General features: G+C 59.8%; 50 protein-coding genes and 1 tRNA gene (2 of these 51 cut by a window edge). 37 read left to right on the forward strand and 14 right to left on the reverse strand.

Annotated elements, in window-relative coordinates; all coding sequences use genetic code 11:
* From PMI09_RS16960 to folD, 7 genes are all read left to right on the forward strand, one after another.
* Positions 1–203, forward strand: the 3' portion of a protein-coding gene (locus PMI09_RS16960; RefSeq protein ID WP_007796668.1) for a hypothetical protein. 211 nt of this gene lie to the left of the window's left edge; 203 of the gene's 414 nt are visible here — the last part of the coding sequence; its start codon lies off the left edge, out of view; the stop codon is at positions 201–203.
* A gap of 32 nt (positions 204–235) precedes the next feature.
* Positions 236–802, forward strand: a complete 567-nt coding sequence (locus PMI09_RS16965) for a rod-binding protein (protein WP_007796672.1) — start codon at positions 236–238, stop codon at positions 800–802.
* Between the two features lie 17 nt (positions 803–819).
* Positions 820–1,185 carry a hypothetical protein gene (locus PMI09_RS16970; RefSeq protein ID WP_007796675.1) on the forward strand — a complete coding sequence of 122 codons (366 nt, stop codon included), beginning with the start codon at positions 820–822 and terminating at the stop codon, positions 1,183–1,185.
* Positions 1,185–1,718, forward strand: a complete 534-nt coding sequence (locus PMI09_RS16975; RefSeq protein ID WP_007796677.1) for a hypothetical protein — start codon at positions 1,185–1,187, stop codon at positions 1,716–1,718. The genes PMI09_RS16970 and PMI09_RS16975 overlap by 1 nt, the downstream gene beginning before the upstream one ends.
* Before the next feature lie 297 nt (positions 1,719–2,015).
* Complete coding sequence (locus PMI09_RS16980) at positions 2,016–2,807, forward strand: WecB/TagA/CpsF family glycosyltransferase (RefSeq protein WP_037083373.1); 792 nt, start codon at positions 2,016–2,018, stop codon at positions 2,805–2,807.
* Positions 2,808–2,910: 103 nt separating this feature from the next.
* Positions 2,911–4,641, forward strand: coding sequence for a hypothetical protein (locus tag PMI09_RS16985; RefSeq protein ID WP_007796686.1), 1,731 nt, complete (start codon positions 2,911–2,913; stop codon positions 4,639–4,641).
* Between the two features lie 119 nt (positions 4,642–4,760).
* Entirely contained in the window at positions 4,761–5,660 is a 900-nt protein-coding gene (gene folD / locus PMI09_RS16990; protein WP_007796689.1) for a bifunctional methylenetetrahydrofolate dehydrogenase/methenyltetrahydrofolate cyclohydrolase FolD, read from the forward strand.
* On the opposite strand, the gene PMI09_RS16995 is transcribed toward folD, so the two are convergent.
* Entirely contained in the window at positions 5,639–6,685 is a 1,047-nt protein-coding gene (locus tag PMI09_RS16995) for a LacI family DNA-binding transcriptional regulator (RefSeq protein WP_007796692.1), read from the reverse strand. The genes folD and PMI09_RS16995 overlap by 22 nt on opposite strands.
* A 283-nt stretch (positions 6,686–6,968) precedes the next feature.
* On the opposite strand from PMI09_RS16995, the gene PMI09_RS17000 reads away from it, so the two are divergent.
* The 6 genes from PMI09_RS17000 (at position 6,969) to PMI09_RS17025 (ending at position 13,999) form a co-directional block, all read left to right on the forward strand.
* Complete coding sequence (locus PMI09_RS17000; protein ID WP_007796696.1) at positions 6,969–8,333, forward strand: ABC transporter substrate-binding protein; 1,365 nt, start codon at positions 6,969–6,971, stop codon at positions 8,331–8,333.
* 167 nt (positions 8,334–8,500) lie between these two features.
* Positions 8,501–9,514, forward strand: coding sequence for a carbohydrate ABC transporter permease (locus PMI09_RS17005; RefSeq protein ID WP_007796698.1), 1,014 nt, complete (start codon positions 8,501–8,503; stop codon positions 9,512–9,514).
* 1 nt (position 9,515) lies between these two features.
* A complete protein-coding gene (locus PMI09_RS17010; RefSeq protein WP_007796702.1) occupies positions 9,516–10,679 on the forward strand; it encodes a carbohydrate ABC transporter permease in 1,164 nt (387 codons plus the stop codon).
* A gap of 27 nt (positions 10,680–10,706) precedes the next feature.
* Positions 10,707–12,359 carry a beta-galactosidase BglA gene (bglA, locus tag PMI09_RS17015; RefSeq protein ID WP_037083336.1) on the forward strand — a complete coding sequence of 551 codons (1,653 nt, stop codon included), beginning with the start codon at positions 10,707–10,709 and terminating at the stop codon, positions 12,357–12,359.
* Positions 12,360–12,380: 21 nt separating this feature from the next.
* Complete coding sequence (locus PMI09_RS17020) at positions 12,381–13,472, forward strand: ABC transporter ATP-binding protein (RefSeq protein ID WP_007796708.1); 1,092 nt, start codon at positions 12,381–12,383, stop codon at positions 13,470–13,472.
* A gap of 173 nt (positions 13,473–13,645) precedes the next feature.
* On the forward strand, positions 13,646–13,999 hold the full coding sequence (locus PMI09_RS17025) for a hypothetical protein (protein ID WP_007796711.1): 354 nt from the start codon (positions 13,646–13,648) through the stop codon (positions 13,997–13,999).
* Positions 14,000–14,119: 120 nt separating this feature from the next.
* Here PMI09_RS17025 and edd read toward each other — a convergent pair whose 3' ends face one another.
* From edd to PMI09_RS17050, 5 genes are all read right to left on the reverse strand, one after another.
* Positions 14,120–15,940, reverse strand: a complete 1,821-nt coding sequence (gene edd / locus PMI09_RS17030; protein WP_007796713.1) for a phosphogluconate dehydratase — start codon at positions 15,938–15,940, stop codon at positions 14,120–14,122.
* A 56-nt stretch (positions 15,941–15,996) separates the two neighbouring features.
* A complete protein-coding gene (gene pgl / locus PMI09_RS17035) occupies positions 15,997–16,695 on the reverse strand; it encodes a 6-phosphogluconolactonase (protein WP_007796716.1) in 699 nt (232 codons plus the stop codon).
* Positions 16,696–16,706: 11 nt separating this feature from the next.
* Positions 16,707–18,182 carry a glucose-6-phosphate dehydrogenase gene (zwf, locus tag PMI09_RS17040; RefSeq protein WP_007796720.1) on the reverse strand — a complete coding sequence of 492 codons (1,476 nt, stop codon included), beginning with the start codon at positions 18,180–18,182 and terminating at the stop codon, positions 16,707–16,709.
* Between the two features lie 133 nt (positions 18,183–18,315).
* A complete protein-coding gene (locus PMI09_RS17045; RefSeq protein WP_007796722.1) occupies positions 18,316–19,614 on the reverse strand; it encodes an NAD(P)/FAD-dependent oxidoreductase in 1,299 nt (432 codons plus the stop codon).
* A gap of 13 nt (positions 19,615–19,627) precedes the next feature.
* On the reverse strand, positions 19,628–21,064 hold the full coding sequence (locus PMI09_RS17050) for a glutamine synthetase family protein (protein ID WP_037083376.1): 1,437 nt from the start codon (positions 21,062–21,064) through the stop codon (positions 19,628–19,630).
* Positions 21,065–21,234: 170 nt separating this feature from the next.
* Here PMI09_RS17050 and PMI09_RS17055 point away from each other — a divergent pair, with 170 nt between their 5' ends.
* The 4 genes from PMI09_RS17055 (at position 21,235) to PMI09_RS17065 (ending at position 27,521) form a co-directional block, all read left to right on the forward strand.
* Positions 21,235–22,368 (forward strand): NAD(P)/FAD-dependent oxidoreductase, encoded by a 1,134-nt coding sequence (locus PMI09_RS17055; protein WP_052026550.1) that lies wholly within the window; start codon positions 21,235–21,237, stop codon positions 22,366–22,368.
* 149 nt (positions 22,369–22,517) lie between these two features.
* Positions 22,518–22,661: a hypothetical protein gene (locus PMI09_RS31760; RefSeq protein WP_007796730.1), complete on the forward strand. Its 144-nt coding sequence runs from the start codon at positions 22,518–22,520 to the stop codon at positions 22,659–22,661.
* 301 nt (positions 22,662–22,962) lie between these two features.
* Positions 22,963–25,491, forward strand: a complete 2,529-nt coding sequence (locus tag PMI09_RS17060) for a methyl-accepting chemotaxis protein (protein ID WP_037083341.1) — start codon at positions 22,963–22,965, stop codon at positions 25,489–25,491.
* Positions 25,492–25,679: 188 nt separating this feature from the next.
* The gene (locus PMI09_RS17065; RefSeq protein ID WP_007796735.1) at positions 25,680–27,521 is read left to right on the forward strand and encodes a methyl-accepting chemotaxis protein; all 1,842 of its coding nucleotides are present in this window, start codon (positions 25,680–25,682) and stop codon (positions 27,519–27,521) included.
* Here the strand turns inward: PMI09_RS17065 and PMI09_RS17070 are convergent.
* Positions 27,494–27,727 (reverse strand): hypothetical protein, encoded by a 234-nt coding sequence (locus PMI09_RS17070; RefSeq protein ID WP_007796738.1) that lies wholly within the window; start codon positions 27,725–27,727, stop codon positions 27,494–27,496. The genes PMI09_RS17065 and PMI09_RS17070 overlap by 28 nt on opposite strands.
* 87 nt (positions 27,728–27,814) lie before the next feature.
* On the opposite strand from PMI09_RS17070, the gene PMI09_RS17075 reads away from it, so the two are divergent.
* Positions 27,815–28,684 carry a LysR family transcriptional regulator gene (locus PMI09_RS17075; protein ID WP_007796741.1) on the forward strand — a complete coding sequence of 290 codons (870 nt, stop codon included), beginning with the start codon at positions 27,815–27,817 and terminating at the stop codon, positions 28,682–28,684.
* Positions 28,685–28,703: 19 nt separating this feature from the next.
* On the opposite strand, the gene PMI09_RS17080 is transcribed toward PMI09_RS17075, so the two are convergent.
* The gene (locus PMI09_RS17080) at positions 28,704–28,940 is read right to left on the reverse strand and encodes an SMc00767 family acetate metabolism repressor (RefSeq protein WP_007796744.1); all 237 of its coding nucleotides are present in this window, start codon (positions 28,938–28,940) and stop codon (positions 28,704–28,706) included.
* Positions 28,941–28,962: 22 nt separating this feature from the next.
* The gene (gene aceA, locus PMI09_RS17085; protein WP_007796747.1) at positions 28,963–30,252 is read right to left on the reverse strand and encodes an isocitrate lyase; all 1,290 of its coding nucleotides are present in this window, start codon (positions 30,250–30,252) and stop codon (positions 28,963–28,965) included.
* Between the two features lie 193 nt (positions 30,253–30,445).
* On the opposite strand from aceA, the gene PMI09_RS17090 reads away from it, so the two are divergent.
* From PMI09_RS17090 to PMI09_RS17110, 5 genes are all read left to right on the forward strand, one after another.
* The gene (locus PMI09_RS17090) at positions 30,446–31,858 is read left to right on the forward strand and encodes a helix-turn-helix domain-containing protein (RefSeq protein ID WP_007796749.1); all 1,413 of its coding nucleotides are present in this window, start codon (positions 30,446–30,448) and stop codon (positions 31,856–31,858) included.
* Between the two features lie 128 nt (positions 31,859–31,986).
* The gene (locus PMI09_RS17095) at positions 31,987–33,087 is read left to right on the forward strand and encodes a polyamine ABC transporter substrate-binding protein (RefSeq protein WP_007796753.1); all 1,101 of its coding nucleotides are present in this window, start codon (positions 31,987–31,989) and stop codon (positions 33,085–33,087) included.
* A 91-nt stretch (positions 33,088–33,178) separates the two neighbouring features.
* The gene (locus PMI09_RS17100) at positions 33,179–34,321 is read left to right on the forward strand and encodes an ABC transporter ATP-binding protein (protein ID WP_007796756.1); all 1,143 of its coding nucleotides are present in this window, start codon (positions 33,179–33,181) and stop codon (positions 34,319–34,321) included.
* 3 nt (positions 34,322–34,324) lie between these two features.
* A complete protein-coding gene (locus PMI09_RS17105; protein WP_007796760.1) occupies positions 34,325–35,236 on the forward strand; it encodes an ABC transporter permease subunit in 912 nt (303 codons plus the stop codon).
* 2 nt (positions 35,237–35,238) lie between these two features.
* Complete coding sequence (locus PMI09_RS17110; RefSeq protein WP_007796763.1) at positions 35,239–36,057, forward strand: ABC transporter permease; 819 nt, start codon at positions 35,239–35,241, stop codon at positions 36,055–36,057.
* Here the strand turns inward: PMI09_RS17110 and PMI09_RS17115 are convergent, their stop codons facing one another.
* Positions 36,058–37,938 (reverse strand): AsmA family protein, encoded by a 1,881-nt coding sequence (locus PMI09_RS17115; RefSeq protein ID WP_007796766.1) that lies wholly within the window; start codon positions 37,936–37,938, stop codon positions 36,058–36,060.
* A gap of 160 nt (positions 37,939–38,098) precedes the next feature.
* On the opposite strand from PMI09_RS17115, the gene PMI09_RS17120 reads away from it, so the two are divergent.
* Entirely contained in the window at positions 38,099–40,051 is a 1,953-nt protein-coding gene (locus tag PMI09_RS17120) for an acetoacetate--CoA ligase (RefSeq protein WP_007796769.1), read from the forward strand.
* 221 nt (positions 40,052–40,272) lie between these two features.
* Here PMI09_RS17120 and PMI09_RS17125 read toward each other — a convergent pair whose 3' ends face one another.
* Positions 40,273–43,992 carry a PAS domain-containing sensor histidine kinase gene (locus tag PMI09_RS17125; protein WP_007796774.1) on the reverse strand — a complete coding sequence of 1,240 codons (3,720 nt, stop codon included), beginning with the start codon at positions 43,990–43,992 and terminating at the stop codon, positions 40,273–40,275.
* A gap of 214 nt (positions 43,993–44,206) precedes the next feature.
* Here PMI09_RS17125 and PMI09_RS17130 point away from each other — a divergent pair, with 214 nt between their 5' ends.
* Together PMI09_RS17130 and PMI09_RS17135 are read left to right on the forward strand one after the other, a co-directional pair.
* On the forward strand, positions 44,207–44,656 hold the full coding sequence (locus PMI09_RS17130; RefSeq protein ID WP_007796777.1) for a phasin: 450 nt from the start codon (positions 44,207–44,209) through the stop codon (positions 44,654–44,656).
* 127 nt (positions 44,657–44,783) lie between these two features.
* Positions 44,784–44,860: transfer RNA gene (locus PMI09_RS17135), tRNA-His, on the forward strand.
* A 157-nt stretch (positions 44,861–45,017) separates the two neighbouring features.
* Here PMI09_RS17135 and ppk2 read toward each other — a convergent pair.
* Positions 45,018–45,935, reverse strand: a complete 918-nt coding sequence (gene ppk2, locus PMI09_RS17140) for a polyphosphate kinase 2 (protein WP_007796780.1) — start codon at positions 45,933–45,935, stop codon at positions 45,018–45,020.
* Positions 45,936–46,564: 629 nt separating this feature from the next.
* On the opposite strand from ppk2, the gene PMI09_RS17145 reads away from it, so the two are divergent.
* From PMI09_RS17145 to PMI09_RS17160, 4 genes are all read left to right on the forward strand, one after another.
* Positions 46,565–47,221: a hypothetical protein gene (locus PMI09_RS17145; RefSeq protein WP_007796783.1), complete on the forward strand. Its 657-nt coding sequence runs from the start codon at positions 46,565–46,567 to the stop codon at positions 47,219–47,221.
* 493 nt (positions 47,222–47,714) lie between these two features.
* Positions 47,715–47,960, forward strand: coding sequence for a helix-turn-helix domain-containing protein (locus PMI09_RS17150; RefSeq protein WP_007796787.1), 246 nt, complete (start codon positions 47,715–47,717; stop codon positions 47,958–47,960).
* A gap of 218 nt (positions 47,961–48,178) precedes the next feature.
* Complete coding sequence (locus tag PMI09_RS17155; RefSeq protein WP_007796790.1) at positions 48,179–48,643, forward strand: hypothetical protein; 465 nt, start codon at positions 48,179–48,181, stop codon at positions 48,641–48,643.
* Positions 48,644–48,706: 63 nt separating this feature from the next.
* Positions 48,707–49,174, forward strand: coding sequence for a DUF4174 domain-containing protein (locus PMI09_RS17160; protein WP_007796793.1), 468 nt, complete (start codon positions 48,707–48,709; stop codon positions 49,172–49,174).
* An 18-nt stretch (positions 49,175–49,192) separates the two neighbouring features.
* Here the strand turns inward: PMI09_RS17160 and PMI09_RS17165 are convergent, their stop codons facing one another.
* A complete protein-coding gene (locus tag PMI09_RS17165; protein ID WP_007796796.1) occupies positions 49,193–50,074 on the reverse strand; it encodes a LysR family transcriptional regulator in 882 nt (293 codons plus the stop codon).
* Positions 50,071–50,385: a putative quinol monooxygenase gene (locus tag PMI09_RS17170; protein WP_007796797.1), complete on the reverse strand. Its 315-nt coding sequence runs from the start codon at positions 50,383–50,385 to the stop codon at positions 50,071–50,073. The genes PMI09_RS17165 and PMI09_RS17170 overlap by 4 nt, the downstream gene beginning before the upstream one ends.
* Positions 50,386–50,572: 187 nt before the next feature.
* On the opposite strand from PMI09_RS17170, the gene PMI09_RS17175 reads away from it, so the two are divergent.
* From PMI09_RS17175 to PMI09_RS17205, 7 genes are all read left to right on the forward strand, one after another.
* Positions 50,573–52,069: a CoA-acylating methylmalonate-semialdehyde dehydrogenase gene (locus PMI09_RS17175; protein ID WP_007796800.1), complete on the forward strand. Its 1,497-nt coding sequence runs from the start codon at positions 50,573–50,575 to the stop codon at positions 52,067–52,069.
* A gap of 259 nt (positions 52,070–52,328) precedes the next feature.
* Positions 52,329–52,814, forward strand: a complete 486-nt coding sequence (rirA, locus tag PMI09_RS17180; RefSeq protein WP_007796803.1) for an iron-responsive transcriptional regulator RirA — start codon at positions 52,329–52,331, stop codon at positions 52,812–52,814.
* A gap of 334 nt (positions 52,815–53,148) precedes the next feature.
* Positions 53,149–54,744 (forward strand): ABC transporter substrate-binding protein, encoded by a 1,596-nt coding sequence (locus tag PMI09_RS17185; protein WP_007796805.1) that lies wholly within the window; start codon positions 53,149–53,151, stop codon positions 54,742–54,744.
* A 90-nt stretch (positions 54,745–54,834) separates the two neighbouring features.
* A complete protein-coding gene (locus PMI09_RS17190) occupies positions 54,835–55,839 on the forward strand; it encodes an ABC transporter permease subunit (RefSeq protein WP_007796808.1) in 1,005 nt (334 codons plus the stop codon).
* Between the two features lie 9 nt (positions 55,840–55,848).
* The gene (locus PMI09_RS17195) at positions 55,849–56,739 is read left to right on the forward strand and encodes an ABC transporter permease subunit (RefSeq protein WP_007796811.1); all 891 of its coding nucleotides are present in this window, start codon (positions 55,849–55,851) and stop codon (positions 56,737–56,739) included.
* Between the two features lies 1 nt (position 56,740).
* Complete coding sequence (locus PMI09_RS17200; RefSeq protein ID WP_007796813.1) at positions 56,741–57,577, forward strand: ABC transporter ATP-binding protein; 837 nt, start codon at positions 56,741–56,743, stop codon at positions 57,575–57,577.
* A protein-coding gene (locus tag PMI09_RS17205) for a dipeptide ABC transporter ATP-binding protein (RefSeq protein ID WP_007796814.1) crosses the window boundary here: on the forward strand, positions 57,574–57,671 show its 5' end (the start). 742 nt of this gene lie beyond the right edge of the window; only the first 98 of its 840 coding nucleotides appear in the window; its start codon is at positions 57,574–57,576; the stop codon falls past the right edge of the window. Before PMI09_RS17200 ends, PMI09_RS17205 begins: the two co-directional genes overlap by 4 nt.

Below are 57,671 nucleotides of genomic sequence, written 5' to 3' on the forward strand. Positions count from 1 at the left end.
GGATCAAAGACAAGCAGCTGACCGGCATGCAGCAGATTCACGAAATGCGCGTTGTTCAGGAGCGCGCCAAGGGCGATCGGCTGGAAGACGGCATGCGCGAGGCGCTTGAGTCCGAGCGCCGGGAGGCCGACGACAACGCGGTCTATGATCTCATCGATCAAAAATTCGGTACGCCAGCCTCCAGCAAGCTTCAAAAATCATAATCGTCACAATTTTAAAGCAAGAGGATTGTGACTTGGCTATTTCACCTCCGAGTGATCTGGTCCTGGATGTTGTCAAAGCTGCCGACCCGCTGGAGGTCCAGGCGGCCCAGGACAAACTGAAGGCAAACCAGGCCGCTTTTGCCGCCAACAGTCTCGCCGAAGCCGGCAACGGCTTCACGTCGGCCGTCGATATTCTCGATCGCGCCGTCGGCAAGACCGGTTTGAGCGACAGCAAGAACCGCAGCACCAAGACGGAAGAGGTGCCGGAAACCTACCGCAAGTTCGAGGCGATGGTCCTGCAGAACTTCATCAAGAACATGCTGCCGAGTGACAGTGAGGAAGTGTACGGCAAGGGTGCCACCGGTGACATCTGGAAGGGCATGATGGCGGAGCAGCTCGGCAACGAGATTTCGAAGGGCGACGGCATCGGCATTGCCAAGCAGCTCTATCAGGATGCGCTGACGAAGCAGGAAGGCAAGGTCGCCAACGCTTCCACCGATCAGGACGATCGCAATATGGCGATGAGCATGATCGACGAATTCCAGCGCAAGACCTTCGGTACAACAACTGCGGACAACAAGTCCGCCAATGACGCCTGAGAAAATCGAGGAAAAAAATGGAAATAATCTCGAACGACTACCGTATCAAATCGGTTCTTGGACGCCTTGAAATGATCATCGACAATGAGAATACGAGGATCGGCAACGACCCTCAGTTCGATCTCAAAGTGTCGAATGCCCACAAGAGCCGTTGCCTGTATGAACTCTCCATGCTCTTCCGCGACACCGATCCGAAGGAACTGGCGGCGACGCATCTCGATCAGCTGCATGGGCTGAAGAAGAAGCTGGTGCTGAACGCTCGGCGCGTCGAAGCGCACCTGGAGGCGGTTCGCACGGTTGCCGATCTCCTGAAGAATGCGGTCCAGGACGCGGATGCCGACGGCACCTATTCCCAAGAGCAATTCGTGGCACGTGACGCTTGATGATTAAGCTCGTTCTGACAGGCGTCTGGGTTTGCGCGATCACGCTGGCATCGGTCTATTTCTCCGTGCACATGGCAACGGCTCCTGCGCCGGCTCCCGATGATTCCAAGCAAAGCCAGCTCGAGCTTGTAAAGGGCGAGACGATTACCGTGCCGATCATTGCCGACGGCGCCGTCACCGGCTACTTCCTCGGCAAGGTGTCTTTCATGATGAACAAGGACAAGGTGAAGAACCTCACCTTGCCTCTGACGGAAGTGACGACCGACGAGCTCTTCACGCTGCTCGTCGGCAACAAGATGGTCGACATCTCCAACATGAAGTCCTTCGATCCGAATGCCTTCCGCGAGATGATCAAGAAGGACATCAACCAGCATCTCGGCGGAGACTATATCGATCAGGTGATGCTGGAGCAGCTCGACTACCTCTCGAAGGAAGAAGTCAAGGCGAATGCCTCCGGGCAGCAGAAGAAAACGGTCAAGCCCGTCAATGTCGTAGCCCCGGCACCCGTGTCGGACCCGGCTGCAACGGAGTAAGACGGCTATCGCCCTGAAGCGGCACCGCTGGCGCCGTTTTGCGTTTATCTCAGGGCTGCCGATAGTTAACAATTCCTTCGTTTGAGGCTAGGAATTCAAGCGATTTTCCTAAGGGATAGTTGAAATCGTGCTGCTACAAGTCGCGGCGATGGGCTGACTGTGCACAGCTTTCCGGTTTTCGGAATTTTTCATGCGCTCCCAGGCGAACGCTATCGGTCGATGCTGAATCGTCTGGTGCGGCGATGTGATCTGTTCCGGGATACATGCAGCATGAAACACTATCGTCAGGAAGCCGGCATGAGCCTGATCGCGAATTTCGCGGTCCTGTCGTCGCGTCGCGCGATCTTCGATCTGCCGGTCTGCGATCTTGGCTGGGATGACGCGCTGGTGTTCATCAATGAACTACTGTCGATGCCGGTTGGGCAGACGTCCATCTCGTTCGTCACCGCGCGCAATATGCTGATGACGCTGCGCGATAGCGAATACCGCGCCGTTCTCACACAAAATCTGTTGCTCCCTGATGGCCTCGGTCTCGATATTGCGTCGAGAGTGGCGCACGGATCGCTGTTCCCCGCCCGCTTGAAGGCCGCCGATTTCGTGCCTGCGCTGCTGACATTCATGGAGGTGCCGCGGCGCATCGGCCTGATCGGCAGCACGCCCGAGGCGGTCAGGACGACAGCTGCAACGTTCCGGCGGCACGCCCCGTGGCATGAGTTCATCATCATTTCCGACAGCTTTTCCGAGACGGCAGACAAATCGGCGATCATCAAAGACATCGATCGGCAATGGCTCGATTTACTGATCGTCGGAACGAGCACGGCATCTAAGGAGAAATGGATCCATAAGAACATCCGGGCGGATCATGCTCGGCTTGTGCTTGCTGTTGGCGACCTGTTCGATGTCGTGGCGGGCACGGTTCACCACGTGCCAAAATTTCTGCGGATGATCGGGCTCGACCGCGGCTATCGCGGGATACACGAGGCGACACGCCGGGGTTTGCGGTACGCCCTCGATTCCGCAACCTTCCTCTACTACGTGCTCCAATACGGCGTAACGCGCCGCCGGCGGCTACTGCGTCGATCAACGTAATTGCGTCAGTTAACCATTTCTTTGCTATGAACATTTAGGGTTACTTAACCATCCGCAGTCGCGGGCGGCTCGACCGTTCCGTTCATACGCATGAGATGTGGCGATGTACGACAGCAATCCGAGAAGCCAAGCCATCCTCCGGCCCCCGACGGCACGGCGCAACTATATCGCGATGCCATCCGAAGCCGCTGTGATGCCGGCGGCGGAAGCAAAACTGCTCGGCGTGATCGAACGCGCGCTTGAGCAGCAGCGAGCCAGCCGCGCTACTGGACCTGAAGCGCCGCCGCTTGTCAGTCGCATCGAGACAATCCTGGGCAAGAGGCTTGAGGCAGCAAACGATGTCGAGGCCGCCATTGTCGAGACGCCGCTGATTACGCCTGCACCCATCGCACCGCCCACAGAAGCAGCTGCAAACCTGAATCAGGTTGCATCTGCTACCTCCGAAAGTGCGCCGAAACCAGGGCGCTTGAAGCGTCTCGCTACGATTGGTCTCGTCTGTGCGCTGGGTGGAGCGAGCGGTGGTCTGATCCCTGCAGAGCCGGCGCGCTATAGCGCGGAAGGAATGCTCGCCATCCAAGGCGCCGGCCAAGGTCGCGCTGTAGCCACGAAAGCGGCCGAAAAGACGCTTTCGGCGTCTCACACGATCGCCGCGACCGTTGCGGCATTGAAACTCGACCGCGATCCGGAGTTTTCCGGCGTTTCCTCCGATGCATTTGCAGTCGCTATTGACCTGCTATCGACCGATGGCACAGCGGCCGACCCTGTTTCGCGCGCAGAGGCATCGCTCGTTTCCGCGATCCGCACCGCGACCGATCCCCACGCCGGCACGATCGATTTCAAGGTTACCACAGGCAGCGCGGAGAAATCCGCGCGCATTGCGGGCTACCTCGCGTCCGTCCTGACGAGTCGAGAAGCTGCAACTGGGGTTGCCGAAGACGGATCGTTGAAAAAGGCGGACGATGCGGCGCAGCTCGAGCTTGCCTCCTTCACGCAGAAGAGCGGCGAAGGCAACGTCAAGGTTGCGACTGATCTGCAGGAGCAGATCGGAAGCATTGATGGGGAACTGAAGGCAGCCGAGCAGCGCATCCTTGCTGCCCAGGAGCAGGCCCGCCGGTTAAAGACGGCGAAGGTCGGCGATGTCCTTGCCGGCACACTTGATCCTGACCTCATGTTGCCGACACTCATCGACCACCGTGACAGATATGTGGCCGCACACCTGTCGCTTTCGCAGCTGTCGGCCAATCTCGGCCCACGCCATCCGCGGCTGCAGGCGCAGCAGGCCGAGGTCGACGGTTTGAAGGATGCGATTGGCGACGACCTCGGTCGGCTGGTGCGCGAAGCGAATGACGAGATGAAGTCAGCCACCGTCGACAAACGGCAGCTGAGCGATCACCGCAACGCGCTGATCGCGCAGAGCAAGGACACGGGTGTCGATTTCGCGAAGCTGACCGAGCTGCGTGACAAGGCAAGTGCGGCGCGCTTGCGCCTGGAGGACGCGATCACCACAGGAGCCGTTGCGCCGGGTACTGGCAGTGTACAACTGCAGAAGCCAGTACAGACAGTCGCCATGCCGGCTGGTCAGCGTTGGCTGTCGCCACTGCTCGGCGCTCTTGCTGGGCTCGCATTCGGCCTGGCTGTTGTCTCTGCCAAAGCGCGCTCCACGCTTGCTGCGTCCGCAAGGAAAGAGCCGTCGCTACGCACCCCCACACCGGAGCCAAATGTCGGCACGCCATCGACGGCCGCCCCCGCCAAAGGGCCGCAGGAGGTGGACATCGTCCGTGCCGAGCTCGCCGCCATGCGCGCCAGGCTGCGTACCCGGTCGGCAGCATCCTGACCTTGCTGCGACACGATTGTTCTTGCATTTGCCATTTTAGGCAGGATAGGGCGTGGACAGGCAAATCGCGCTGAGCGCCACCGGCTACAATGGGCTAAAAGCAAGGGCAGGAGACAGTCTTGACGACAGTGATTGATGGCAAACAGGTCGCCGCTTCGGTAATCGAAACGGTGAAGGCAGCGACATCGGCGCTGGACAAGCAGAGCGGCGTCAAGACGGGCCTTGCCGTCGTGATTGTCGGGGATGACCCGGCCAGCCATGCCTATGTCAACTCCAAGAGCAAGATGGCGAAGGAATGCGGATTCAAATCCGTCCAGCACACGTTGCCGGTTGAGACCACGCAGGAGCAGTTGGTAGCGCTCGTCGCTACGCTGAACCACGACCCCTCGATCCACGGGATCCTTGTGCAATTGCCGTTGCCGAAGCATCTGAAATCCGAACCGATCATCCAATCGATCCTGCCGGAAAAGGATGTCGATGGTCTGCACGTCGTCAACGCCGGCAAGCTTGCGACTGGCGATCTCGAAACCGGCCTCGTGTCCTGCACGCCCGCCGGTGCGATGGTTTTCGTCCGCCGTACGCATGGCGAAGATCTCTCCGGCCTGAATGCTGTGGTGATCGGCCGCTCCAATCTGTTCGGCAAGCCGATGGCACAACTGCTGCTGAATGCCAATGCCACGGTGACGATCGCTCACTCACGTACCAAGGACCTGCCGTCGGTCTGCCGTAATGCCGATATTCTGGTCGCCGCTGTCGGTCGCCCGGAGATGGTCAAAAGCGATTGGGTGAAGCCCGGCGCCACCGTGATTGACGTCGGCATCAACCGCGTTCCGGCTCCCGAAAAGGGTGAAGGCAAGACCCGCCTCGTCGGCGATGTTGCCTTTGACGAGGCGTCGAGGGTCGCCGATGTCATCACGCCGGTTCCGGGTGGGGTGGGTCCGATGACCATTGCGATGCTGATGGCCAATACTGTGATCGCCGCCCATCGCGGCGCCGGTCAGACGCCGCCCAAATTCTGATCCTGCCTCGGGGCGGGGCCTGTCGAAGCGCGGACGATCAGTTCGGTTTTCCAGAGCTCCTGTTCCGGGAAGGGGCCGTCCTGCTTGACCGTCCCGATGAGCCGCTGGGCGATGCGCACACCCGCGGCGCGCAGCGACGACCGCGTCGTCGTCAGCGGCACGGAAAAGTTCTCGGGCTTCAGATGCGGCAAAACGTCGTCATGCGCGATCAGTGAAATGTCCTCCCCGAGCTTCAGCCCGGCCTGATTGACGGCGCGGATGGCGCCGAGCGCCAGCACCGTACTGGAACAGAGGATCGCCGTCGGTCGCTCCGGCATCTGTAGAAATCGTTCCATGGCGGACTGGCCAAGCTCGTCCGTCATCGACGTATGGCTCATGCAGTCTTCCGGAAGCGACAGCCCTCGCTCGGCAAGGGCCGCGACCAGCCCGTTCTTGCGGCGGATTGCAAAGTCGAGATGTCCAGGCCCGTTGAGGAGGGCAAAGCGCGTATGGCCGAGCTGAAGCAGCAACCTTGCGGCATCATAGAAAGCGGCCTCGTTGTCGATGTCGAGGTAGGGATAGTCGGGCTCGGAGCCGATGGAGCGGCCGTGCACGAGGAATGGCATGGAGAGCGACTTCAGCATTGGCAGCCGCGGATCGTGGGCCCGCATATAGGCCACGAACAGCGCATCGACATTGCCGCTGATCGCCAGGCGCCGCAGTGCCCCGACCTCGTCGTTTGGATCGGCCGGCATGATCACGAAATGAAAGTCGTGGCGCACGGCCTCCTCGCCGAGCCCGGTTAGGAACTCGCCGAAATGCACATCGGAATAGTGATCGGGAGCCGTCGGCATCACCAGCCCGATCGAGCCTGCCTTGCCGGTCGCCAGCCGTTGCGCCGCCTTGTTCGGGCGGTAGCCTGTCTCCTTCACGGCTTGCAGGACCCGCTCGCGCGTCGCCTCATTGACTTCGGGATAGCCGTTCAATGCACGGCTTACCGTCGTCTGCGACAGGCCAAGCAATTCCGATAGCTGTTTCAGATTCACGTGCTATTCTTCCTCCGCTTACACTGGTCGCCACGTCCCAATGGCATCCAAAGCGCTTTTAATTATGTAGCAATTGTGCTGCTTGACTCAAGAAAAATCGCTCCATATTCCCAAGGTATGGCGTCGAAACCCTGATGTAGAAGGCCGCATCTTTTGCGCTTTTTTCGAAATTGCTTGACTCTTTTCCGGCGAAAGTGACATGAGTGCTTTTGTCAAAGCGCTTTGGAACGGCGTCAAAATGGTTTCAAAAGTGCGGTTGGGATTGTGATGGGAGGTTGATCACATGAGAAAGACGTTTTTGATGGGCGTCGCCGCGGCGGCGCTACTTGCTGCCGGTGCTGCGTCTGCTGCCGATCTGAAGTTTGCTCCGGGGCAGGATTCGAAATTCAACTGGAAGAGCTACGACGATTTCAAGGCTGCTCACGCCGATCTCAAGGGCGAGCAGATGACGATCTTCGGGCCCTGGCGCGGCGAAGACGAAGCCTTCTTCCGCAGCATTCTGGCCTACTTCACCGAAGCAACCGGTGTAGACGCCAAGTACTCGTCTTCGGAAAATTACGAACAGCAGATCGTCATCGACACACAGGCCGGTTCGCCGCCGAATATCGCGGTCCTGCCGCAGCCGGGCCTTTTGGCCGATCTCGCCAGCAAGGGCTACTTGACGCCGCTCGGCGATGAGAATTCCCAGTGGATCAAGGACAACTACGGCGCCGGCGATAGCTGGGTCGGCTACGGCACCTACAAGGGCAAGGACGGCAAGGAAGCCTTCTATGCGTTCCCTTACAAGGCCGACGTGAAGTCGCTCGTCTGGTACGTGCCTGAGAATTTCAAGGAAGCGGGCTACAAGGTCCCGACGACTATGGAAGAACTGCACGCCCTGACGGATCAGATCGTCAAGGATGGCGGCGTTCCGTGGTGCATCGGTCTTGGTTCGGGTGGTGCAACCGGCTGGCCGGCAACGGACTGGATCGAAGACATCATGCTGCGTCAGCAGAAGCCTGATGTTTACGACAAGTGGACCACCAACGAAGTCAAGTTCACCGATCCTGCCGTCGTTGCTGCGATCGAGGAATTCGGCTCGTTCGCCAAGAACGAGAAGTATGTAAGCGGTGGCGTTGCAGCAGTGGCTGCGACCGACTTCCGGGATAGTCCGAAGGGTCTCTTCGGCGTGCCGCCGAAGTGCTATCTGCACCATCAGGCGTCGTTCATCCCGTCGTTCTTCCCGGAGGGCACGAAACTCGGTCAGGATGCCGACTTCTTCTATATGCCGACCTACGCGGCGCATGCCGACCTCGGCAAGCCAGTTCTGGGCGCTGGCACGCTTGTTACCGTCACCAAGGACTCCAAGGCGGCTCGTGCCTTCATCGAGTTCCTGAAGACTCCGATCGCGCACGAAGTCTGGATGGCACAGTCCAGTTTCCTGACGCCGTACAAGGGCGTCAACACGGCAGCCTATGCCAACGACCAGATGAAGAGGGAAGGCGAGATCCTGACGACCGCGACTACCTTCCGCTTCGACGGCTCTGACCTGATGCCTGGCAAGATCGGCGCGGGCGCGTTCTGGACCGGCATGGTCGATTTCGTCGGCGGCAAGTCCGCGGAAGACACCGGCAAGGAAATCCAGAGCGCCTGGGATGGCATCAAGTAACATCGCCTGAGTCCCATGCCGTCGGCAACGGCGGCATGGCTGAAATGCATGGCCGGATACTGGGAGTGTCCGGCCAGCGTCACCTGTCGCGTTGAAAGCGATGGTGACGTGACGACGATCGGCGCGCAAACCCGTCAGGATAGACAGGGTAGCAGGGGGAGGGACGAATGCTGTCGCAGATAGTTTCCGCTTTGGGGGTCGTGATCGTGGCGGTCTTCGCCTGCTCGGCCTATTTCTATTTCTCGAACAAGATTCTGGATTGGTCGCTGCCGGTGAAGGATGGCGACATCCACTCGGCAGCGCGCAACCTGAACCGGCGGGCGATGATCCGGCCGTGGCTGTTCATCGGGCCGGCCCTTTTCCTTCTTATCGTCTACCTCGTTTATCCCGTGGTCGCCACGCTGATCCTTTCCTTCTATGATCGCTCCGGCGAGCAGTTCGTCGGCTTCGCGAACTATCAGTGGGCTTTGACGGACCGCGAATTCCGCCAATCGATCTTCAACAATATCCTGTGGCTGGCCGTCGTGCCGGCGGCCTGCACCTTCTTCGGCCTCGTCATCGCCGTGATGACCGACCGCATCTGGTGGGGCAACATCGCCAAGAGCATCGTCTTCATGCCGATGGCGATCTCCTTCGTCGGCGCCTCGGTGATCTGGAAATTCATCTACGAGTACCGCGGCGGCAACGATGTTCAAATCGGGCTCCTCAACGCGATCGTCCAATTGTTCGGCGGCACACCGCAGGTTTGGATCTCGGTGCCCTTCTGGAACAACTTCTTCCTGATGGTCATCCTGATCTGGATTCAGACGGGCTTTGCCATGGTGATCCTGTCTGCGGCGCTGCGCGGTATCCCTGAAGAAACCATCGAGGCTGCCGTCATCGATGGCGCCAATGGCTGGCAGATTTTCTGGCGCATCATGGTGCCGCAGGTCTGGGGCACGATCGCCGTCGTCTGGACCACGATCACCATCCTCGTCCTTAAGGTGTTCGACATCGTGCTGACCATGACCAACGGCCAGTGGAATTCGATGGTGCTCGCCAACCTGATGTTCAACTGGCTCTTCCGGGGAGGCGGCGATTCCGGCCGAAGCGCGGTCATCGCGCTGATCATCATGCTAGCCGTGACGCCGATCATGGTCTGGAACGTCCGCCGTGCGAATCGCGAGCTGGGAGGCCACTGAGATGACCCTATCAGGAAGTTTCTTCAAAATCGGCCCGGCCCGCCTCTTCGTTCACTTCGCGGTGCTCGTCATCGTCATTATCTGGTTGATACCGACGCTCGGCATTTTCGTTAGTGCCCTGCGAGACAAGGATCAGCTCGTTTCTTCCGGCTGGTGGACGGCCTTCGCCGGCTCGTCCCGAACCGTGGCGGCCCGCCTTGGGCAGCCGGACCAGCAGAAGCAGGACGGCGCGGTTTACGTCATTTCAGGCAATGTTCTCGAGGGACTGCAGGGCCGCTCCATCAGGGCGTTCGGCACGCGTGTCCAGCAACCGGCCGCCTACAAGGCCGGCGAGACGGCCGACTTGGGTGACGGCCTTTCGCTCACCGTCAACGATGACGGAAGCTATCGTTACACGAAGCCCGCCGCCTTTGGCCCGGATGACGGCGGCCGGCGCGTCTACATTTCAGTCGCCACGCCGCCTGAATTCACGTTGCAGAACTATCGGAACGTTCTCACCGGTGAGGGGATCGGCCAGTCCTTCATCAACTCGCTGACGGTTACCATCCCCGCAACGATTATCCCGATCCTCATTGCGGCTTTTGCAGCCTATGCGTTGAGCTGGATGGAATTCCCGGGCCGTGCGTTGCTGATCGCGCTTGTCGTCGGCCTCATCGTCGTGCCGCTGCAGATGTCGCTCATTCCGCTTCTGCGGCTTTATAACGGCATTGGTTCGCTACTCGACGCTCCGTCGAAGACCTATCCCGGGATATGGTTTGCGCACACCGCCTTTGGCATGCCGCTGGCGATCTATCTCTTGCGTGCCTATATCGCCGGTCTCCCGAAGGAGATCATCGAATCCGCCCGTGTCGATGGCGCGAGCGATTTTGAAATCTTTACCCGCATCGTACTGCCTCTATCCTTTCCCGCGCTCGCGTCCTTCGCGATCTTCCAGTTCTTGTGGGTGTGGAACGACCTGCTCGTCGCCATGGTCTTCCTCGGCACCGACAGGGACCACCTCGTGCTGACCGGCGCCTTGAACGCGCTGCTCGGCTCGCGGGGGGGCAACTGGGAGATCCTGACGGCCTCGGCCTTCGTCACCATTGTCGTACCGCTGCTCGTGTTCTTTGGCTTGCAGCGCTATCTGGTGCGTGGCCTGCTCGCGGGCTCGGTCAAGGGCGGTTAGGCAACCCAAGACTATCCAACAGGAAACATGAGCATGGCATCCCAATCCATTTTGACGGCCGACAAGGACTGGTGGCGTGGCGCGGTGATCTATCAGATCTATCCGCGCTCCTACCAGGACTCCAATGGCGACGGCATCGGCGACCTGAAGGGCATCACCGCCCGCCTGCCGCATGTCGCCGCCCTTGGCGCTGACGCGATCTGGATCTCGCCCTTCTTCACCTCGCCGATGCGCGATTTCGGCTATGACGTTTCCGACTACGAGAACGTCGATCCGATCTTCGGCACGCTGGTGGATTTCGACACGCTGATATCCGAGGCTCATCGCCTCGGTATTCGCGTGATGATTGATCTCGTCATCTCGCACAGCTCCGACCAGCATCCGTGGTTCGTCGAAAGCCGCGCCAGCAAGACCAACGCCAAGGCGGATTGGTATGTTTGGGCCGATGCCAAGCCGGATGGCACGCCACCGAACAACTGGCTGTCGATCTTCGGCGGGTCCGCATGGGCGTGGGATCCGACGCGCATGCAGTATTACATGCACAACTTCCTTACCTCGCAGCCGGATATGAACCTGCACAATCCCGAGGTTCAGGACCGGCTGCTGGATGTCGTCCGTTTCTGGTTGAAGCGCGGTGTCGATGGCTTCCGTCTCGATACGATCAACTTCTACTTCCACGACAAGGAACTGCGTGACAATCCGGCGCTGCCTCCCGAGCGCCGCAACGCTTCAACCGCTCCGGCGGTCAATCCCTATAACTTCCAGGAACACGTCTACGACAAGAACCGTCCCGAGAACCTGGAGTTCCTGAAGCGGTTCCGCGCCGTGCTCGAGGAGTTTCCGGCGATTGCAGCGGTCGGCGAAGTCGGCGACAGCCAGCGCGGTCTTGAGATTGTCGGAGAATACACTTCCGGCAACGACAAGATGCACATGTGCTATGCCTTCGAGTTCCTGGCACCCGATCCGCTCTCGCCGGAACGTGTCGAGGAAGTGATGGAGGATTTCGCGGCGGCTGCACCGGATGGCTGGGCCTGCTGGGCATTCTCCAACCACGATGTCATGCGCCATGTCAGCCGCTGGGGATCGCTCGTTGCCGATCACGATGCCTTTGCCAAGCAGTACACATCGCTGTTGATGACGTTGCGCGGCTCCGTTTGCCTCTATCAGGGAGAAGAGCTTGGATTGACAGAGGCAGATCTCGCCTACCAGGACCTGCAGGACCCCTATGGCATCCAGTTCTGGCCGGAATTCAAGGGCCGTGACGGCTGCCGCACGCCGATGGTTTGGGACAGTCAGGTCGCTCAGGGCGGCTTCTCGACCGTCAAGCCGTGGCTGCCGGTTCCGGTCGAGCACATCCTGCGCGCCGTCAGCGTCCAGCAGGGCGACGAGACCTCCGTGCTCGAGCACTATCGCCGCTTCCTTGCCTTCCGCAAGCAGCACCCGGCGTTCGCCAAGGGCGAGATCGAGTTCATCGAGCCGCAGGACGACGTGCTGATCTTCGTGCGCGAGTATGGCAACGAAAAGCTGCTCTGCGTCTTCAACATGAGCGCTGCCGAAAGCGCCGTCGTTTTGCCTGCGGGAGACTGGCAGGCGTTGACGGGCCACGGCTTCGTCAGCAATAACTACGGTGAGAAGATCGATATTCCGGCGTGGGGAGCGTACTTCGCTCGTCTCGCCTGACGATTTGAGGAGGAGGAATTAATGACTGGACTGACGCTCAAGGATATTCGCAAATCCTACGGTTCCGTGGACGTTCTCCACGGCATCGATCTGGAGATCAAGGAGGGCGAGTTCGTTGTGTTCGTCGGTCCTTCGGGCTGCGGAAAATCCACCCTGTTGCGCATGATTGCCGGCCTGGAGAACATCACCGGCGGTGACATGTATATCGACGGCCAACTGGTCAACGACGTTCCGCCCTCCAAGCGCGGTATCGCCATGGTGTTCCAGTCCTATGCGCTTTATCCGCATATGACGGTCTACGACAATATGGCGTTCGGCATGAAGATCGCCGGCGAAAGCAAGCAGGAGATCGATCGCCGCGTTCGTGCCGCTGCCGAAAGCCTGCAGCTCACCCGGTACCTCGATCGCCTGCCGAAGGCGCTCTCCGGTGGTCAGCGTCAGCGTGTCGCCATCGGCCGCGCCATCTGCCGCAACCCCAAGGTCTTCCTCTTCGATGAGCCGCTGTCGAACCTCGACGCAGCGCTTCGTGTCGCAACCCGCATCGAGATCGCCCGGCTGAGCGAGCAGATGGCCGGCACGACGATGATCTACGTCACCCACGACCAGGTGGAAGCGATGACGCTTGCCGACCGCATCGTCGTCCTCTCCGCCGGCAATATCGAGCAGGTAGGGGCGCCGCTGGAACTCTACGAGCGTCCGGCAAACCTCTTCGTTGCCAAGTTCATCGGTTCTCCGGCCATGAACGTCATCCCGTCGACCATCACCGAGGCTGGCAATACGACCACGGTGACGCTGACAGGCGGCAAGTCCGTGACACTAGACATTCCCACAGCGGCCGCCGAGAAGGGCAAGACCGCAAGCTTCGGCGTTCGTCCTGAAGATTTGCGTATCGCCGGTGCCGGCGATGACTACCTCTTCGAGGGCGAAGTTTCGATCGTCGAGGCGCTCGGCGAAGTGACGCTTCTCTACATCGAGGGCCTCGTTCCAGGCGAACCGATCATCGTCAAGCTGCCCGGCATCTATGACGTCAGGAAGGGTCAGAAGATGCATTTCTCCGCCGATCGGACGAAGCTGCATCTGTTCGATGCCGATGGCCGGACCTACCGTAAATAGCATCCGATCCATTTTTGGGCCGTTCCAAAAAACGGCCCAAATCGGAACTCTTCTCACCTTCTGTTAAAGATTCGATTGGTAAGATTTCCCCGTTGCATATCGAGGGGAATACGGCGGTGGCTGCATCCAATCCAATGCCTTCTGGGCACTTTCTGAACAAAGAAGAATCCTTCATGTACGACCGTGAGGTGCGGTTCAAGATGGAGGATACGATGAACGCCGCACGCATCGAATATACCGAGAAGGGCGTCATGCACATGGCGTCCCGGCGATGCGATATCATTCGTATTTCGAAGAGCACTGCGGTCCTCGCGCTCCTCACCCAATACGCCCTTCCGAAGCAGTTCTATCTCGATATCCCGGATGCCCGCATCACCAAGGTCGGCTGCATGCTGATGCGGGTGAATGCCAACAACACGATCGAAGTCCGGTTCCTTCGGATGTTGAATGACAAGGAACTCAACAAGATCTTTGTCTACAGCACACACCCGGCGCACCGTGATCGCGTGCTCGACATTCGCGCCTGATTTCTCGAAGCATTGAAAGACAGCCGCGAGTTTCTGAACTGACCCCCGAAGGTTGTTGTCCAACATTCGGGGGTCAGTTCATTTCCTCGCGGACTTTGCTGTTTTTCAGCGCAATGCCGCTCAGTGGAACAGCACGCTTGCACCGCGATCCGAAGGGCCAACGGCGCGGCGGAAGGGTGCAAACAGGTCCCTGCCCATGCCGAATTCGTTCTCGGAAAGATCGGCGACTACAGACTCACGTTCAGCCAGATCGGCAGCGTCGACCAGCACCTCCAGTGTGCCCGCGATCGCATCGAGGCGGATAATATCGCCGTCCTTGATCCGCGCGATCGGACCGCCGTCGACAGCTTCCGGCGTGACGTGGATTGCTGCCGGCACCTTGCCTGAGGCGCCCGACATGCGGCCGTCCGTCAGAAGCGCGACGCGGAAGCCGCGGTCCTGCAGCACGCCGAGCGGCGGCGTCAGCTTGTGCAGTTCCGGCATACCGTTCGCCTTCGGTCCCTGGAAACGGACAACGGCGATGAAGTCCTTGTTGAGTTTCCCGTCCTTGAACGCGTCCTGCAATTCCTGCTGGCTGTGGAAGACGACGGCCGGCGCTTCGATGACGTGCCTGTCCTGCTTGACCGCAGAGATCTTGATAACGGCCTTGCCGAGATTGCCGCGCAGCATCTTCAGGCCGCCATTGGCCTGGAAAGGCGTCTCGATATTGGCAAGCACCTTCGGGTCGACGCTTTTTTCCGGCGCCGGTTCGCGCACGATCGTGCCGTTGTCGCCGAGGCGGGGATCGATGGTGTAGGCCCGCAGGCCCTGGCCGAAGACGGTGCGCACGTCGTCATGTAGCATGCCGTGCTTAAGCAGTTCCTTGATGAGGAAGCCCATGCCGCCGGCCGCGTGGAAGTGGTTGACGTCAGCAAGGCCGTTCGGATAGACGCGCGCCAGTAGCGGCACCACTTCGGAAAGCTCGGCGATATCCTGCCAGGTCAACTGGATGCCTGCTGCCCGCGCCATGGCGACAAGGTGCAGGGTGTGGTTCGTCGAGCCGCCGGTCGCATGCAGACCGACGACGCCGTTGACGACGGAGCGTTCGTCGATCATCTCGCCGGCGGGCGTGAACTCGTTGCCCTGTGCGGTGATCGCCAGCGCCCGCTTGGCCGCCTCACGCGTGAAGGCTTCGCGCAGCGGCGTGCCTGGATTGATGAAGGAGGAGCCGGGCATATGGAAGCCCATGATCTCCATCAGCATCTGGTTTGAGTTCGCCGTGCCGTAGAATGTGCAGGTGCCCGGACCGTGGTACGACTTCGATTCCGCTTCCAGCAGTTCGGCGCGGCCGACCTTGCCTTCTGCATAGAGCTGTCGCACGCGCGACTTCTCGTCGTTCGGAAGACCCGTCGTCATCGGCCCGGCCGGCACGAAGATTGCCGGTAGGTGACCGAAGGAGAGGGCGGCAATGACGAGGCCCGGCACGATCTTGTCGCAGACACCGAGGAAGAGCGCGGCATCGAACATGTTGTGTGAGAGGCCAACACCGGCCGCCATGGCGATCAGGTCACGGGAAAACAGCGAGAGCTCCATGCCCGGTTGGCCCTGAGTGACGCCATCGCACATGGCTGGGACGCCACCCGCCACCTGGGCGATGCCACCGGCCTCCGCTGCTGCCTCGCGAATGATCGCCGGATAGTGCTCGAAGGGCTGATGCGCGGAGAGCATGTCATTGTAGGAGGTGATGATGCCCAGATTGGGCACGCGGTCGCCCGCAAGTGCCTCCTTCTCCGCGGGGGAACAGACCGCGAAGCCGTGCGCGAGGTTGGCGCAACCGAGAACCGAGCGGCTTACACCTTTGGAAGCGGCGTTTCGCAGGCGCTCCAGATAGAGTCCGCGCGTCGGCTTCGATCGTTCGACAATGCGGGCGGTGATCGCAGAAATGCGTGCATTAGCGGACATGGGAGGTATCCTGCCTTGGTTGCTCTTCAATTTTCGTTCGCGGCTTGCCCGAAGGCCTATGGAGCCCAATAGACCTCGACCGGGCTCGTTGCCCGCCGCAGAATGGCGCGGATCGGCATCTCTGCCTCGTCGCCGGCTCTCTCGGCCTTCGTCAGGACGTCCTTCTTGCTCTCGCCTTCGATGTGAAGCACGAGCAGCTTTGCATCCTGAAGGCTGGAGAAGGTGAAGGTGAGCCGCGGCTCGCCCGCGCCGTCCGCCTCCATGGTAATGATACCACGCGGCGTCTTAGCGTCGAGCGCGACCTTCAGATTGCTGCCATCCGGGAAGAACGAGGCCGTGTGGCCGTCGCCGCCCATTCCGAGGATCGCCACGTCAAAGGGATTGCTGATCGAAGCGGTCGCCGTCGTCGCAAGCTTCGCCGCGACCTCGACCGACGCCGCCGCCTGATAGAGTGGCAGGAAGCGCGCGGCTTTCGCTTTGTTCTGCAGGAGGTTGTCGGCCACCAGCAGATGGTTCGAGCGCGGATTGTCCGCAGGCACGAAACGTTCGTCGACCAGCGTGATGGTCACTTTGGTCCAGTCGAGATCACGCGCCGAAAGCTCCTGGAAGAAGAGCTTCGGCGTCGAACCGCCGGAAACGGCGAACGTCGCCGCTCCGCGTGCGTCGATTGCGGCGGAAAGCGACGCAGCGACTTTGTCTGCTAGGTTGCGAGCCAGTTCTGCGCCGTTGGCGAAAGCATGCATCGTCGCTGCCATCGTCTTTGATCCTACAGGTTGTCGTGCCAGGTGCGGCCGTCACGCTCGATGAGCGCGATTGATTGGCTAGGACCCCAGGTGCCGGCGGTATAGCCCTGAACCTTCTGTCCGGTCGTTTCCCAACCCTTGAGGATCGGATCCACCCACTGCCATGCCGCCTCCACTTCGTCGCGGCGCATGAACAGCGTCTGGTTGGAACGGATGACGTCCATCAGCAGGCGCTCGTAGGCATCCGGGTTACGCACCGAGAAGGACTCGGCGAAGCTCATGTCGAGCGAGACGTTGCGCAGACGCATACCGCCTGGACCTGGATCCTTAATCATCAGAGACTGCTTGACGCCTTCGTCAGGCTGCAGGCGAATGATGAGCTGGTTCTGGTTGATACGGCCGGCGGACTGATCGAAGACCGAGTGCGGGATCGGCTTGAAGGTGATGACGATCTCTGACATGCGACCGGCAAGACGCTTGCCGGTGCGGATGTAGAAGGGAACGCCGGCCCAGCGCCAATTGCCGATCTCGGCTTTGATGGCAACGAAGGTTTCGGTGTTCGAAACGCCGCCTTCGAGCTCTTCCAGGTAGCCCTTGACTGGACCACTGCCGGAAGCGCCCGCGCGATACTGGCCGCGAACGGTGCTGGTCTCGACGTTCGATGCGTTGATCGGCTTCAATGCCCGCAGCACCTTTAGCTTCTCGTCGCGGACGGCTTCGGAGTCCATCGAAGAAGGAACTTCCATCGCAACCAGGCAGACGAGCTGCATGATGTGGTTCTGCACCATGTCGCGCAGAGCGCCGGCGGTATCGTAGTAGCCCGCGCGACCTTCGAGGCCGACCGACTCGGCAACCGTAATCTGTACGTGGTCGATGTGATTGGCATTCCACAGCGGCTCATAGAGCGCGTTGGCAAAGCGCAGCGCCATCAGGTTCTGCACCGTTTCCTTGCCGAGATAGTGATCGATACGGAAGATCTGTTCTTCCTTGAAGACCTTGCCGATCGTGTCGTTCAGCTGCAGGGCGGAAGCGAGATCGCGGCCGATCGGCTTCTCGACAACGATGCGCGTCGACTTGGTGATCAGCTTGTGGTCGTGGATCTTCTGCGAGATGTCGCCGAAAATACCAGGCGCAACGGCGAGGTAGAAGGCGCGTACGCGATCCTTGCCCTCATCCAGAAGCTTCTTCAGTTGATCCCAGCCGGCGTCCGAACGCGCATCGACAGGCACGTAGTACAGGCGCTGCAGGAATTTCGCGACCTCGGTCTCGTCGTACTCACCCTTCTTGAGATGCTCCTTCAGGGCGTCCTGGGCAAACTTGCGATATTCCTCGTTCGTAAGCGGGCTGCGCGAGGCGCCGATGATACGGGTCGGCTCAGTGAATTGACCTTCGATCTGACGATGGTAAAGGGCCGGAAGCAACTTGCGTTCTGCAAGGTCGCCGCTGCCGCCGAAAACGACATAATCAAAGGGTTCAACGGGGATGATTTGGCTGCTCATGAGGATGTCTCTCAATCAGACGAGTTATTGGCTCTTTAATCTAATCGATTTAAAAAAGCCAGTGTGCGATGCAATGAATCTCTCGGAAAGAGGTTTTAGTTCGAATTGCCGCGCGATGAAATCCGCAATCTGACTAAAACTTGTCGCGCAATGCAAACCAGGAAAGCGCCAGAAAGAGCAGCGGCGCCCGCATGGCGGCGCCCCCTGGAAAGGCCGGAATATCGAGCGACCTGAAAAGATCGAGATCCGCCGATTTTCCCAGAACCGTTTCCGCGTAGAGCCTTCCACAATAGTTTGCGAGCATGACGCCATGTCCGGAATAGCCGCCGATCGAGGTCACGCCAGGCATGACCTCGCGCACGAAGGGCTGCCGCGGCATGGTGATGCCGACCGAACCGCCCCAGGCATGCGTGATCTCGATATCCCGAAGCGTCGGGTAGATTTCCGCGATCTGCCGGCGGATGTGCTGCGTAATGTCGCGCGGATTGTCGGCCGTATAGGCTTCTCGACCGCCGAAGAGTAGCCGTCCGTCCTTGGACTTGCGGAAGTAGCGCACGACGAAGCGTGAGTCGGCCACGGCTTCGCCACCAGAAAGTATCTCCGGATAGCGGTCGAGCGGAGCGGTGGCGCCGATGAAGGAGCGAATGGGCATCACGTGGCTTGCAGTCACCGGCTCGAGATTGCCGATGTAGCCGTCGCAGGCAATCAACGCCTTGTCAGCGGTGATCGTGCCTCTCGGCGTCTCTATCGTCACCTTGCGGCTACCCTGACGAATCGCCGTCGCCTTCGTCATCTCGAAAACTTGCGCGCCGGCATTGGCCGCAACACGGGCCAGACCGATCAGCAGCTTCAGCGGGTGGATATGACCCGTGCCGGTATCGCGAACGCCGCAATAATAGCGCGTCGAGCCAAGCCGCTCCTGGGTCTCGGCTTTGTCCATGAAGCGCACATGAGGATAGTTGTAGCGCATAGCCGCGACCTCGGCATTTTCGTAATAGTCCGGCCTGTAGCTCTCCTTGTGCGCTACGTTCATCTGCCCCGGCATGTAGTCCATGTCGATCTGATGGTTCGTGGCAAAATCCATGAGATGCCGCTTGGCGGCCTCGGCAAGGTCGAACAGCGCGCGCGAGCGCTCGTAACCGATTTTTTCCTCAAGCTCTTCCGGCCACCAGCGCTGTCCGGTGCCGAGCTGGCCGCCATTGCGCCCGGAGGCGCCGTCGCCAAACCGGCACGCCTCGATGAGAACCACCGAGACGCCTGACTTGGCGAGATTGTAGGCAGCCTGCAGCCCTGTGTAACCGCCGCCGACGATCGCGACGTCGCAAGTCGTCGAGCCGTCGAGTGCGGGATAGCTCGGCCGTTCGCCGACGGTTGCCTGATACCACGAAATGCCGGGCGCAATGGGGCTTTGCCATCTCTCCTGCGATGTCATGACCAAGCCCTCCCTACACGTTCAGCAGAAGGAATTCGCGTTCCCAGGGGCTGATCACCTGCATGAAGGTTTCGAATTCTCCGCGCTTCACACCGGCGTAGATACCGAGGAACTCCTTGCCGAATACTTCCTCGAAGGCTTCCTCGTCTTCCATCAGTGCGACGGCCTCCAGAAGACCGCGCGGCAGATCGATCGAACCCTCGTTTGCCGTGTCCTCTGTCGGCGCGGTCGGCTCGATGCCCTTCATGATGCCGAGCAGGCCGGAGGCCAGCGAGGCGGCGAGCGCGAGATAAGGATTGGCGTCCGAACTCGGCAGGCGGTTTTCCACGCGCCTTGCCTGCGGATCGGACACCGGCACACGGAACGCCGTCGTGCGGTTGTCGTAACCCCAGGCATTGTTGACGGGCGCCGACATGTCGGGCGTCAGCCGGCGGTAGGAGTTCACATAGGGCGCCAGCATCACCATGGAACTCGGCACGTATTTCTGCAGGCCGCCGATGAAATGGAAGAATTCACGTGAGGCGGAACCGTCCGGGTTCGAGAAGATATTCTTGCCTGTCTCCACGTTGACCACGGACTGGTGGATGTGCATGGCCGAACCCGGTTGGCCCTGCATCGGCTTGGCCATGAAGGTCGCGTAGATGCCGTGTTTCATTGCCGCTTCGCGGATCGTGCGCTTGAACAGGAACACCTGGTCGGCAAGCTCGATTGGATTGCCGTGGCGCAGGTTGATCTCCAGCTGCGCCGGGCCCTCCTCGTGGATCAGCGTGTCGATCTCGAGGCCCTGCTTTTCCGAGAAATGATAGATGTCGTCGATCAGTTCGTCGAACTCGTTGATACCGGCGATCGAATAGCCCTGACCGCCGAGGATCGAGCGACCGGAGCGGCCCTTCGGCGGATGCAGCGGATAGTCGGGGTCGTCGTTCTTGGCAACCAGGTAGAATTCGATCTCGGGCGCGACGATCGGCTTCCAGCCGCGGTCGCCATAAAGCTTCAGTACGCGTTTCAGGACGTTGCGTGGCGTATAGGGAACTTCTTCGCCGTCTACGCTGACGATGTCGCAGATCACCTGCGCCGTCGGGTCGGTTTCCCAAGGGACCACGGAGAGCGTGGAAAGGTCGGGAACCAGCTTCAGGTCGCTGTCCCTGGGCTCATAGCGGAAGCTTTCGGTCTCATCCGGATACTCGCCGGAGATTGTGTGACGGTAGATCGCCGAGGGCAGGGCAAGCGAGGTGTTTGACGTGAATTTGGAGCTCGGCATCATCTTGCCGCGCGGCACGCCGGCAAGGTCCGGCGTGATGCACTCGATGTCTTCGATGCCACGCGCCCGCAAGAACTGCGCTGCTTCCTTCCAGTTTGCAACGCCGCGCTGGTGTCCGGGGTCCGGGGGTGTTTTCTTCGAGGCGGGTACGTTTCTGGCAGGCTTCAGCGTCGTCTTTTTTGGGGACATGACACACCGGTTTGCGTTGATCGTGACGGCATCATAGCTGGAGTTTGGCAATTGGCGAGGGGGAGGCACGTTGACTTTCGCCTCTTGATGGAAAAAGAAGACGCCTTTCGACAAGGGAAGTGGTTTTGCGAAAAAGCGATGTGATCGTCATCGGCGCGGGCGCCGCCGGCATGATGTGCGCCATTCGCGCCGCCCAGCGCGGTCGCTCGGTCATCGTCCTGGACCATGCGAAGACGCCGGGCGAAAAGATCCGCATCTCCGGCGGCGGCCGCTGCAATTTCACCAATATAAATACTGGCCCGAAAAGCTTCCTGTCTGCCAATCCGCATTTTTGCAAATCGGCCCTCGCGCGGTTCACGCCTTCCGACTTCATCGCCATGGTCGATCGCCACCGGATCGCCTGGCACGAGAAGACGCTTGGCCAGCTGTTCTGCGACGATAGCGCCAAGGACATTATCCGCATGCTGCTCGACGAGATGCAGACAGCCGGCGCGGCGTTGCATCTGCGTACCGAGATCGGGGATGTCGAAAAGAGCGGCGAAGGCTTCCGCATCTCGACGTCGGAGGGCGCATACGAATGCCGCTCGCTGGTCCTCGCGACCGGCGGCAAGTCGATTCCGAAGATGGGGGCGACCGGCTTTGCCTATCGCGTCGCCGAGCAGTTCGGCCTTCCCCTGGTCGAGACGCGGCCCGGCCTTGTGCCGCTGACCCTGGATCAGGCCACGCTCGAAAGCCTTTCCGAACTCTCGGGCATATCAGCCTCGGTCGAAATCCGCCACGGCAAGACCGCCTTCCGCGAAGCCCTGCTCTTCACGCATCGCGGCCTCAGCGGTCCGGCGATCCTGCAGATCTCCTCCTATTGGCGCGAGGGCGACGACATCACCGTCGACATCGAACCGAATGTCGATCTGCACGAGCATCTGAAGACCGCGAAAAGGGCAAATGGCCGGCAGTCGGCGCAGACGGCGCTGGCCGAGATTCTGCCGAAACGGCTGGCGCAATACCTGACCGAGCGGGAAGGCATCGCGGGTCACATAGCCGATCTCTCCGACAAGATTTTGCTGCGTCTGGTCGACGCCGTGCAGAACTGGAAGATCAAGCCGTTGGGCTCGGAGGGCTATCGGACCGCCGAAGTGACGCTCGGCGGCATCGATACGGCCGCGCTTGATTCACGCACCATGGCGGCGAAAAGCGTCCCAGGCCTCTTCTTCATCGGCGAATGCATCGACGTGACCGGCTGGCTCGGTGGCTATAATTTCCAGTGGGCGTGGGCTTCCGGCTTCGTTGCCGGTGAATCTTTGTAGGCACGAAACAACCCGCTCGATTCAAGAGTTCTTAAGGAGGGTGCGCCATCCTGCCTCAATGACAGTTGGAAAAGCGCTTCCTAAATAGAGCTTTACCAGCAAGTCGTTTTGTTGGATTGTTATGCCAGAGATGAAGTGAGGTTCTGCAGATGAACAAGAACACACGACGCGCACGCGCCATTGCAATCGCTCAAGCCAAGCCCGACAACAAGCTCGTCGCCGTACGCTATTTCGTCATCTCTGCCAGTGCACTGGCCGCCGTGGCCGCTCTCCTCCTCGCACGTTGGTTCTGACATCCGCGATCTTTAGACGCCTGGCATGGGGCGCATTTGCGCGCCGGCCGTCTCGCGGATAAATTGATTTGAACACGGCTATCCCGAGTTTTCGCTTATCCGAAAATTAAGACATCCTCTGCAAAACTCGCTCGATATTTTTTGGGCGCTTTCCGTTTTGACGTGAAGCGAGCTGGCAATGACTGCCGCCCAGGCCTCGTGTCCGGGATTCCAATTGTTCCAATAGAGCAGCTCGATGCACTCGGTCGGCGCCCGCCAGGCGGCCGGCGGGAGGAGTGGTGTATGGAAGGCCGGAACCGCCATGTTGATTGATAAGATTCTTTCCCGTTTCAGGATCAAGACCAAGGTCCTGATCTTTGTATTGCCCTTTGTTGTAAGCATTTCTGCCGTCGGCCTGACCGGTCTCTATGCCTCTGGTTTGCTGCAGGGGCGTATGGAAATCTCCAACAGCGTCCTGCAGTCGCTAAGCGGGTTCAAGGATCTTTATGGTTCCATGGACGACTTCCTGCAGATCACCAGCCAGGAAGCACGCGACAAGCTTTATGGGGACATCAAGACACAGCAAGGTACTTTGAACGCCACGCTGAAGCAGATCGGCGAAAACGGCGGACGCGACAACCTGCGGGTTGCGATTGACGGCACTTCCGGGATTTCCGACACCGTGGGCAAGCTCTGGACTCTTCATGAGCAGGAGCTCGCTCTCCGCAAGTCGATCGACGACGCGCAGAAGGTGATGATCACAAGCCGCTTCAACGTGAACTACGATGCGCAGCAGCTTGAGGAAAATATCCGCAAGGACGAAGGCAACGCGACGGCAACGCTCCGCGCCGCCGATCGCCTGCTGAAGGGCGGGGACACGCTTGCCACAGTCATGGGCGATTTCAACAAGGCCCAGTTGCCCGCCGACAAGCTGAAGGTCGTTACCGACGCCATTCCTGCCATCACGAAGGCTCAGCGCCTGATCGAGATTTCGGTACCCGCGAACCAGAAGAGCATGACGCAGTCGCTGTCGCAGACGATCAGTGACGTGAAGGCGCAGGCAACTGCTGCTGACGCCGGCACCGATGAGGCGATAGCCAATCTCGGGCGGCTTGTCTCGCGCTTCCGTCAGATGTCGACCTATACGCAGCTGACGGCGACGCAGATGATGCGCGCGGCGACGACCACCTTCGTCGAGCTCGACAGCCGTATCGCCCAGACGAATTCCGTGCTCGAGGACACGCGCCGCCTGGAGAGCGCGATCTACTCGCTTCAGCTCGTCCTCGGTGAATTCGCCGCCAAGCCGGGCAAGGAAAACCGCGTCCGCCTGCATCAGGAGATCGCGACGCTCGGCACCAATCTCAACACGCTGCTCGCCAGCGCGAAGGGTATGAACTTCGCGGAAGACATCGTCGCGGCCATGTCTCCAGCCCTTGCCTCGATGGACAAGGACGCCCAGAGCCTCGTTGATACGATCAACCAGCGTGTTACTGACTACGCATCCGCCCGCCAGCAACTTGATGCCGTCTGGGGTCAGCTGACGACCTTTGCCGAATTGCAAAAGCAGAGCGCCGGTGCCGAGCGTACGCAGGCGAACGGCATTTCGGTGCTGACGACCGGCCTTGGCATTCTGGTCTCGATCATCGGTGGTATCGCCCTGGTTCTAACTCTGCAGCGTCCGATTGGTCAGATCACCGCGGCCATGCGCCGCATTGCCGATGGCGCGCTCGATACGAACATCTCGGGCGATCAGCGGCATGACGAAATCGGCGACATGGCCCGCGCACTCGGCATCTTCAAGGAGAATGCGATCTCCAAGATCCGCATTGAGGAGCAGAGCGATGAAGAGCGTGCTGCTGCCGAGCACGAGCGCCAACGCAACGATGCCGAGAAACGGGAGATGGACCGCCAGATCGAGTTTGCGGTCAACGCGCTTGCCTCCGGTCTCGAGCGCATGTCGCAGGGCGACATTTCGACCACGATCGATACGCCGTTCATCGGGCGTCTCGAGCAGCTTCGCCAGGACTTCAACGGTTCGATGATGCGCCTGCAGGCAACCATGAGCCAGATCCGCGACAACGTCGAGATGATCCAGGGCAACGGCAACCAGATGGCTCAGTCCGCCGAAGATCTTGCCAAGCGCACCGAGCAGCAGGCAGCTTCGCTTGAAGAGACCGCCGCCGCGGTTGAACAGATCACGGTGACGGTCCGCTCCTCTGCGGAGCGCGCCAAGGACGCGGATCAGATCGTCCGCCAGGCCAAGCGCAGCGCCGACGACTCGGCAGTGGTCGTCAGCAACGCCATCGACGCGATGGGCCGTATCGAAGATGCATCCCGCCAGATCGAGCAGATCATCGGCGTCATCGATGAGATCGCATTCCAAACCAATCTGCTGGCATTGAACGCCGGCATCGAAGCGGCGCGCGCCGGTGAAGCCGGCAAGGGCTTTGCTGTCGTCGCCATGGAGGTGCGTGAGTTGGCGCAGCGCTCCGCTGCTGCTGCGCAGGAGATCAAGGGCCTCATCAACAAATCGACGACAGAGGTCAGCTCCGGCTCGCAGTTCGTGCAAGAGACCGGCACGGTGCTTGCGAAGATCAGCGCTCAGATCGTCACGATCAGCCAGCATGTCGAGACGATCGCCCGTGCGAGCCATGACCAGTCGGGCGCGCTGCAGGAAGTCAATGCGACGGTGAATCAAATGGATCAGATGACGCAGCAGAACGCGGCAATGGTCGAAGAGACCACCGCCGCGAGCCGCGAGCTTGCAACGGAAGCGGATCTGCTCCTGCAACTGATCCGGCAGTTCAAGATCGACGGCGACATGCAGGGCACGATCTATCGCGCCGCATAAGACGATCGAAAGCAATCGCTAAAAAGGCTCCGGATTTTCCGGGGCTTTTTGCTTTCTGCCTCCTGTCACGGCCTGGAGACGGCTCAGCGCTTGGGCTCGATTTCAAATTTTTGACAATTGCCAATTTTTTGAAGATTTTCTTTAAATTTTTCAATTAACCTGCGAGGCTCATGTCTCAGGGGATATCCATGCTGCGCCTGTTCTCGGCTTCCATCGTACGTCAGATTGTTGCCATCACGCTCGTACTGCTCGTTTGCAGCACCGCGGCGATCGTCTGCGTGACCTACTACAATCTGAGTGCCTACGTGATGACAAGCGCCGTCTCCGACGCCAAGGATGCGAGCCGGACCATGGCCGTCCTCTATGGCGCCAGCGACGCGGCGGTGAAGGTCGAGGTCAGCAATAACGAGCTCGCCGGCGTAACGGAAGAGAAGCTTCCCTCGCTCGGCGATCATGTTCTGGTCGATCGCACCGCGCAGTCGATTGCAGGCGTTGCAACCGTATTTGAACGACAGGGCAGCGACTACGTCCGCGTCTCGACGAACGTGAAGAAGGAAAACGGCGATCGCGCCGTCGGCACGAAGCTCGCAGCGGATCACCCCGCGCAGGTGGTATTGGCCAGGGGGCAGGCCTACTACGGCCCGGCAGAGCTGTTCGGTCGGAAGTTCATGACTGGTTATTTCCCGGTCAAGAACGCGACCGGCTCAAATGTCGGCATCCTCTTCATCGGCATCCCGATGGAGGTTTACTACAATAGTCTGCAGCAGTTGCTGATACTGGTGGCCGGCGCTGGCGTCGCGGTATTGCTGCTGGTCGGCGTAGTCGCCTACTTCGCCATCCGGGCGTCCGTCAGGCCGCTGGAAGCGCTGACCGCTACCATCCATACGATCTCTGCCGGAAATCTCGATGGACCGATCCCCTGTGTGGAGAAGCAGAACGAGTTCGGCGCCATCGGACGCGCCCTCGCGCTCTTCCGGGATAACGCCCGCGCTCGCCAGACATTGGAAACGCAGGCGGCCGAACAGCGCCAACTCAGCGACGACGAGCGCGCTCGCAACGATGCAGAGAAGCGCGCGCTCGACGGTCAGATCGACTTCGCCGTCAATCAGCTCGCGGCCGGTTTGGGGCGTCTGGCGCAGGGCGATGTCTCCCAGACGATCGAGACTGCGTTCGTCGGTCGCCTGGAGCAGCTTCGTGTCGATTTCAACGCATCGCTCATCCGCCTGCAGGAAACGCTGGCCCGCATTCGTGACAACACCGCTTCGATCCAGAGCAATTCCGGCGCCATGCTGGCTTCCGCCGACGAGCTTTCGAAGCGTACGGAAGCGCAGGCTGCCAATCTCGAGGAAACGGCGGCCGCCGTCGAGGAAATCACGGTAACGGTCAAATCGTCTGCGGTGCGTGCGCGGGAGGCGAACGACGCCGTATCCGTGACGAAGAAGAACGCCGATAGCTCGGGCGCCGTGGTCAGCGACACGGTCGCGGCGATGGACCGCATCGAGGAGGCCTCGAAGCAGATCGAACAGATCATTGAAGTCATCGACGACATCGCTTTTCAAACGAACCTTCTGGCGTTGAACGCCGGTATCGAGGCGGCGCGCGCCGGTGAGGCAGGCAAGGGTTTCGCCGTCGTTGCGCAGGAAGTGCGCCAGCTTGCGCAGCGCTCTGCAGACGCCGCGCGCGAAATCAAGGGCCTGATCGAGAAGTCGACGCGGGAGGTCACGATCGGGTCCGGTCTCGTGCAGAAGACCGGCTCGGTGCTCGCCGCGATCAGCCAGGAGATCATCGCGATCAGCAGTCACGTCGAAACGATCGCAACGGCAAGCCAGGACCAATCGGCCGCTCTGCAGGAGGTCAACGGCGCCGTCAATGCGATGGACCAGATGACGCAGCAGAACGCCGCAATGGTTGAGGAAACGACCGAGGCGAGCCGCCAGCTTGCGAATGAGGCGGATGCGTTGATGGCGCTGGTTCAGCAGTTCCGCTTCGAAGCCGCTCCCGATTACGGCCGGACGAGGCAGGCGGCCTGATCGCTGCGCTCAGATCGGCAACGGCCGGGTGCTCTGGCGCGAAACGCTTTGACCGATATTCTGAAGGATGTGATCAAGGCCGCGAAGCGGACTAGGCGGGAGCTGCCGAAGCTTTCGTAGAACTCGCTTTCGGCTCGCGGCGAATATTTGTCACGGCTGTCGTTGAGCAGGTCTGCAATCTGGGCAATGGCGATGAGAGTGATCATGACGATGTCCTTCCGTCTGGGCATCGCTTTAGTTATTCATCAAAATCTGCTTTATAAACGCGAATTATCCCACTATGTTTTTCGTCAATGAAAAATACGCAATGGCATTCTTTTCAGCTCTTTCTTCAGGTTGCCCGGTTTGGTGGGCTGACCGGTGCCAGCGCATCAAGCGGGCTGAGCCCCGCCACGATCGGCCGTCGCATGCTCGATCTGGAGCATGAGATCGGCAAGGCTCTCTTTGTCCGCAGCCAGACGGGCTACAGCCTCACTGTCGATGGCCAGGTGCTTCTGGACCATCTGCAGGATATGGAGGCGGCGGCGCGCAAGGTCGATGCCTGGCGGCAGGCAAGCAGCGTCGGCGCAACGGTGAGGATCGCCGCCGGCACCTGGATCGCATGGCTGCTGACGGAGAACTTCGCTGCGGTCCGCAAGCCCGGCGATGCCTTCGCGGTGTCGCTGACCATCGGCGAAGCACGCGCCAATCTGAACTACAGGGAAAGCGACATCGGTATCCGCGCCTTCGAACCGGAAGAAGGCAACCTTGCCGCCCGCCTGCTCGGCGAGGTGGCCTATGCTGTCTATGTCAGACGGAATGCTGACGGGACCGATGAGCGCTGGGTGGCCGTCGCCGAAGAGGATGCGATATCGAACTACCTTCGCTGGCCGCATCGCAACGCAGCCGGCTCGATCGTTGCGACCGTCAACCGGCCGCGCTCACTGCCGGAACTGGTGAGGGCAGGGGCCGGTAAGGCGGTCTTGCCGTGCTTCGTCGGCGACCTCGATCCCGAATTGCAGCGCCTCGGCAGCGAGCTGCCGGAACTGCGCCACCGGCAATGGATCGTCATGAACAACGAAGATCGGCACCGGCCGGAAATCCGGACCGTTGCCGATCGCATGACGAGATTGCTGAAGAGCTATGTCGATCTCTTCGCGGGCAAGCGCTCCAGCCGAAGCTGAGAGCGTCGCCTGATCCTACTCAGTTGCGCCCCGCGACGATGACGGGGATCAAAAGGTCTCCCCAGTTCCCGTCGCCGCCATGGTGTCTCGCCGAGCGAACGATCTCGACGGAAACGCCGGCATCGACCGCCTTCATGACCGACTGGTTCAGCCGGTGCAGGTCATTGGCCAGCATGCGGATCATCGTCTGCTGATCCGGTGTCATGCAGGTGGATTGTTCTTCAGCGCGTTCCTTGACGCGTGCAAGCGTAGGCATGGCATTCTCCTCCTTGGTGCGATCATTCTGCTGCTGGTTTGAACTGCGCGTGCTCGGTGGATTCCTTCATCGCCGTCGTCGACGAACGTCCGCCGGTGATGGCCATCGAAACGGCATCGAAATAGCCGGTGCCGACCTCGCGCTGATGTTTGGTTGCGGTGTAGCCGTTGATCTCGGCCGCGAACTCCGCCTCCTGCAGTTCGGAATAGGCGGCCATCTGCCGGTCCTTGTAACCTCTGGCGAGCTCGTACATTCCGAAGTTCAGCTGATGGAATCCGGCCAGCGTGATGAACTGGAACTTGTAGCCCATCGCGCCGAGTTCGCGCTGGAACTTGGCGATCGTCGCGTCGTCTAGGTTCTTCTTCCAGTTGAACGACGGCGAGCAGTTGTAGGCGAGCAGTTTGCCGGGATGCACCTTGTGCACGCCTTCGGCAAAACGGCGCGCTTGCTCCAGATCCGGTTTCGAGGTTTCGCACCAGATGAGATCGCAGTGCGGCGCGTAGGCGACGGCGCGCGCGATACAGGGCTCGAGCCCGTTGCGAACCTGATAGAAGCCTTCAACCGTCCGTCCGGCATCGTAATCGACGAAGGGCTGGTCGCGCTCGTCGATATCTGATGTCAGCAGTTTGGCTGCCTCCGCGTCGGTCCGTGCGATGACGAGCGTCGGAACGCCCATGACATCGGCGGCGAGGCGAGCCGCATCGAGGTTGCGGACATGTGCCGCAGTCGGGATCAGAACCTTGCCGCCAAGGTGGCCGCACTTCTTCTCCGATGCCAGCTGGTCCTCGAAGTGAACACCGGCCGCACCCGCTTCGATATAGGCCTTCATGATCTCGAAGGCATTCAACGGGCCGCCAAAGCCTGCCTCCGCATCGGCGACGATCGGCGCAAACCAGGTCTCGACGGAGAGGCCGTTTTGCTCTGATGTTTCGATCTGATCGGCGCGCTGCAGGGTCCGATTGATCCGCTTGGCGAGTTCCGGACCGGCGTTCGCCGGATAGAGCGATTGATCCGGATACATGGCCGAGGCGGTATTGCTATCCGCGGCGACCTGCCAGCCGGAGAGGTAGATTGCCTTCAATCCGGCGCGAACCATCTGCATTGCCTGATTGCCTGAAAGCGCGCCGAGCGCGTTGACGAAATCATCCTGATGCAGGAGCTGCCACAGCCGCTTGGCGCCCATTTCCGCGAGCGTATAGCGCAACTCCACGGAGCCGCGCAGGCGCTTGACGTCGTCGATCGAGTAGGGACGCTCAACCCCGTTGAAGCGTCCTTCTGGAAGGTCTCGGTGCAGCTTGTCAAATTCTGTCATTTCATGCTCCTTGCAGATTATGCGGTCGGTTTGGATGATTGACAGAATTTACAATTTCCCGAGAAAAGCCAGAGTTATCTGTAGAATAGCGATCAGAAACGAGTTAGGATGCAAAGCCTTTGACAGGGGCGTTCTGTAAATCTGTAAAGTATTGTAAATTCCGATTCGTCGAAGTCTTGTAAAGGATTGTCACATGGCGGAGCGCAAGATTTTTGCGGGGCCAAAAGTCCGGCGCATTCGCAACGGCCTCGGTCTGACTCAGTCCGCGATGGCCGAGGAGCTTGGCATCTCCCCCTCCTATCTCAACCTCATCGAGCGCAACCAGCGGCCGCTGACGGTACAGCTGCTCTTGAAGCTATCGTCGGTCTACAAGGTTGATTTGGAGGAGTTGAGGGACGAGAGCGGCGGTAGCCTCAATCAGCTGCGCGAGATTTTCGCGGATCCACTGCTCGCCGGCGAACTTCCCGGCGATCAGGAACTCGTGGAGGTCGCAGAGGCGGCGCCCAACGCCGCAAGCGGCATCATCAAACTTTACCGTGCCTATAGCGAGCAGGCCAGCCGCCTGTCGGACCTGACGTCGCTAACGGCGGGTGCGGGGCAGGTGCCGCTCGCCGGTGCGCGGCTGCCGGCCGACGAGGTCCGCGATCTCCTTGAGCGGCGCTCGGCATATTTTCCCCAGCTGGAGAATGCCGCCGAGGCCTTTTTAGCGCGCTTTGCCGAGGTGCGCGATCTCCCGGTCGCGTTCAAGGAGTGGCTGCGGGCGGAGCGCGGCATAAGCGTGCGCGTCCTTCCGGTTCACGTCATGCCGGATCTGCGGCGTCGTTTCGATCGGCACTCTATGCGACTCTTCGTTTCCGAACGTCTGTCGCCGGCTGATCAGGCACATGAAGTCGCCATTGAGGTTGCCACGCTTGCATTGCGTGATGCGATCCTGGCGGAACTCGATGGTCTGGCGCTGTCGACGCCGGAGGCGAAGCGGATAGCGCGCTTCGAACTCTGTCGTTACGGAGCTCTGGCGCTCACGATGCCCTATGCGCCCTTTCTGGCTGCGGCCCAGGGCAGCCGATACGATGTCGATATCCTTCGTTCCCGCTTCGGCGTTTCCTATGCGCAGGCGGCAGCCCGGCTGGTCATGCTGCAGCGACCGGGTGCCTCCGGCATTCCGTTCTTCATGATGGAGATCGATGCCGCCGGTCACCGGTTGCGGCGTGCGGGAGCGCAGGGTTTCCCGCATTCGCGTTTTGGCGGCGGCTGTCCCAAGCTGAACATTCATGCCGCCTTCCTGCAGCCGGGCCAGATTCTTGCCGAAACGGTCGAAATGCCAGATGGCGCCAGCTATCTCACGGTCTCCCGGACGCTTGAGGGGCCGAACGCCGCGTTTGGCGAGCGGGTGAGGCGCACCGCCTTGCTGATTGGTTGTGAAACTGCCGCTGGTGAAGCGTCGGTCTACGGCCAGGTTGCAGCCATCCAGCAGCCGGTCGCGATCGGACCTGCCTGCCGCCTTTGCGAACGGCGCGGATGCCTTGCGCGCGCCGAGCCGCCTGTCACACGGCCGTTGGGCCTCGATGAGATGGTTGCAGGCCTCAGCAGCTTCGATTTCCAATGACTGTGAAATGAGTGAGGCTGCAGGTTTTTGCGCTTGTGGGCTCTCAAAAACCTTTCTAGTCTGCTTTAAAACCAGAGGGTGGGCGTCCGCAAGCGGCACCGCAGAGCAAGAAGAAAACAGGAGATATCATGAGGTCAACTATCGCAAGACTTGCAGCAAGCGCCGTTGTGCTCGCGTTCGCCGCTGCGCCGTCCTTTGCGCAGGAGCGGGTGGTCAACGTCTACAACTGGTCGGACTATATCGACAGCTCCATCCTCGAAGACTTCACCAAGGAAACCGGCATCAAGGTCGTCTACGACACCTTCGATTCCAACGAGACGGTTGAAACCAAGCTGCTCGCCGGCGGCACGGGCTACGACGTGGTCGTGCCGAGCGGTGACTTCCTGCAGCGCCAGATCCAGGCCGGTGTCTTCCAGAAACTCGACAAATCCAAGCTGCCGAACCTCTCCAATATGTGGGATATGATCCAGCAGCGCACCGCCATGTACGACCCCGGTAACGAATACGCGGTGGACTACATGTGGGGCACCAACGGGATTGGCTACAACAAGAAGAAGCTCGCCGAAATCCTCGGACCAGACGCAAAGGAACCGGGCCTTGAAGCAATCTTCGATCCGAAGGTTGCTGAAAAGTTCAAGGATTGCGGCATCTATGTTCTCGATGCACCGAAGGATGTCATGCCGTCAGCCTTGACCTATATCGGACTTGACCCCAATTCGAGCAAGCCGGCCGATCTGCAGAAGGCCGGCGAACTGCTGGAAAAGGTACGGCCCTTCGTTCGCAAGTTCCATTCCTCGGAATATATCAACGCCTTGGCTAACGGCGACATCTGCATCGCGTTCGGTTACTCCGGCGACATTTTCCAGGCTGCCAACCGTGCGACCGAAGCCAAGAACGGCGTGGAGATCGGCTATTCCATTCCGTCACAGGGCGCGCAGATGTGGTTCGACATGATGGCGATCCCGGCGGATGCCAAGCATGTTGCTGAGGCGCATGAATTCCTCAACTACCTGATGAAGCCGGAAGTCATCGCCAAGGCCAGCAACTACGTGTTCTATGCCAACGGTAACAAGGCGTCGCAGCAGTTCATCGACAAGGCAGTCCTCGAAGACCCGTCGGTCTATCCGAGCGAGGACGTGATGAAGAAGCTCTATAGCGTCACCCCATGGGATCCGAAAACGCAACGCACCGCGACCCGGATCTGGACGAAAGTCGTCACCGGCCAGTAATTGAAATCAGGCCCGGTCGGCAACGTCCGGGCCTTTTCTTACGCCGATCGCAGGGGACGTCGGCTTCCAAAAATAATATTCGGGGCACAATATGAAGTCACTCGGCAATATCCGCCGCTCCTTTGCACCGTGGGCAGACCCTGCGTCGAAGCCCTTCATCTCGTTTAACAACGTCACGAAGCGGTTCGGCGATTTCATGGCGGTCGACGACCTGTCGCTGAACATCTATCATCGCGAATTCTTTGCCCTGCTGGGGGCTTCCGGCTGCGGAAAATCCACGCTGCTGCGCATGCTCGCAGGCTTCGAACAGCCGACCTCGGGCGAAATCGTCCTCGACGGTACCGACCTCGCCGGAACGCCGCCATACAAGCGTCCGGTCAACATGATGTTCCAGTCCTATGCGCTCTTCCCGCATATGACGGTTGAGAAGAACGTCGCCTTCGGCCTGCGCCAGGATGGCATGCCAAAGGAGGAGATCGCCGAACGCGTTCTGCAGATGCTGAAGATGGTGAAGCTCGAGAAGTTCGCCACGCGCAAGCCGAACCAGCTCTCCGGCGGCCAGCGCCAGCGCGTGGCTCTGGCGCGTTCCCTTGCCAAGCGGCCGAAGGTGCTGCTGCTAGACGAGCCGCTCGGTGCGCTCGACAAGAAGCTGCGCGAGGAAACGCAATTCGAGCTCATGGACCTGCAGCAAAACCTCGGCCTGACCTTTGTCGTTGTCACCCACGACCAGGAAGAGGCGATGACTATGGCCGACCGCATTGCGGTCATGAGCCACGGAAAGGTAATCCAGGTCGCGACGCCCGCCGAGATCTATGAGGCGCCGAATTCCCGCTTCGTCGCGGACTTTATCGGCGACGTCAACATCTTCGACGGCAAAGTCGCCAGCGCGAATGACAGCACCGTCGAGATCGCGGTCGATGAAGATTTCTCAATTAGCGTCATCACCCCCGAAAAGCCGGCCATGGGCTCGTCCGTCGGTTTTGCGATCCGCCCGGAAAAGCTGAAAGTCTCGCGCAAGCCTCCAGCCAATCCAAAGGTGAACGCGGCGTCCGGGGAACTATGGGACATCGCCTATCTCGGCGACATGACGGTCTTCCACGTAAAGCTGAAGAACGGCAAAGTGGTCAAGGCCTCGCTCCTTAATGCCCAGCGCGCGGTCGACGATCCGTTCATCTACGACCAGGAAGTCTGGATCACCTTCGCCGAGGATGCCGGCGTCCTCCTCAAGGATTGAACCATGGGCAAGCTCGGTTCCACCTTCTACAATCGCCTGGTCATAATCATTCCATATGTCTGGCTGCTGCTGTTCTTCTTGGCGCCGTTCTTCATCGTTTTCCGTATCTCGCTGTCGACGACGGCAATCGCCATGCCGCCCTACGAGCCGGTCTTTTCCCTCGGTGATGGCTGGGCCGGATTCTGGGAGAAGGTGAGCACCTTCTCCTTCGACAACTACAGCTATCTGATCGATGATCCGCTCTACATGAAGTCCTACATATCGAGCCTGGTGATCGCTGGGATATCGACGTTCCTTACGCTTTTGATCGCCTACCCGATCGCCTATGGCATGGCTCAGGCTCCGCGCAGCATCCGTCCGACGCTGCTGATGCTGGTCGTCCTGCCGTTCTGGACGAGCTTCCTGATCCGCGTCTACTCCTGGATCGCGATCCTGAAGCCGGAGGGACTGTTCAACCAGCTGCTGCTGTCGCTGCATGTCATCGACAGCCCGTTGATTATCCTGAACACCAACGTCGCAGTCTATATTGGCATCGTCTATTCCTATCTGCCGTTCATGGTACTGCCGCTCTACTCGTCGCTCGAGAAGATGGATGGCACTCTGATCGAGGCTGCGCAGGATCTTGGCTGCACTCCGATCAGCGCATTCTGGCGGGTGACCTTCCCGCTGTCGCTGCCGGGCGTCCTCGCCGGCTGCATGCTGGTCTTCATCCCCGCGGTCGGCGAGTTTGTTATCCCCGATCTGCTTGGTGGATCGCAGACGCTGATGATCGGCAAGACGTTGTGGAACGAGTTCAACGCCAACCGTGATTGGCCGGTCTCTTCGGCGGTGGCGACGATCCTGCTGCTGATCCTGGTGATCCCGATCGTGTTCTTCCAGAACGCCCAGGCCAAGGCCGAAGAGCAGGGGAGATAGACATGCTGAGATGGACCCGTTTCAACGTCGCTTCCGTCGCGCTCGGCTTTGCGTTTCTTTATCTGCCGATCGTTCTGCTGGTCGTGTTTTCCTTCAACGAGTCAAAGCTCGTGACCGTCTGGGGCGGCTTTTCAACCAAGTGGTATGTCTCGCTCTTGCACAATCAGGCTTTGCTTGACGCCGCGTGGGTGACGATCCGTGTTGGCCTCCTCTCGGCCACCGCTGCGACGATCCTTGGAACGCTCGCAGCGATCGCTCTGGTACGCTACACGCGATTCCGCGGACGCATGCTGTTTTCCGGCATGGTCTATGCGCCGCTGGTCATGCCTGAAGTGATCACCGGCCTGTCGCTTCTATTGCTGTTCGTGGCGATCGGCCTCGACCGCGGTTTTTGGACAATCACGCTCGCTCATACGACGTTTACGATGTGCTTCGTTGCTGTCGTCGTGCAATCACGCCTCGTGAGCTTCGACAGCTCGATTGAGGAGGCGGCGCAGGATCTCGGCGCACCACCGGTAAGGACCTTCTTCGAAGTGACGCTGCCGATCATTGCGCCCGCCGTCTTGTCCGGTTGGATTCTCGCTTTCACATTGTCGCTGGACGATCTCGTGATCACGAGCTTCACCTCGGGTCCCGGGGCCACGACGTTGCCGATGAAGATCTACAGCCAAGTCCGCCTCGGGGTAACGCCTGAGATCAATGCGGTCTGCACCATTCTGATCGGGATTGTGGCGATCGGCGTCATCTGCGCCTCCATGATCACGAAACGCCGCGAACTGCAGCGCGAGCGCGACGAGCGTGCAGCGGCAAACGCGCCGTGATTATTTGGTCGACCCCTGCTGCGTAATGGGAGCAGGGGAGATAACCGGCTCCGGCCAAGCGCCGCCAACGAAGAACGGCAGAGGCGGCAAACTGGTTGACGCCGTCGGATCGGTTGCTTCGATCGTGCCCGACAACGCCAATCCGTTCGATCGGTATGGGATGACGCCGGAAAGGACGAGCGTCTCGAGCGGCCCTTCGATCCGTCCACCATGGATCGTCGCCGCGCCGTCCGCGAGATCGGCGGCGATGTCGAAATTGTCGAAGGCGAAGGCTTGGTGGGAGACCGCATTCAAGGGGAAGAAGTCGGCCCGTGCGGCCTTTTCGCGCACGGCTTCGGCATCGAAGCTCGGCAGAGAGCCCGAGCGCGCGCGGAAAGCGATCCTGCCGGTCACGTCGCCAGCGCCCGCCTTCCAGAGCGGCATCGAGGTCTTGAGCGACATGTCGAGAGAGCCGGTGGCAAGGGGAAGTGGTCCCCGGAGCTGAAGCCGCTCGATCAGGCCGGCAAAGTCAGCCCCCCGGATCGACAGCTGCAGCTTGCCGCCGCCGTCAAAATCCCCGCGCATCGCCTCCAGATGAGCAGACAGCGTGCCACCTTCAAACTGGCTGTCGCCGATGTCGAACTTCGCCTCGTTGCTGGAAACGATGATGCTCGCGCCGACATCCGAAAGTATGAAAGGCTCGATCAGGGCCTGCTTTGCGGAGAGCCTGAGGTCGAGGTCCAGCTTCTGCAGTGCACCGCCATCCGGTGGCCCATTTGCTTCACCGGCCGCCAGGCGAAGTATGAACGCATCGAAGAGCGATCTGAAATTCATCTGGTCGAAAGCCAGCGTGCCGCCGAGCTTGGCGCGTTTGCCTGGCGGAAAGGCAACGTCCATCACGCCCTTCGCATTCGATCCATTCATGCTCATGCTGACATTGTCGAAGCGAAACCCGTTTGGAACCGAAGCGACATCGGTCTCGATCGCGAAGGTCTTAAGGGTTGCAAGACCGGGCAGCGAGCGGTCGGCCCATGCCAGAAGAGCGGGAAGATCGCCGATGCTGACGGCCATGTTCCCGGAAAGGTCGAAGAGGTGCGAAATGTTTGCCAGTCCCTGGAACCGCGCCGTGAGCAGGCTCGAGGTCAGCGATCCGCCCATTTCGGCCTTCCTGCCACCAAAGATAAGCAACGGGCTGGGAGAGGAGAAATCGAGCTTGAGGTCCTGTCCGCCCGTCCTCGCGATAAGCACCGCTGTGATCGGGCTCGACAATTTGCGCCAGCTGACATCAGCGGTGACGCCGTCGAAACGATAAGTTCGGCCGCTTGATACGTCGGTGACATTCACCGTGCCGTCTTCGACGGTAATGGCCCCGACTTTGGCATCCAGCTTTTGGTCGAGAACCTCTCTCCCATCTTCCTCGCGCGCTCCTGCGATCGCCCTCGCCAGAAGCCCCTCATTGGTCCAGTCAATCACGCCGCTGCCTTCGCGAGTAAGCTGCAAGTTGGGACGAAGCAGGTGGAACTCGTGGAAGCTTGCACGCCCCCTGATCGCATCAATTAGGCTGAACTCGGCGGATAGGCTTTCGATCGTTCCCAGGAGCTTGTTGCCCTCGCCCTGCTGGTGAACCGAGATCTTGCTGAGGGTGATGCGAGGCGTCGGCCAGAATTCGATCACCGGCTTGCCGGCAATCTCTGCGCGATAGCCAGCCCACTTGGAGAGCGCATCCTCAATGCCGGAGCGAACGAGGCCGGTGGAAATCAGATAGGGGGCAGCGACACGAAGTGCCACGAAGATCGACAGGAAGACAAGCAGGGTAATCGTGGCAAGCCGTGCGAAGCCCGGCAGCCAACGGGTCACGGGCCTGATTCTTCTCCGCCATCGCGGTTGTCGTGACGTCCCCATACAATCCGCCAGTCTCTTCGGCCACTGCCCTTAATGCTCTGAAAGGCCGGATATATCAAATGCCGCTTGCTTGCAAATGCACGCCGCTGGCCGTGCTCGTCACTGCCTTTATAAGCTGATATTGCATGGTATATAGGCGAGCAAATAGGAGAAGTGTCGAATGCGCGACGATAAGCCACTCTGGATGCCTTCGCGAGCATCGGTCGAAGCGAGCCCGATGTACGCCTTCATGCAGCAGTGCAACCGCGACTTCGATCTGTCCCTTGCAAACTACCACGATCTGCACGCCTTTTCGGTCGCCGACAGGGAGCGGTTCTGGACGTCGGTCTGGGAATTCTGCGGCGTCAAGGGAGAGCGTGGACCTCGGGCGCTCGTCAATGGCGATGCCATGCTCGAGGCACGCTTCTTCCCCGATGCGACCCTGAATTTTGCCGAGAACCTGCTTTCCGGGGAAGGCGCCGGTGACGCACTGATCTTTCGGGGGGAAGACAAGGTTGCCGATCGCTGGAGCTGGGACCGGCTCCGTAGCCTGGTTTCCAGGCTGCAGCAGGCATTCAAGGCAATGGGTGTCGGTTCTGGGGATCGCATTGTGGCGATGATGCCCAACATGCCGGAAACGGTCGCCTGCATGCTGGCGGCCGCTTCGATCGGCGCGATCTGGTCGTCCTGTTCGCCCGATTTCGGCGAGCAGGGCGTACTCGATCGTTTTGGCCAGATCGAGCCGAAGCTTTTCATCGCCTGCGACGCTTATTGGTATGGCGACAAGCTGCAGGACGTGAAGGGCAAGGTCGCGACCGTCACAAAGCGGCTCGGCGTGCCATGTCTGGTCATTCACTATGCCGGGGACGCGTCTGCGGTGGTCAGCGAGACGCCCGGCGCCAAGACGCTGGAAGACTTCATCGCGCCGTTCGAAGCGCGTTCTGTCGAGTTTGTGCGCCTGCCATTCTCGCACCCTCTTTATATTCTCTTCTCGTCGGGAACGACCGGCGTTCCGAAGTGTATCGTTCATTCCGCCGGCGGCACATTGTTACAGCATCTTAAGGAACACCGGCTGCATTGCGGAATTCAGCCGGGGGAGAAGCTTTTCTATTTCACCACCTGTGGCTGGATGATGTGGAATTGGCTCGTGAGCGGACTGGCGGTCGGCGCCACGCTTTGCCTGTTCGACGGTTCGCCTTTTGCACCCGATGGTAACGTACTCTTCGATTTTGCGGCAGCCGAGAAGTTTGCCGTCTTCGGCACGTCGGCGAAATATATAGACGCGGTTCGCAAGAGCGGGTTGACGCCGCGCGCGAGCCACGACCTCTCCAGTCTTCGGCTGATGACGTCGACCGGGTCGCCGCTGTCACCCGAGGGCTTCACCTTCGTCTACGAAGGCATCAAGGAAGACGTGCAGCTCGCATCCATTTCGGGTGGTACCGATATTGTCTCCTGCTTCGTCCTCGGCAACCCTTTGCAGCCGGTCTGGCGCGGCGAAATCCAGGGGTCGGGCCTCGGCCTTGCCATGGATGTCTGGGATGATGAGGGCCAGCCGGTTCGCCAAGAAAAGGGTGAGCTCGTCTGTACAAAGGCCTTTCCGTCGATGCCTGTGATGTTCTGGAACGATCCCGGTGGCGCCAAGTACAGGGCAGCCTATTTCGAGCGTTTCGACAATGTGTGGTGCCACGGCGACTTCGCAGAATGGACCGAGCATGAAGGTATCATCATTCACGGGCGGTCCGATGCGACGCTCAATCCTGGTGGCGTCCGCATCGGTACCGCCGAGATCTACAACCAAGTCGAACAGATGGACGAAGTCGCGGAGGCGCTCTGCATCGGCCAGGAATGGGATGACGATGTCCGCGTGGTCCTCTTCGTGCGTCTGGCGCCCGGCGCATCCCTGACTGACGAGTTGGTGAAGGCAATCAAGAACCGCATTCGCACGGGCGCCTCGCCACGCCACGTACCCGCAAAGATCATCGCCGTTAGAGATATTCCCCGCACCAAGTCCGGGAAGATTGTCGAGCTTGCGGTTCGCGAGGTGGTCCACGGCCGGCCGGTCAAGAACAAGGAAGCGCTTGCCAACCCAGAGGCACTGGATCTGTTTGCGGGACTTGAGGAGTTGCGTGTCTGATCAAGGACGGTAACGGGCAGATTACAAGCTTTCACCTTTGAGAGATTGAAGGTCGCGGTAATCTTTCGTTAAGAAACGTTGGTCAAAAGTGAATTTAACTTGGGGTTGCACATGAACGAAGCAGCCGGAGCTTTTGGCTCCCAAACATGATGTTGGACTGACTAAGCCCTTATTGATCAGCACCCGAACTCTCAGGCAGCCTTTTGGCTGCCTTTTTTCGTTCAGCCTGCCAGAACCCGTTGCGACGGGAAGGCGATCTCGACCAGCGTGCCTTCGTTGGGTGCCGAGCTGATCGCGAAAATCGCCCGGTTCGCGTCGACCATCGCTTTGGTCAGCGGCAGGCCGAGCCCCGTGCCGTCGCCACGGTGGCGCGACTGCGCGGAAACCTGGCGGAACGGCTTCATGGCCTGGTCGAGCTCGCTCCGGGTCATGCCGACGCCGGTATCGCGCACCCGTAAGACGACGCTGCCGTTTGCCTCGTAGGACGTGGAAACGACAATCTGTCCGCCCGCCGGCGTGAACCGTATCGAGTTGGAGAGGATGTTGAGCGCGATCTGCTTGATCGAACGAAGGTCGGCAACGACATCAGGCACGGCTTGGGAGAGGGCAGTGCGGATGATCACGCGTTGGCTGTTGGCCTGCGGCTGGAGTAGCGCTACTGCCTCGGAAACGGCCTCGTTGAGATCAATGGCACTGAAATCCAGATCCATTTCGCCGGCCTCGATCTTCGAGATGTCGAGCAGATCATTGACGATATCAAGGACATGGCGGCCGGACCTGCCGATGTCGTTGGCATATTCGACATAGCGCGGATGACCGATTGGCCCGAAACGCTCGGTTGCCATCATGTCGGAGAAACCAATGATCGCGTTGAGCGGCGTGCGGATCTCGTGGCTGACCCGTGCGAGGAAATCGGTCTTGTGTTCGTTGGCGGTCTCCGCTGCACTCTTGGCGCTGCGCAGTTCATCCTCCGTGCGTTTCCACTGGGTGATGTCGCGAATGACCGCGCAATAGCCGCTGGAGGAGGTGAGACGCCCCATCGTCATGAAGAGCGGCACGAAGCCGCCGCCGGCCTCGCGGCCGATGACTTCCCGGCCATCGTTGAGCACGCTTGCGACACCGTGATCCGACAAGCCGCCGAGGTAGTCGAGTACAGCCTTCTGGCTTTCATGCGCAAAGAGCATGACGAAGGGTTTCCCGCGGGTCTCGTCTTCGTCGTAGTTGAACAGTGCACTCGCCGAGCGGTTCATCGAGCGGATGTCGCCTTCGGCGCCGATTACGACGACGCCGTCGGTAGCCGTTTCCAGGATCGACCGCAGCTCTTCTACTTCCACCTGCAGCTTGGCGACCTTCTCCAGCATCCTGTCGAAGGAGCGGGGCTCCGTCGGCGGTGCAGGGCGGGCGGGAACCGCCGCGTCACTAGCTGCCGGCATCAGGGCGAGCATCAAGGCGCTGGCTTCTTCCCAGCGGATGGACTGCAGCCGTGCCGTGACTGGAACGAGACTATCATCGACCGTTACAAGCATCATCGAGCCGGCGCGGCCGGCACCCTCTTCGAGCTCCGAGCGCTGCAGCAGCGCATCAATGCCACCGACCTCGCTCAGCGCTTCCAGCGTCTTGTAGCCGGTCAGTCGCATGAATTCCGGGTTGGCATGGATTAATTGGTCGCCAGCATGCACGAGGACAGCGACAGGCAACTGGTCGATAGCAGCGGCAGATAGCCCGGCGCCCATCTTTGCGCGCGGCGGAATGAAGCTCGCCAGCATGTCCATTTGGCTGACGGTTTCCTCCAGCCCTTCGGTCACGTCGTCGTCGATCTCGTCGGCCGCCTCGGGTCCGTCGGCTGCAGCCTGTACGTCGTCAGCCTTTTTCTCTTCAGGCGAGGTGCCGACACTATCGTCCTCGAATGTGGACGATTCATCAGCGTGCATGCCGATCGTCGGTGTTTCTGCTGCCGGGATGTCGCGTTCTTCGGTTTCACTGACCGCAGGCTCGTCGTCGCGCGGTTCCGACTCGCGGACGCCGAAGGCTTCGAGACGCTTGGCGATCTCGCGGAAATTTGCCTGCTCGGCTGAGGTCAGCTGCGGGCCGGCGCCGTGCAATTGCACGATCTTGTCCGTCAGGCGGCGGCTCGGATTTTCGACGATTCGTAAGGCCGGAGGCTCCGTAGCTGGCTGCGGCTTTGTCGGCTCGGCCGTCGTCACAATGTCGGCGTCGGTGGTGGTTGCGGCCTCTTCAGCAGTCCGCTCGGAAGCGGGGGCCACCGTTTCCGCCGCCGTCGGCTCGCTAGTCGCCACTTCATCGGCCAGCGCCGACAACGACGCCTCTTCGGAGGCTTCGATCGGTTGGTCGAGTGCAGCCGCGTCATTGATGATGCCATTCGGGCCAAGCGTCAGGCCGAGCGCCAAAGGATCTTCGGCGGCATCGGACAGGCGCACGACACCGAAGCCGCGAAAACCGTCGAACTCCCGGCTTCGGGTGTAAGTGGGCAGGGCGGCGAGATCGACCGGCACGGCGAGGCTCGTCCCTTCGATCGGCCAGTTGATCGTCTTGCCCGACCAGGTGTCGCGCCGCGCCAGGGCTTCGCTGATCTTGCCTTCCGGATCGAGGTTGAAGAGTGCCGAAATATCGCTGAACGGCGTGCCGATGATATCAGCCGCATGCGGCCCGACCGCTTCTGCAAATTCGCTCGACACTTCGCTGAACCGTCCTGCCGCGTCGATCTTCCAGACGAAACGGGTCGCGCGACTATTCGGATTGAAAACGAAGGCGCCTGCCTTGGCGGCCGTCTCCGGCTCCGACTGCTCGGCCTCATTGACGACGTCGGCATACTGACCGGCTGCATCTACGTTTTCAGGCGCCGGTGCTTCCACCGGTGTCTCTTCGACTGCCACGGCTTCATCGTCGAGGGCGGCGGGTGCATCCGTCAGGCCTTCCGCCGTCATCTCGATTGCCGTAGGTTCTTCAATAGGCAAGGACTGCTCAACGGCCTCTTCCATCGCGGCCGGCAGCGGTTCGCCTTCCTGGCTGATCTCTGCAGCGGCCGGCTCGGCCTCCAACGCCTCTTCGGCGATTGCTGCAGCTTCCGCAGTCACCGCTTCGGCTGTATCGCTCTCATGGATGCCCTCTTCGGGCGGTTCTTCCATGTCTTCGATGCCGGCAATGGCATCGATAGCATCGACGAAGGTCGCGGCTTGTGCAAGCTCGCTATGGTTAACGGCGGCTGTGGATAAGTGTTCTGCCGCCGCCGGCGTGTCGATTGGGTCGAGGTGGCCGATCACGGTTTCAACGGCGAAAAGGAGGTTGAGCACTGGCTCGTCACTCAGTCGCCCGACGGCCGCCGGAAGGTAGCCTTTGCCCGTGGCAACAGGGCGCTTCACAAGGCGGTCGGCATGATCGCCGGCAAGTGTGATCATTGCCTTGGAGGTCTGCTGCGTGACACCTAGCGAGGCAAAGCCGGGAGAGGAGGCAATGATCTCGCCGTCGGCCCCGATAACGGCCATATGCGTGTCGGGATCGTCGAGGCCTCTGAGCATCTGTTCCGCGGACGCCTTTATCGACAAGGCATTGGTCGAAACCGGAAGTGACAGAAGAACGGCGCGCTCCCCGGATGCGAGGTGGATCAGTTCCACTGTTGCCTGAACGGGAACACGTTGGAAGCCCCTGGCAATGCGGATCAAGAAGTTGCGGCTGTCGCCGGCATTCACGAGCTGTCGCGCCGTCGCCTCCAACTGGCGAAAGGTGATGTCGGCCCCGTCTATGCCTTGGTCCAGAAGGTCGTAAACCGCCGATTGCCCGAAGAGTTCGGCGCCGGCGCCATTTGCCCAGAGCGCGCGGCTGAGATCCGCCGACAGCAGGACCATCGCTTCGCCACGCGAAAAGCGGTCCCGCACCCGGGGATGCACGGCGATGTCGATGAACGGATACTGCACTGCGGGCATGATCGAACCTTTGGCTTCGGTCACCGTGAAATTAATAGTCTATTAATAACGATAGGCCGGAACGGGGTCTAGAACGGGGCCCGGCTTTCGGCTGGAAAGGTTAACGCGTTGTGCGTCGCACAAACATGTTGCAATGCACAAAAATCTGCGCTATATAATGGACATCTAACCTACGAGGCCATCACGCATGCCGAGGCAAAAGGAGCGCAAACCAATGGCTAACATAAAGATGGACGACGTTTTTTCAATGTCGTCGTTTGATCCTTCCAAGTTCACCGAATCCTTCCGCGACTTCGCTGAAAAGGGCGCGCAGCAGTCGCGCGAGGCCTACGCGAAGATGAAGAGCGCCGGCGAAGAAGCGAGCAAGACGCTCGAAGCAACGGTTCAGACGGCCCAGGCCGGCGCCGTTGAGATTGGCCACAAGGCGATCGACGCCCTGCGCACGAACGCTGAAAACTCGCTGACGCACATGGAAGCGCTGCTTGCCGTCAAGTCGGTCGCCGAACTCGTCGAACTCCAGACCACCTTCCTGCGCAAGCAGGTCGAGCTGACGATCGAGCAGGCCAAGACCATGCAGGAAACTTCGAAGCAGGTTGTCGAAAAGCTTGCCAAGCCTTCGAAAGAAGCAGCTGAAAAGGTCATGGCCTCCTTCAAGGCGGCCTGATTATTCGACAGGACACACGAAGGGGCCGGACCATTTGTCCGGCCTTTTTGTATATTGGGGAGAGATAGGGCTTGAATTAATTTCCAAGTCCTCGTATGTGACCCCCGTCGCGTCGGACGCGATTTGTGCGGTTGTAGCTCAGTTGGTTAGAGCGCAGGTTTGTGGCACCTGAGGTCGGAGGTTCGAGACCCCCCAACCGTACCATTCTCTCCTTAGCAGAATCCCTTTCACTGTGGTCAACGGTCCGTGCCAAGCTTTTGGTGTGGTCTCTGCTCAACCCAAGCAAATGCTGTTTGGGCTCAATTCGCGTAGTAGAAGCGAGCACAGCGGCCTCCACCGTGCCCGCGGACTGGTCTCCCAATCAATACTTCGATGGAACGTAAAGCTCCGGCGGCAGCACCTTGCGCTCGTAATCCGGATTGAAGACGCGATCGGGCAGCGTGATCTCCTCGTGCGGAACGTCGCCATAGGGGATCTGACGCAGCAGGTGGTCGATGCAGTTCAGCCGTGCCCGCTTCTTGTCGTTGCCTTCGACGATATGCCAGGGCGCTTCGGGAATGTTGGTGCGCGCGAAAGTCTCTTCTTTCGCCTTGGTATAGCCTTCCCAGCGGACGCGCGACTGCAGGTCCATCGGCGAGAGCTTCCACTGCTTCAACGGGTCGTGGATACGCACGAGGAAGCGCATCTGCTGCTCTTCGTCGGTGATCGAGAACCAGTATTTGACCAGCCGGATGCCCGAGCGAACGAGCATGCGTTCGAATTCCGGCACGTCGTTGAAGAACTGGTCGACCTGGTCCTCGGTCGCAAATCCCATGACCCGCTCGACACCCGAGCGATTGTACCAGGAGCGGTCGAAGAGAACGATTTCGCCGCCGGCAGGCAGATGCGGCACGTAGCGCTGGAAGTACCACTGCGTTTTTTCGCGGTCGGAAGGGGCGGGCAATGCGACGGCACGGACGACGCGCGGATTGAGGCGCTGCGTGATGCGTTTGATCACGCCGCCCTTTCCTGCAGAATCGCGACCCTCGAAGATCACGACGACCTTCTCCTTGTTATAGACCACCCAATCCTGAAGCTTGATCAGCTCTGCCTGCAGCGACAGTAGCGCACGAAAATAGTCGAGCCGCGGAATCGATGCCGGGTGCGCGTTGCGGTAGATCTTGCGGATTGCGTCGGAAAGCGCCGGCTCGGAGAGTTCCAACTCGTAATCCTCGTCCAGCGTGTCGGCCAGTTCGGCCTCAAGCCAGTCGGAATAGCTGTTGTCGGATGCATTGTTCATGGACGTTGACCCTCGATATGTTCGTGGCACGATTGGAAGTGCGGCTTTCGGTCAGCCTCAAGCCGGTAGATGCAAAACGGCGACTGCGCTCTTCAAGTCCCGGCCGGGCGCAAGGGCGCTGCAGCCGAGCCTTGCGAGCATTGGATCAGAATACAGGCAGGAACCACTTTCCTGATCTTGTTCCCTCAAGTGGAGAGCTGGCGCGATCATGACGATGTTCTTCAACCTGAACTATTGTCATCTCCGGCTCCTCTTGGGGCTAATCCTTAGTCGGGTCTATTCCTTTAGAATGAACCTCCTGTGACATTGGGCGCGCGCCTTGTGCATTGAGTTTGAAGAATTGCTCGCTCTATACGTGCGCCATCAAAGAATAAGACATGGATAAATTACGATATCGCGATATCGACGCGGTTTGGCCACGTTCTCGCCGCCCTTTGTTCATTCTTTACTAATAAATCGATCCGCGGGGAACGGGGCACCAAAAAGGGATCACAGACTGTCGGAACGTTTAATTCGCTCACTTGTCGAGGCCGATTGAATTCGGCGCTTGGTGCGATTTCCCGTATCCTGACACTCAGACCTACCTGCGTTCCAACGCTGTGATCCAATGAAATGAAAGGTGCATAAGTATGGGATTTACTCTCCTTATTCAGACTCTCGCCCAGGATCCGGCAGTATCAATCAAGTCGGCCTTGAGAATAGTGCATTTCATTGGTTTGGCACTTGGCCTTGGTGCCGCAACCGTGCTTGATCTTCTTGTGTTGCGGTTTTTGATCAGAGGTAAGATTACGCAAGATCATTGGAAGGTCTTCAAGTTCGGCTCGAAAGTCGTCAACTGGGGCCTGATCCTGCTCTGGGCCACCGGGCTTGGTTTTCTCACTTACTACGGCGTCTTCGATCCGGCGAAGCTCGGCAATCAGAAGGTCTGGGCCAAGATGATCATCGTGCTCATCCTGACCGTTAACGGCGGCTTCATCCACTCCATCATCCTTCCGCGGGTGAAGAAGCAGATCGGTCGCTCGATCATGGAAGGCTTGCCTTCGTCGCATCGCAGTGTGTTCATCGTTTCGGGTGCGATTTCGGCCGTCTCCTGGTACGTGCCTATGATGCTCGGCGCCCTGCCGCAGCTGAACTTCGCAGTGCCGATGGGTACAATCCTGCTCGCCTATGCCGCGCTGCTGGGCTCAGCGATCCTGGTTGCCCACGCGTTGCTGTTCGTCATGACGGCTGGGCACATAGAGGAAGCGTCCGAAGAGGACGTCGCTCTGTCCGCCGAGTTTGCGTGACGCCGACATTTCGATCTGTGCCCGTCGGGCCTGTCGAATGATCCTCTGATCTAGCGGTGTCGTTGGATCCTACCTATATCCGCTACTGGACTTGCTTCGGAATGGCATGCCCCTTTCGAAGCAAGTCCGACCAAACTTTTCAGCCCTGCTGAAACGTTTTTTACCCGAGGCTGCGTTGTTCGCATGATGGTCTCATTCGCCCGATTTCGGTCACAGTGATTCGTTTCGAAATCGACGCGAAGGCCTAAAATTAGGTGACAAATCGCCGCGCGCGTGACGTTTTTTGGCGTGTGGACGCCTCTATCGGCGCCATCGGGTAGGCCGGCAAAACTGCTTTGCTTACAAAGGGCAATCAGATTTTGCCAACTTGTTCGAGCTCCCGTCGTCGGGCTCTCGCCGATCACGGATTAACCATACTGCATTGCAAATCGTGATCGAGAGTGCCATTTTCTCGCCGGGGGCTAATTCAGAGTGATTTCAGAAGGAGACGTAAATGTCCATTTCGCTCAGCAATCTGGATGCATCCAAGGCTACCGCCGTTTCGGCCATGAATGTAGCCGCTGCTGTACGTGCCGCTCGAGAGGCCGTCGGCTATAGCGTCGATGACCTCGCAGTAACCTGCGGCCTGGTTGTCAATGAGATTGAGGAAATCGAGAGTGGTGAGGATGCTGATCCCGCCAAGCTCAAGCGGATCGCCTCTGCATTGCAGGTGCCGGTCTCATCGTTTGTTCCGATGTGATGTTGATCTCAGGGCCGGGCAGGCAAATTGCCCGCCTGGCCTTGCCCTCCTTCATCTCTTCTTAACCTTCCCCTCCGAACCGACTGAACGCTTTTGCCCGCAAAGGGTAGTTTTACCGTGGCTGATTGTGCGGTGCGTTAGCAACTTCATAGCAAATGTCCCCTCGAATGAGCCGAGCGCCTGTGCACTGCGGCGGATTCCTATATCGGGGAGGCAGAATGAGCCGGGCTCGTCGCATTGGCGCCACGCGGATTGATTTGAGCGAACTTATCAAGCGCGGCGCGCTTGCCGTCCTTTCTGTTCTCGCGGTCTTGCTGCCGATCCTGAGGGTCGGTTTCGTAAGCGAGTCGGACGACGTCGTCCTGGGGGATTTCCAGCTGCTGGGCGGGGCCGCCTATCTTTTGCCCGCTGCATTTCTTTGTGGTCTCGCGACCGTTATCATTGATCGCATGCGCGGCCACGCCCGCTTCGTCGACATGGCCGGATTGATCGTCGCTTTAGCGGCCGTCTCGCGTGCCGCTTATAGTCTCGGCTCAAGCCTTATGCATGACGCTGCGGCGGTTGATGCACCTTCGCAGAGGCTGGATCAATTGGCGCAAGTCACCTTGTCCTACGGCGGCATTCCCTTGCTGTTGGTGCTGTTCGGCGCCTTTTGGCAATTGCGAAAATCCTGGCGCAGCTAGCCACATGCCCGCGGATGGAACCGCCGCCGCTCCCTAGACGTTCCGTCAACAGGAGAAATGTGCATGTCGAAAATGCTTCTATATGGTGCGACCAAGGTGGACGAAGGCAACAGCGCCTACTCCGCCATCGCGAGCCTTGAGCAGTTCCAGTGGCGCAACCGCGTTCTGGTCGTCTTTCCCGACAAGGGAAACGCGCGTGGCGCTCGTCAGGAAAACCAGTTACTTGCCAATCGCGATGCCCTGCAGGACCGCGATATGGTCATTCTCAAGATTGCCGGCGGCAGTGTGAGGGTTCTCTTCGGGGCCGGCAAAAATCTCGATGCTGCGGCGATTGCCGGCGAGTTGGGGGATCCCCCGACCGGAGAGTTCGCGGCCTTTCTCGTCGGCAAGGATGGAACGGTTAAGCTGAAAGTCAGCGAACCGATCTCGAGCGGTGAACTGTTTGCGATTATTGACAGCATGCCTGTGCGGGCAGCCGAGATTGCCTCGGACAAGCAGCAGACGAGCGAAGAGTCCGAGAAGCGCGACTGACCTGACGTTGAGCCAAAATCACAGAAATATGTGACGTTCCGCGGCTACGAGTTCCTGAAGGAAGTCGGAGACCGTGCGCACCCGCACAAGTTCACGCGCGCTTTCGTGAAACGTCGTCCAGTAGGCTCGCCGGATCGAAATCTCGGGCAGGATGCGCACCAGTTCGTCATGCTGCCGGGCAATATAGTCGTGCAGGATGCCGATCCCCGCGCCCGAAAGTACCGCCTCTGTCTGGCCGGTCGCCGAGGAAATCTCGAAGGCGGCGTTCCAGTTGCGCATCACCTCGCCGGTGAAGTTCAGCGATTGGGAGAAGATCAGATCCTCGACATAGCCGATCCGCCGGTGCGGCTTCAGCCCCTCTGCGTCAGCCGGCAGGCCGTTGAGCTCGGCATAGCTTCGAGAGGCGTAGAGACCGAGCGTGTAATCCGTGAGCTTGGCCGAGACGAGGCGGCCCTGTTCTGGCCGCTCCAGAGTGATGGCGATATCGGCCTCACGCTGCGAGAGCGAGAACGACCGTGGCACCGGGACGAGCTGGATCTTCAGTTCCGGATGGCGCTCGATCAGCCGGCCCATGCGAGGCGCGAGAAAGGACACACCGAAACCGTCAGGCGCTCCCACACGCACCGTTCCGGCGATCGCCGTATCGGTGCGGCCGAGATTGGCCTGCACGGACAGCATTTCGGTTTCCATTCGCTCCGCGGACGCGAGGAAAACTTCGCCCCCGGCCGTTAGCTCGCAGCCGTTTGTGCGGCGGACGAAGAGGCGGCTCTTCAACGACTCTTCCAGCGAGGTGAGCCGCCGCGAGAGCGTGGCGTGGTTGAGCCCCAGCCGTTTCGACGCGGCAAGGATTTGCCCGGTACGGGCAACTGCGAGGAAGATGCGGACGTCGTCCCAGTTCATGGCTTTGCTCGCATGATGACGGGTTCGACATCGACCAATGTCAGCGACGTCACCATCCCAGCGGTCGCGTTCTTGTATTTGAGGAAATGCGGCGTCTGGAGATGCGCTTCGTAGGCCGCCTGGTTCGCATAGACCTCCAGGATGCGTATCTTGTGGGGACTGCCCTTGATGGAGACGGCGTTCAGCGACAGAACGCCGGCCTCCAGTGCGACGGACGCTTCGATCTCTTCGGTTAACATTACGCGATAGGTTTCGAGCTTGTCGGGATCGATCTCGAGCTCCGCAATTCTGACAACGAGTTTCCCGCTCATTGAAGCACTATCTCCTCTTCAGTTTGGATCGCCCGTGGTAGTCTAACCATGTCCTGTGTAGACCTTGAGGAAGATCAGCTCGATTGCCGAGCTTCAATTCATGCACAACGGTTGCTTATCTCGGCTCATTGATTTGTGCAAATTGAAGTGCGATTGTTTGCCATCCAAAAAACAGGAGGAGCACCCCATGCGTGAGATTGGTCATTTCATCGGCGGCAAGCACGTCGCCGGCACCAGCGGCCGCACCAGCAACGTCTACAATCCGGCAACCGGCGAAGTTCAGGCGACTGTCGCGCTGGCAAGCGTCGAGGACCTGCGTGCAGCTGTCGAGAACGCCAAGGCCGCTCAGCCAAAGTGGGCAGCGACGAACCCACAACGCCGGGCCCGCGTCTTCTTCAAGTTCGTCGAGCTGCTGAACAAGCACATGGACGAACTCGCGACCCTCCTCTCCAGCGAGCACGGCAAGACGGTCGAGGATGCCAGGGGCGATATCGTCCGTGGTCTTGAAGTCTGCGAATTCGTCTGCGGTATTCCGCATCTGCAGAAGGGCGAATTCACTGAAGGCGCCGGCCCGGCAATCGACATGTACTCGATGCGCCAGGCGGTCGGCATCGGCGCGGGCATCACCCCGTTCAACTTTCCGGCCATGATCCCGATGTGGATGTTTGCCCCGGCGATTGCCTGCGGCAACGCGTTCATCCTGAAGCCGTCGGAGCGCGACCCGTCCGTGCCGCTGCGTCTCGCAGAACTCATGATTGAGGCTGGCCTCCCGGCAGGCATCCTGAACGTCGTCAATGGCGACAAGGCTGCGGTCGACGCCATCCTGACGGATCCGGATATCGGCGCGGTCTCCTTCGTCGGCTCCACCCCGATTGCCCGCTACGTCTATGGAACGGCTGCCATGAACGGCAAGCGCGCACAGTGCTTCGGCGGCGCGAAGAACCATATGATCATCATGCCTGACGCCGACATGGACCAGGCCGTCAACGCCCTGATGGGCGCAGGTTACGGTTCCGCCGGCGAGCGCTGCATGGCGATCTCCGTTGCCGTCCCGGTCGGTGAGGAAACCGCCAATCGCCTCGTCGAGAAGCTGACGCCGAAGATCGAGTCGCTCCGCATCGGTCCCTACACCGATGAGAAGGCCGACATGGGCCCGCTCGTTACCAAGGAAGCCTATACCCGCGTCAGTGGCCTGATCGATCGTGGCGTCGAGGAGGGTGCCAAGCTCGTCGTCGATGGCCGCGGGTTCAAGCTGCAGGGTTATGAGAACGGCTATTTCGTCGGTGGTACGCTGTTCGACCATGTCACGCCCGACATGGACATCTACAAGACCGAAATCTTCGGGCCTGTCCTCTCCGTCGTTCGCGCCAAGAACTACGAGGAAGCCCTCGACCTGCCGATGAAGCACGAATACGGCAACGGTGTCGCGATCTACACCCGTGACGGCGATGCCGCGCGTGACTTTGCTTCGCGCATCAACATCGGCATGATCGGCATCAACGTGCCGATCCCGGTTCCGCTTGCCTATCATTCTTTCGGCGGTTGGAAGGCATCGAGCTTCGGCGACCTCAACCAGCACGGCACGGACTCGATCAAGTTCTGGACCAAGACCAAGACGATCACCGCCCGCTGGCCTTCGGGCATAAAGGACGGCGCCGAATTCGTCATGCCGACGATGAAGTAGACCGAACGAGTGACGTTTTAATTGGGGGCTTCGGCCCCCAATTTGCGTTGAGGTGCCGAAGTATGTGCTTTTGGGCGCTTTCCTGCTGATTGCCGATAATCGTGCGTGACTTCTTCTCGGGCGCGGCGAGTTCCGATTGAAAAATTGTTGTGGCAATCCGTCTCACATAAGGTGAATATGAATTTCATATTTTGGAATTGTTCAAAACTAGCAAAGCCCCTATATAGGGGACTCGTAACAGACGATTCTGGAGATCGGCATGCGTTTGACCAAGCAGACCAACTATGCGGTTCGCATGTTGATGTATTGCGCTGCCAATGAAGGGCAGCTGAGCCGGATTCCGGAGATTGCCAAGGCGTATGGCGTTTCCGAGCTCTTTCTGTTCAAGATTCTGCAGCCTCTGAACAAGGCAGGCCTGGTCGAGACGGTTCGTGGCCGCAACGGCGGTGTGCGGCTCGGCAAGCCGGCGAAGGACATTAGCCTCTTCGACGTCGTTCGCGTCACGGAAGATAGCTTTGCGATGGCAGAGTGCTTCGAGGATGACGGCATGGTCGAGTGCCCGCTTGTCGACAGTTGCGGCTTGAACTCCGCCTTGCGCAAGGCGCTCAACGCCTTCTTCGACGTGCTGACGCAGTATTCGATCGACGATCTCGTCAAGGCGCGGCCGCAGATCAACTTCCTGCTGGGCCTGACGGGCAATCAGGAATCTCGTCGCAAGCCGACGATTGCCGCTCCGGCAGCCTAAACCGCGCTGACGAAATTTTGATGCGACCGTGGCCGCGTTTCGCGCCGCGGTCGTTCTGTTTTAGGGGAGTTTGGGGCGAAAAATTCGCGCATGGCGTGTGCGGCAATGCTCTAGCCGACGCGAAATTATACCAAATGCGACAGGAATCGAGTTTATCCAGTCCGTTTATTTCTAAATGCGGCCCATTTTTGGCGGAAAATTACTAAAGTTGTCCATCTGGAAAAATTTTCCACTTCGGTCGTTGATTTCAGCAAATAAATGTCGTTCCATCTGCCGTCATTCCGGAGGGTTTCCGGGATTTCAAATAAAAGAACAAACCTGGGAAAACGATATCATGAAAAAGATGTCTGTCTTGTTGGCCGCGACGGTCCTGGCTTCGGCCATGGCATCCGCAGCCTGGTCCAAAACGCTCGTTTACTGCTCCGAGGGCTCGCCGGAAGGCTTCGATCCCGGCATTTACACTGCAGGCACCACCTTCGACGCTTCCTCGCGCACGGTCTACAGCCGTCTCGTCGAGTTCCAGCACGGCAAGACCGAAATCGAGCCGGGCCTAGCTGAAAGCTGGACGGTTTCCGACGACGGTACGGTCTACACCTTCAAGCTCCGTCCGGGCGTCAAGTTCCAGGCGACAGAGTTCTTCACGCCGAGCCGCGATCTGAACGCTGATGACGTCGTCTTCTCGTTCGAGCGCCAGCTGAAGGCTGACAGCCCGTGGGCCAAGTATGTCGCCGGCGTTTCCTACGAATATGCTGCAGGCATGGGCTTCCCGGATCTCATCAAGTCGGTCGAGAAGGTCGACGACCTGACCGTCAAGTTCACGCTGAACCATCCGGAAGCACCGTTCCTCGCCGACCTGGCAATGGACTTCGCCTCTGTGCTGTCGAAGGAATATGCCGACAAGCTACAGGCTGACGGCAAGATGGAACAGATGAACCAGATGCCGCTCGGCACCGGTCCGTACACCTTCGTTGCCTACCAGCCGGATGCCGTCATCCGCTACAAGGCCAACGAAACCTACTTCAAGGGCAAGGAAAAGATCGACGATCTCGTTTTCGCGATCACTCCGGACGCTTCCGTCCGTGCTCAGAAGCTGAAGGCTGGCGAATGCCACATCATGCCATACCCGAACGCGGCGGACATCAAGGACCTGCAGACGGACTCGAACCTGAAGGTTCTGGAACAGCCGGGCCTGAACGTTTCCTACCTCGCCTACAACACCCTCCAGGCTCCGTTCGATAAGGCGGAAGTCCGCAAGGCGCTGAACATGGCGATCAACAAGCAGGCGATCGTCGAGGCCGTCTTCCAGGGCGCCGGCCAGGTTGCCAAGAACCCGATCCCGCCGACGATGTGGTCGTACAACGATGCCATCAAGGATGATGCCTACAACCCGACCGAAGCCAAGGCCATGCTCGAAAAGGCTGGCGTCAAGGATCTCAGCATGAAGATCTGGGCGATGCCGGTTTCGCGTCCGTACATGCTGAACGCACGTCGCGCCGCTGAACTGATGCAGGCTGACCTTGCCAAGGTTGGCGTCAAGGTCGACATCGTCACCCACGAATGGGCTGAATACCTGAAGCTCTCCAAGGACAAGGCCCGCGATGGTGCTGCAATCCTCGGCTGGACGGGTGACAACGGCGACCCGGACAACTTCCTTGACACTCTGCTCGGCTGCGAAGCCGTCGGCGGCAACAACCGCGCGCAGTGGTGCAACAAGGAATTCGACGATCTCGTGAAGAAGGCCAAGAAGACCGCTGACGTCGCAGAGCGCACCAAGCTCTACGAACAGGCGCAGGTCGTCTTCAAGAAGGAAGCTCCGTGGGCGACGATCGATCACTCCACAGAATTCGTACCGATGAGCGCCAAGGTTTCCGGTTTCGTGCAGGATCCGGTCGGCGTTCACCGCTTCGACGGCGTTGATATCGCCGAGTAATCAAAATTATGCAAAGATGCCCGGCAACCCCGGGCTTGGCCGGCGGTCAGGTTTAATACCTGACCGCCGGAACACTATGGACACTTGCCAATGTTGCGATTTCTCATCGGACGCCTCGCGATCCTGATCCCAACCTTCATCGGCGTTTCGCTCATCGCCTTTTCGTTCATCCGTCTGCTGCCCGGCGATCCGGTCATGCTGATGTCGGGCGAACGCGTGATGGCGCCGGAACGCCATGCCCAGGTCATGCATGATCTCGGCCTCGATCGTCCGGTCTACGTGCAGTACCTCGATTACCTCAGCAATGTGGTGCAGGGCGATCTAGGGGCGTCGATCGTCACCAAGCGCCCGGTTCTGCAGGAGTTCGGCACGCTTTTCCCGGCGACGCTGGAGCTTTCGCTCTGCGCCATCCTTTTTGCGATAGTGCTCGGCATCCCCGCCGGCATCTTCGCGGCCGTCAAACGGGGAACATGGTTCGACCAGAGCGTCATGGGCGTGGCTCTTGTTGGCTATTCGATGCCGATCTTCTGGTGGGGCCTGCTGCTTATCGTTCTCTTCTCGAACACACTGCATTGGACGCCCGTCTCCGGCCGCATCGGGCTGATGTATTTCTTCAAGCCGGTTACCGGTTTTATGTTGATCGATAGCCTGCTGTCCGGTCAGCCCGGTGCCTTCAAGTCTGCCGCCTCATCGCTGATCCTCCCGACAATCGTTCTGGGCACCATTCCGCTTGCGGTCATCGCCCGCCAGACGCGCTCGGCCATGCTCGAGGTGCTGGGCGAAGATTATGTTCGGACAGCGCGTTCGAAGGGCCTCGCGCCGTTGCGCGTCGTCGGCCTGCATGCGTTGCGCAACGCCATGATCCCGGTCGTAACCTCGATCGGTCTGCAGGTCGGCGTGCTGCTCGGCGGCGCAATCCTGACGGAAACGATCTTCTCCTGGCCGGGTATCGGAAAATGGATGGTCGATGCCGTCTTCAAGCGCGATTACACCGTCGTTCAAGGCGGGCTGCTGTTGATCGCCGGCATCATCATGGTCGTCAATCTGATCGTCGACCTCATGTACGGTCTCATCAATCCACGTATTCGTCACTAGGAGCGGCTTATGAGTGTGATAACCACCAAGTCGACCCAGCCGTCAGGGCTCTCTGAGTTCTGGTACTATTTCTCTCGCAACAAGGGCGCTGTCGTCGGTTTCGGCGTCTTCCTGCTGGTCCTGCTGATGGCGATCTTCGCGCCGTTGATTGCTCCGCATAATCCGATCTTGCCCTATGAGGGCATGCAGCGCCTGCCGCCGGCGTGGTCGGAAAAGGGCAATCCGATGTTCCTGCTCGGCACCGATGCCGTCGGTCGCGATATGCTGTCGCGTCTGATTTATGGCACGCGCTTTTCGCTGTTCATCGGCCTCGTCGTCGCATCGCTATCGGCTGTCGCCGGCGTGCTGCTCGGCGTTGTCGCGGGTTATTTCCGGGGCAGAGTCGATACCTTCATCATGCGCGTCATGGACATCATCCTGGCCTTCCCTTCATTGCTTCTGGCTCTCGTGCTGGTCGCCGTCCTAGGGCCGGGCCTCGTGAACGCCATGATCGCGATCTCGATCGTGAATCAGCCGCACTTCGTTCGTCTGACACGCGCCGCTGTGATCAGCGAGCGCGAGAAGGAGTATGTCGTTGCCTCCCGCGTGGCCGGCGCCGGCACGTTCCGCCTCATGTTCAAGACGATTTTGCCGAATTGTCTGGCACCCCTGATCGTCCAGGCGACGCTCGCATTCTCGGCCGCGATCCTCGACGCTGCAGCCCTTGGCTTCCTCGGCCAAGGCGCCCAGCCGCCGACGCCAGAATGGGGCACGATGCTCGCGGACTCGCGTGAGTTCCTACAGAGCAACCCTTGGCTCGTGACTTTCCCGGGTCTCTGCATCCTTATCACGGTTCTCGCTATCAACCTGATGGGCGATGGTCTGCGCGATGCGCTTGATCCCAAACTGAAGAGGTCCTGAGATGGCACTTCTTGAAATTGAAAATCTCGTCGTCGAATTCCAGACGTCGACGGGTCCGTTTCGCGCCGTCGATGGCGTGTCGCTCAAGGTAGATGCGGGGGAAGTCCTCGCAATCGTCGGAGAGTCGGGATCCGGTAAGTCGGTGTCCATGCTCGCGGCGATGGGGCTTCTACCATGGACGGCAAAGGTGACGGCCGACAAGATGGTCTTTGACGGCCGCAATCTGCTTGGCATGTCAGCAAGCGAACGACGCAAGATCATTGGCAAGGATATGTCGATGATCTTCCAGGAACCGATCGCCAGCCTCAATCCCTGCTTCACGGTCGGTTTTCAGATCGAAGAGGTTCTGCGAATCCATCTAGGCCTAGACAAGGCTGCGCGGCGCCAGCGCGCGATCGAGCTGTTCGAGGCCGTCGGCATTCCCAACCCCGCCGAGCGGCTGAGCCATTTCCCGCATCAGATGTCGGGTGGCCAGTGCCAGCGCGTCATGATCGCCATTGCGATCGCCTGCAATCCGAAGCTTTTGATCGCCGACGAACCGACCACGGCGCTCGACGTGACCATTCAGAAGCAGATCCTCGATCTCCTGATGCGGCTGCAGACGGAGCATCGCATGGGCCTCATTATGATTACGCACAACATGGGCGTCGTCGCCGAGACTGCCGACCGGGTGATCGTTCAATACAAGGGCCGCAAGATGGAAGAGGCCGACGTCCTGTCGCTCTTCGAATCCCCGAAGAGCGATTATACAAGGGCGCTGCTTGCCGCCCTGCCGGAAAATGCCACCGGTGACCGGCTGCCGACCATCGGCGAAATTTTCAAGGGAGCGGCCCAATGACGCCAGTCCTCGAAGCAAAGAACATTGTCCGCAACTATTACCTGCCGGGCGGCCTCTTCAAGAAGGAGAGGACCGTACATGCCGTCAAGGGTGT

Origin of the sequence: Rhizobium sp. CF122 (assembly GCF_000282035.1) — a bacterium.
In the GTDB taxonomy this organism is placed as follows: Bacteria; Pseudomonadota; Alphaproteobacteria; order Rhizobiales; family Rhizobiaceae; genus Rhizobium.

Coding starts and splice junctions, on each gene's coding strand:
- PMI09_RS17155 (WP_007796790.1), top strand. CDS start 48,179: ATGAGCCGGGCTCGTCGCATTGGCGCCACGCGGATTGATTTGAGCGAA.
- zwf (WP_007796720.1), bottom strand. CDS start 18,182: ATGAGCAGCCAAATCATCCCCGTTGAACCCTTTGATTATGTCGTTTTC.
- PMI09_RS17125 (WP_007796774.1), bottom strand. CDS start 43,992: ATGCCCGCAGTGCAGTATCCGTTCATCGACATCGCCGTGCATCCCCGG.
- PMI09_RS17005 (WP_007796698.1), top strand. CDS start 8,501: ATGCTGTCGCAGATAGTTTCCGCTTTGGGGGTCGTGATCGTGGCGGTC.
- PMI09_RS16970 (WP_007796675.1), top strand. CDS start 820: ATGGAAATAATCTCGAACGACTACCGTATCAAATCGGTTCTTGGACGC.
- PMI09_RS17130 (WP_007796777.1), top strand. CDS start 44,207: ATGGCTAACATAAAGATGGACGACGTTTTTTCAATGTCGTCGTTTGAT.
- PMI09_RS17200 (WP_007796813.1), top strand. CDS start 56,741: ATGGCACTTCTTGAAATTGAAAATCTCGTCGTCGAATTCCAGACGTCG.
- PMI09_RS17150 (WP_007796787.1), top strand. CDS start 47,715: ATGTCCATTTCGCTCAGCAATCTGGATGCATCCAAGGCTACCGCCGTT.
- aceA (WP_007796747.1), bottom strand. CDS start 30,252: ATGACAGAATTTGACAAGCTGCACCGAGACCTTCCAGAAGGACGCTTC.
- PMI09_RS17010 (WP_007796702.1), top strand. CDS start 9,516: ATGACCCTATCAGGAAGTTTCTTCAAAATCGGCCCGGCCCGCCTCTTC.
- PMI09_RS17170 (WP_007796797.1), bottom strand. CDS start 50,385: ATGAGCGGGAAACTCGTTGTCAGAATTGCGGAGCTCGAGATCGATCCC.
- PMI09_RS16975 (WP_007796677.1), top strand. CDS start 1,185: ATGATTAAGCTCGTTCTGACAGGCGTCTGGGTTTGCGCGATCACGCTG.
- bglA (WP_037083336.1), top strand. CDS start 10,707: ATGAGCATGGCATCCCAATCCATTTTGACGGCCGACAAGGACTGGTGG.
- PMI09_RS17090 (WP_007796749.1), top strand. CDS start 30,446: ATGGCGGAGCGCAAGATTTTTGCGGGGCCAAAAGTCCGGCGCATTCGC.
- PMI09_RS16985 (WP_007796686.1), top strand. CDS start 2,911: ATGTACGACAGCAATCCGAGAAGCCAAGCCATCCTCCGGCCCCCGACG.
- PMI09_RS17060 (WP_037083341.1), top strand. CDS start 22,963: ATGTTGATTGATAAGATTCTTTCCCGTTTCAGGATCAAGACCAAGGTC.
- PMI09_RS17195 (WP_007796811.1), top strand. CDS start 55,849: ATGAGTGTGATAACCACCAAGTCGACCCAGCCGTCAGGGCTCTCTGAG.
- PMI09_RS17185 (WP_007796805.1), top strand. CDS start 53,149: ATGAAAAAGATGTCTGTCTTGTTGGCCGCGACGGTCCTGGCTTCGGCC.
- PMI09_RS17165 (WP_007796796.1), bottom strand. CDS start 50,074: ATGAACTGGGACGACGTCCGCATCTTCCTCGCAGTTGCCCGTACCGGG.
- PMI09_RS17105 (WP_007796760.1), top strand. CDS start 34,325: ATGGGCAAGCTCGGTTCCACCTTCTACAATCGCCTGGTCATAATCATT.
- PMI09_RS17145 (WP_007796783.1), top strand. CDS start 46,565: ATGGGATTTACTCTCCTTATTCAGACTCTCGCCCAGGATCCGGCAGTA.
- PMI09_RS17075 (WP_007796741.1), top strand. CDS start 27,815: ATGAAAAATACGCAATGGCATTCTTTTCAGCTCTTTCTTCAGGTTGCC.
- PMI09_RS17055 (WP_052026550.1), top strand. CDS start 21,235: ATGATGTGCGCCATTCGCGCCGCCCAGCGCGGTCGCTCGGTCATCGTC.
- PMI09_RS31760 (WP_007796730.1), top strand. CDS start 22,518: ATGAACAAGAACACACGACGCGCACGCGCCATTGCAATCGCTCAAGCC.
- PMI09_RS17080 (WP_007796744.1), bottom strand. CDS start 28,940: ATGCCTACGCTTGCACGCGTCAAGGAACGCGCTGAAGAACAATCCACC.
- PMI09_RS17110 (WP_007796763.1), top strand. CDS start 35,239: ATGCTGAGATGGACCCGTTTCAACGTCGCTTCCGTCGCGCTCGGCTTT.
- PMI09_RS17100 (WP_007796756.1), top strand. CDS start 33,179: ATGAAGTCACTCGGCAATATCCGCCGCTCCTTTGCACCGTGGGCAGAC.
- PMI09_RS17020 (WP_007796708.1), top strand. CDS start 12,381: ATGACTGGACTGACGCTCAAGGATATTCGCAAATCCTACGGTTCCGTG.
- PMI09_RS17065 (WP_007796735.1), top strand. CDS start 25,680: ATGCTGCGCCTGTTCTCGGCTTCCATCGTACGTCAGATTGTTGCCATC.
- edd (WP_007796713.1), bottom strand. CDS start 15,940: ATGTCCGCTAATGCACGCATTTCTGCGATCACCGCCCGCATTGTCGAA.
- PMI09_RS17070 (WP_007796738.1), bottom strand. CDS start 27,727: ATGATCACTCTCATCGCCATTGCCCAGATTGCAGACCTGCTCAACGAC.
- PMI09_RS17120 (WP_007796769.1), top strand. CDS start 38,099: ATGCGCGACGATAAGCCACTCTGGATGCCTTCGCGAGCATCGGTCGAA.
- PMI09_RS16980 (WP_037083373.1), top strand. CDS start 2,016: ATGAGCCTGATCGCGAATTTCGCGGTCCTGTCGTCGCGTCGCGCGATC.
- ppk2 (WP_007796780.1), bottom strand. CDS start 45,935: ATGAACAATGCATCCGACAACAGCTATTCCGACTGGCTTGAGGCCGAA.
- PMI09_RS17045 (WP_007796722.1), bottom strand. CDS start 19,614: ATGACATCGCAGGAGAGATGGCAAAGCCCCATTGCGCCCGGCATTTCG.
- PMI09_RS17175 (WP_007796800.1), top strand. CDS start 50,573: ATGCGTGAGATTGGTCATTTCATCGGCGGCAAGCACGTCGCCGGCACC.
- PMI09_RS17000 (WP_007796696.1), top strand. CDS start 6,969: ATGAGAAAGACGTTTTTGATGGGCGTCGCCGCGGCGGCGCTACTTGCT.
- PMI09_RS17115 (WP_007796766.1), bottom strand. CDS start 37,938: ATGGGGACGTCACGACAACCGCGATGGCGGAGAAGAATCAGGCCCGTG.
- PMI09_RS17095 (WP_007796753.1), top strand. CDS start 31,987: ATGAGGTCAACTATCGCAAGACTTGCAGCAAGCGCCGTTGTGCTCGCG.
- pgl (WP_007796716.1), bottom strand. CDS start 16,695: ATGGCAGCGACGATGCATGCTTTCGCCAACGGCGCAGAACTGGCTCGC.
- PMI09_RS17160 (WP_007796793.1), top strand. CDS start 48,707: ATGTCGAAAATGCTTCTATATGGTGCGACCAAGGTGGACGAAGGCAAC.
- PMI09_RS17025 (WP_007796711.1), top strand. CDS start 13,646: ATGTACGACCGTGAGGTGCGGTTCAAGATGGAGGATACGATGAACGCC.
- PMI09_RS17050 (WP_037083376.1), bottom strand. CDS start 21,064: ATGTCCCCAAAAAAGACGACGCTGAAGCCTGCCAGAAACGTACCCGCC.
- PMI09_RS17190 (WP_007796808.1), top strand. CDS start 54,835: ATGTTGCGATTTCTCATCGGACGCCTCGCGATCCTGATCCCAACCTTC.
- rirA (WP_007796803.1), top strand. CDS start 52,329: ATGCGTTTGACCAAGCAGACCAACTATGCGGTTCGCATGTTGATGTAT.